Genomic DNA, 56298 nt, shown 5'->3' on the forward strand with positions numbered 1-56298 from the left:
TCCTCGATGAACCAACCAACGACCTGGATGTCGAAACGCTGGAACTGCTGGAAGAGCTGCTGGCAGACTATCCTGGCACCCTGTTGCTGGTGAGCCACGATCGTCGGTTTATCGACAATACGGTGACCGGTTGCTGGCTGTTTGAAGGGGATGGCCGCATCAGTGATTACGTGGGGGGGTATGCCGATATGATGGCGACCCGTGCCTTGCAAAGCACGCAACAGGCGGCGAAAGCGGCGCAGGCCAAAACGCCAGAGCCTGTCGCTGTGGCGAGCCAGGCGGTCACAAAAACCAAAAAACTCTCTTACAAGTTGCAACTGGAGCTGGATAATCTGCCAGCCCGACTGGAACAGCTGGAGACTGAGCTTGATACCCTGCAGGCCGAGGTAAACCATCCCGGTTTCTTTGCCCTGCCGAGCGATCAAACCCAGCTCAAACTGGATGCCCTGAATGCAGCAGAGGCTGCATTGGAACAAGCCTTCTCCCGTTGGGAGGAGTTGGAAGCGTTGAAACATCAGGACTAAGGAAGTAGATGAAAAAGCAATTATCCATGCTGGCCATTCTGGTCAGCGCCAGCCTGCATGCCCAGGCGGCACAAGACCCCTTTTTCAAAATCATTGATGATGAAGTCAAAGGCTATGCCAGCGGGATCAGTGCCGATGGCAACGGGCTCATCGGGATCAACACCAAAAACAACATGGCCGAACACTTCTCGACCGTGCAGTTTGCCGACTTCCTGGTCGATCGTTTCCGTTTTGAGCAGGGCTGCATGCTCTCCAACTCGGTCTGCAACTCCTTCTGGAACGACAAGAGCAACTTTGCTTATCAGTGGCGTGTCGACTTTCTGGCCAAAACAGATCAGCGCAGCAACGTAGGGTCTGTGGTCAGCAACGAAACCGATGGCCTGGTCACCGCTTTGGGCGACGTATCGGGCACTCGCGTCGGGTACAAGATGGATGGCAAGCTGCGCACCGCTTTTGCCGTCGTAGAGGAAGGCAACAGCGTCAACCTCAAGGATGGCGCCAGCACCCACAGCCTGAGCGTGCCAACCAGCATCAAGAAGCTGGACAACGGTCAGTACCTGGTGACCGGCACCGCCGCCACCGGCAAGAACATCGCCGTCAATTCCGAGACCTACAACTGGTGCTTCGCCGGCAACGATGGTCAGTATGGTGACTATCGCTACTGCCCGGGCCTCAACACCCAGGCCAGCTTCTGGCTGCTCAACAGCACTGGTACCTTCAACAAGCTGGTCCAGGCCAATGAATATGCCCGAGGTCGCAACGAGGTAGTGCAGACTGCCTCCGCACTCGGCGTTGGCAAATTCAACGGCAGCCTGTATGGGGTGGGTTACTCCTCCACCGGCGAGATAGGGACCAACTACCTGGATGGTCGCAACCTGGCGGCATACTGGACGCTGGATCTGGATAACAGCAAGGTAGGCACCACCCAAATCATACCGCTGGCCGAAGGCGAGCCGGGCAAGGATGACGCCAAGCTGCAACACAGCTGGGCCGTGGGGGTCAATGACAACGGTTATGTGATTGGCAACCAGCTCTATCGCATCAACAAGGGCCAGAACCGCCCCGTCGAGATGTTCGTGTTCAATCTCAACACCCCGACCACCAATGCCGTTGTTTCCCTGCAGGACAAGCCGCTGAGCGGCTCCGGCTCCGAGGCGGCTGCCATCAACAACCACAACATGGTGGTTGGCTGGCGCGATTCCCGTCATCAGACTCAGCCTGTGGTCAACGGTACCAATCGCATGCAGGAAGGTTTCCTGCTCAACGCGGCGACCGGCAACAACTGGTATCTGAACGACCTGATCTGCGGGCTGGATGATGCGGGTGCCAAGCAGTGCGCCCAGAACGGCTACTACTATCACATCGCGTATGCCAGCGGCATCAGCACGGATGGTACCGTGGCAGCGACGGCTTTCCGCTACAACAGCGAGAGCGATCTCAACAACCGCAGCAATGCCACCGTGGTCAGCGTGAAGCTGGCGCCGGTTGTGAAAGATTACAAAAACAATGAGCCTGCCAACTACGTGGTCGCCAACGCACCGGTCAATAACCAGACCGGTCAGGATGGTGGCAGCGGTGGTGGCAGCCTGTTCTGGTTGACTCTGCTGGCTCTGCCGTTTACCTGGCTGCGCCGCTACCAACGATAAAAAGGCATGTCACTAAAAATTAATGTGGTTCAGTGTCTTGTGTCACAATGACCGGATAGCATGGAATTTTTTGTTTGACCCTGCCCACCCTGTGGGGTAAAGATGAAAGCGACCGATGAAAAATTGGTCGCTTTTTTTGTTCCACGAAGAGGGTCGTAGATGATGAAGAGACAGAAACGGGACCGTCTGGAAAGAGCTCGTGCTCGTGGTTATCAGGCTGGCGTGGTCGGCAAACAGAAAGAAGCGTGTCCGTATCAATGCCTGGATGCCCGAGGGCATTGGCTTGGTGGTTGGCGTGACGCCATGGAAGGGCGGGGCTCAGGCCTCTTCATGAAGTAATAGGTACTTCATCACTCATTACAAAAGGAAAGGGGCCATCGCGGCCCCTTTACGTTATCTCTGTCTTACCACGGGATCAGTCGATCAGAATGCGGTGGTATCTTTGAACAGGCCCACTTTCAGGTCGGTGGCGCTATAGATGGGACGGCCATCCACTTCCACCACGCCATCGGCGATCCCCATGACCAGCTTGCGGTTAATCACGCGCTTGAAGGTGATCTTGTAGGTCACTTTCTTGGCGGTCGGCAGGATCTGGCCGGTGAATTTCACTTCGCCTACACCCAGAGCACGGCCTTTGCCCGGGCCACCCTTCCAGCCGAGGAAGAAGCCGACCAGTTGCCACATGGCATCCAGCCCCAAGCAGCCAGGCATCACGGGATCACCCGGGAAGTGGCAATCGAAGAACCAGAGGTCCGGCGTAATGTCGAGCTCTGCCAGGATCTCGCCCTTGCCATGCTCGCCACCGTTGTCGTTGATCTTGACGATGCGATCCATCATCAACATGTTGGGGGCGGGCAGCTGACTGTTACCCTCACCAAATAATTCGCCACGGCTGCAGGCAAGCAGCTCTTCACGGGTAAACGAGTCTTTGCCTTGTTCACACAGGGAAAGGCGGGCATCAATGGCGGTATTGTCTAGGGTCACGCTGTTTATCCTTCATATGGGTCAAAGCCGGGCCAATTTAGCGTACACTTGTGCGCTAAACAACTCCGATCTCTTCTTTTATTACAAGCTGAACAACCGGCCCAGCAGGCGACGGAGCAAGCCACCCTTGAACGCTGTGCCATTCAGTTCATCCAGGCGCTGTTGAATTCGGCCGAACAGGGTATCCGGCATATCCGGTTCACCCGCCACGCAGCCGGTCAGCAACTCGATAGCCTCTTCCACATGATCCACCGGATGAATGTGGAACTGACCCGCCGCGACGGCGGCAATCACCTCGTCGGAGAGGTTGAGCTGCTGGGCATTGGTGCCTGGCAGCAGTATGCCTTGCTTGCCATTGAGGCCATGGATCTTGCACACCCGGAAGAAGCCTTCAATCTTCTCGTTCACACCACCCACCGCCTGCACATTGCCGAACTGATCGACGGCGCCGGTGACGGCAAAGTGCTGATAGATGGGCTGGCGGGCGAGGGCGGAGAGCAGGGCACACAGGCCGGTGAGGGAGGCGCTGTCACCATCGATCTCGTGGTAGGACTGCTCGAACACCAGATTGGCAGAAAGCGGCGAGGGGTTCTCTGCACCAAATTTGTTGGAGAGATAACCGTGGATGATCATCATCGCCTTGGCGTGGATATGACCAGCCAGCTCGGCCTTGCGCTCGATATCCGCCACGTCGCCATCACCCAGATGCACGGTCGCGGTGAGGCGCACCGGTTCACCGAAATCATAGGGGTGGCCCGAGACCTGGATGACGGAGAGGCCGTTGATCTGGCCAATCTCTTCACCATCGGTCTGCAGCAGGATCTGACCATCGATGACGCCCTGATCGGACTGTTCCACCAGGTAGTTGAGGCGGTAGTCCTGCTCTTCCAGGGCGAGTCGGATATGCTCATCAGTCACGGTTTCGGCTTCCATCTCGCGGGCCAGGCTGTCGGCCATGCGCATGATGGCACCAAGCTGGATCTCGGACAAAGAGAGCCACTCCTGATGATCACACAGGCGGCTGGCGTGACGGCAGATGGCCGCAATGGCGGCAGGGGTGAAGTCCAGCAGAGCCCAGCGTTCACGGATCCAGGCGAGGTATTGCAGGAACTCTGGCAAGTCTTCCTCAATATTGACCTCTGACACCAGATCCGCTCGCAGGAAGATGCGCTCGGACATGTCTCTGTCCAGCATCTGGAACTCGGCCACTTCGAGGCGATCGCCAACCAGGATCAGCTTCAGCCGGATAGGGGTCGCTTCGGGGGTGAAGAAGGGGGTCAGGGTCTTGCCTTCCTGATAGGCGTTCCAGTCCAGCTCGCCTTTCTGGATGGCGTTCTTGAGCTTGAACCAGAGGTGGGGCTGATCCAGCAACTCGTCGAGTTGCAGAATAAGGTAGCCACCGTTGGCCTGGCGCAACAGGCCGGGCTCCAGCAGATGCTGGTTGGCATACACAGAGCCTTGCTCGGTCTGATAATTGATGGAGCCGAACAGGGTATCCCAATTCAGATCCCGGCCATAAATCACGGGCGCTTCCTGCTCTTCATGATGGATCAGCAGGTTGATGAGCACGGGATGCTGGAACTCGAGTCCCTGGGCTACATGGGCCGCCAGATCGGAGAGGAAGTCATCTATCTTGGGATCGTTGTTCTGCTTACGCATGATGCGGGTGACCAGGCGCTCGGCATCCAGATGGTGGCTCATCAGCTTGAGCAGCTCGCCAACCATTTCACAAAATTCGACGCCGCTACCGGGCTGCAGACGCAACCAGATAGGTTTGAACGGGTTGTTCAGGTTTTCTGTGTAACAGAGATCGAACAGGTCACCGTCCTTGCCATTGGAGGCGGCGATCAGTGTCTGACACACACCTTCATAATCTGCACCGGGGAAGCCGTTGAGCAGCATGACCGGGCAGTCGCCATCAAAACTGGCGAGACGCTTGATGCCGGAAATGGCTCTGGGTTGCAAGGCGGCGAAGGGTATGGGTTCGATCTCGCTGAGGGCAGGGAACTGTTCAATCGCAAAAGCGGGTTTTAGTTGTTCTGATGTTAATTCAGCCACTTAAGACATCCGGTCGGAGATAGGATCAATTGTTTCCATTATACACAGTTCAATTAGTGGGAACAGGAAACAAGATGCCATGTTTAACATAATATACATTATGCGCGGTTAGGTCATGCCCGTGACTAGGGGCCAGGAACACCGCTGCCACTAGGGCTACAGCCGTTCCGGCGCCTTTGGTGTACTTCGCCAGGATCTCGTACCAGGACTTTTTCAACTCGGGATCTGTCTCCCTGACGGCGGCCAGACTTAACAGCACTTCATTGGCATCCAGGCCAATTTCCTCGGCAAGTTTTTTCGCAGTCGCATCAGTGAGTTGCGACTTTCCATGCTTGATTGAGGAAATGTAAGAGCTGGTAAATCCCAGGTCTGCGGCAACTTCCTGAAACTGGCTGTACTTTTTGGCCCTCATGTAGGCCTGTATCAGCGTTTTAGAGTCCATTTCTTTGTCTCCTGAGTGGTTAGACAATCGGCCCATCATACCCATTTTGGCGAAAATCGCCTCGTTTCTATTTAGGTACTTACATGATTGAATGCACTTAAGTAACTACTTGAACACATAACTCATGACCCACTCTAGCCCACAAAACCCAGATTTGCCTGCGCTGACTGAGCGCAAGGTCTATTGGCAGGCAGAACCGACCGGCGATCTCTCCGCCTGTGTGGCGGGTCAGGTTGAGATGTTCCGCGACCTGCACGAGATGCGGATCTATCTGTCCATGACCTACCCCGATACGGCCTTTGAGCTGGTCGAGGTGACCGAGGACACATGGAAAGGCTTCTATGACCAGGGAGTGTTTTTCGATGACTGGTCATAGATCCGTGATGCCGATAAATGGGGTTATCGGCGACAAGCTGGATGTGAGCGTCCAGCCCCTGGTTGTCGGCTTCGGTGTGCTCCTGGTGCTCTGCCTGCTGGCGACCCTGGTTGGCTGCGTGGCCACCTCCTGGAATAAGACGCTATGACCGGCCCCAAGACCCTGATCGACTATCTCTCCTTCACCTGGGCGCCGACCGAGTTGCGCCAGATGGTTGAGTTGGCCAAGCAAGGTGCCCTCTTGAAGGCCATCCCCCGCTTCGATACCCAGAACAAGGCCATCCAGGCGGCATTGTCTGCCCCGCCGGTTGAGGGTCTGCGTTACCTGTGGAAGCGGCCGGTGGGGTTTGCTCCCCTCGCCCGCTTCGACAAGGTGACTGAGCGGCTCTATGACAAGGCTGAACGGTTGGGGGTTGCCCCTGCCCTGGCACCTGGGTACGACAAGGACACCGTGCGGTTGAGCCTCAAGGGAGTGGCCAAGTCCCCTGCCCCGGTCTTTACCCCTTCCATGACGCAGATGATGGAGCGGGCCTTGCACGCCAATTACAAATCCCGGGCCGACATGCGCAAAGAGCTCAAAGCCGTTTGCGCTGACCTGCTCAAGTTCTCCGAGTTTGAGGTGGTCGAGGGTGCCAAGTATTGGGAAGCGTATAACGACTTGATCGACAGCTACGGCGTCCAGTTCCTGGATACCCTCTGCTGCGCCGAACTGGAGACATGGCTGGAAGAGCTGAACACCCGCATCGGTGTGCCCATTCCTGAGCCGCGCTTCACTATGCGCCCTCGCCGCTCCGGTCTGCATGGCTATGCCAACTCTGCCGACCTGCTGTGCGATGGGGAGCCCTGTGGCCTGATTGGTTGGGGTGCGGCTAACCACGGCTGCATGGTCAGTTTCTCCGGCGTGGGTTGTGCGGCCCTCGACTTGCCCGCTTTGCACTCTGTTATCTCTCACATTCCATCAGTGCGGATCACCCGCGTGGATTTGGCCCTGGACGATTACAGCGGCGAACACATCAGTTACCAGGGCGCGATTACTGCCGCTGAGGCTGGCGAGTTTCACCCGCAACGTGGCCGCGCGCCTTCCTGGATGAAAATTGAATCCGGTGAGTTCGTGATCGCCGAAATATCCAAGGGCATTGCCAAGCGGTTTGGCATGGCGCCGACCAAGGGTTGCTCCTTTTATGTGGGCAGCCGGATCAACGGTAAATGCGCTCGTATATATGAGAAGGGAAAACAGATGCAATCGGCTGACTGCCCGAACTGGGTACGCGCCGAAGGCGAATTACACAATAAGGATAGAATTATTCCGCTGGATGTCCTGGTAAACCCAGACCCCTATTTTGCGGGTATGTATCCGCAATTTGCCAAATGGCTGGATGCCGTTTGCCAGGAAGAAATAACGCCGGTTCGTGTGACCACCTTTAAGAATAAGTTCAAAACGTCCAGGGACAATGCCGTATTTAATATGTCCAGGATGGCGGGTCGCCTTGTTAATTGGTTAGCAAGCATTGAGGGGCTATCCCCTGAGAAGATTGTTAACCAATTAACAGCGCACCTGGGAGAAGATGATATTCCCGCGCGGTTAAGAATGCCGTTGCCACCTGAAATATTATCAGGGGCACATGATTTGGTATCGACCTAAAAATCAGGTTCTTCAAAGAAAGGGTAAATAATATGTCTCTGCTAACTGGTGTTCTGGTCACTCGCGTGACTCATGGTTATGGTGTTTCCCGTAAATCTGGCGCGCCTGTGCCTTATGACTTCGCCCAAGTGGAATATCTGGCGGTTGCCAATAACGTGAATAAGCCGGAGTGCAATATCACCTCCTGGGGCTATGAGGTTCGCCAGTTGGCCCTGCGCAATGATGCCCCGACCATTAAGGAGCTTGCCGACTGCCCGAAATTGGTGGCGGTGGATCTTGTCCTGGAAGCGGATCCCCAGAATCCGACCCGTAACGTTGTTGTTGGCTTCCAGCCAACTAAAAAGCCGGTATAACCGCCGCGCAACGAGGAGGAGGAGCGAGAGCGCGCAGCGAGCGACGACGAGGGCGCGATAATGCTTTGTTTAAATATTACCCCTGAGGGATATGCCCGCCTTGCTGAGGGGGATTCCTGTCAATACGTGCTCTTGACTGTTCAGGAGCACACCAAATTAACGGATATATCGAGCTGGTTTGAATTCGATACATCCATGGTAACGATGGCCTTTGGTTTCGGATTATTAATCTGGGTCACTGGCCTCAAATTGGGCGCTATTGCCCGTGTCATCGTAAGTGCAAAAAGAGGATAAGCGAGTATGAAAAACTATTTCCGCAATGGCTGTATCGCTGCTGTGTGTTCCCTGTCTACCGGTGCGGCCTTCGCCGAAGGTGGTACAGCCGCTGCTGATGCCGCTGCCAAGGCCCTGGACGCCACCCAGTCGGACGTGACCGCAACCTCTCCCAAGGTGATGCTGGTCGTGGCCACCTGTGTGGGCGTGGGCATCCTGATCAGCCTGATGCGCAAAGCCTAAGCATGTCTTTGCTCATCGGAACGCTGTGGTTTCTGTTCTTTGTTGAAGGCTACAGATCATCGTTTTCGATATGACACAAAGGCGGCTCCGGTCGCCTTTTTTATTGGGGGTACTGTGCGCATCGCTTGGCTTTTATTGTTGTTTCCTTCGCTGGCCTTCGCCATTGGGGGCTGTCCGGTGGGGGTGCAGTTGGGCAACGTCACCATGGCCACGGGCTTGCCGGTCTGCCTGAAGTTTGAAGGCTCTGAGCATGGCGGCTGCCTTGTTGACTGCAAGGGCGTATGCGTTGAGCTGCCCTTAGCCAATACCAAGGGGCCGGTCGAGACGACAGGGACCACCTGTAGCTGGTCTGACTCCAACGGTAGCGGGAACGGGGATGCCGATGGCAGTGGTAACACTCCAGGTGAAGGGGACCATTCTGGCAATGGTGGTTTGCCCAAGGATTGGGATTTCTTTTCGCCAGTTATCGGTGATGCCACTGGCACATCGGTGTCTGGCTCTATCGCCAAGATAAACAAGAACCTGGGGCGCACGCTCGGGGCACTGATGGGGACGGCTGATCGCACTTATAACGCGCTTAATGAAATGCGTGGTCTTGCGCAACGTGAGACGAATGCCTCTGAGCAAGCTGTTAGCGTATTGGGTGAAATTCGCGAATATAATAAAAAAGTCAGCAGCAATACCGAGGGGGCTAATTTATATTTATCTCGCATAGAGCAAGCTCAGGAAGAAGCTAATATTTACTTGAAAAAACTGGCGCAATCATCCGGCGGTACAGGGTCTGGCTCGGGTTCTTCTGGTGGTGACTCAGGGGATGGGGCAAAAATATATGAAGAGCTGAAGCAGTTTCATGCTAATACTTTTGGCCCTGACTTCGCTCATAATAATGAAGGCGGTAACATGTATGCCTTGGTAAATGGCTTGCAATATGAGGTCATTTCTATGAAGGATCGGGTACATACTGCCGCCAGTGACATTAATAACATGTATCAGTATGTGCTGCCTGATTTGCGTAATAACAGTATTGAAATGAACCGCAATGTTAAAGCCATTGCCGAGGCCATTAAAAATGGCGGTATCGGTGGCGGGGATGGTTCGGGTGGCACTGGAAATGGCAATGATGGCCCAGGGATTGATTACGCTCAAATGCCAGGCTCTGCACAAAACCCGCTGCATGTGACCGGCGCTAATTATGAGTCCAAGCTTTGTAAAGGTGGCGCCGAGTGTTTCTTTGATCTAGCGACCATTAATAAGACATTTGATGAAACAAAGAATCAACTCACGGGAACATATAACGGTATTAAAGAGCAAATGGCCGACATATTCCGTTATAGCTTTAGCGGGTCTGCAGCTGTCCCTAAGTGCTTCGATATGTTCTCATTGTTTGGCAAGTCTTATTCAGTGTGCCCGAATGCCGAGGGCTATTGGGAAATGATGGCGGCCATAATGATGTTCATCTTTTATTTTTTGGCGCTGATGATTGTGGCTAAGAGGTGATATATGGAATGGATGAGTGATTTCTTTAATGGGTTTTTCAACGATATATATCAACTGGCGGTGCAGTTTGCGGCGTGGATAACGATTAAGCTGGCGATCCAATGGGTTGAGCTTAAGATATTTCTGCTCACCTTCTCCTGGGACGTTGCCAAGCAGATTCTGATTAACCTGCAATTCAGCGACCTGATATCAGCCTCATTTAATAACCTGCCGTCCCAGGTAAAAGGGATATTGCTGTATTTACAGTTTGATAAGGGGTTGTCGATAGTGACGCAAGCCTTTGTGACTCGCTTTTTGTTGAATATGCTGGGGTGGTGAGCTATGTCAATTAAGATCCATCACGGCGCCCCAGGCTCTTATAAGTCGTCAGGTGCTATTCATACCGATGTGATACCGGCCATCAAGGCGGGTCGCCATATCGTCACCAACGTGCGCGGCTTTACGGCTGAACGGTGTAAAGAGGTATTGGGCAAGGATGTGCCTGACGATTTCCAGGTAACGTATATTGAAACCGAATCCCAGGAAGGACGCGATCACCTCGCCCGCTTTTATCACTGGGCGCCTAAAGGGGTTTTCTTCCTGGTCGATGAGGTGCAAAGAATATTCCCGCCTTCCTGGCGCCAAAGCGATTTAGACCGGCTGAATTATCCAGGTGGGCCGGATGTGGCTAAAGACGATGGCCGACCGGAAACCATAGACGTGGCTTTTGATATGCACCGTCATCATAACTGGGACTTTGTATTTACGACTCCGAACATCAAAAAGGTGCACCAGGTAATCAGGGCCGCAGCCGAAACGGCGATTCGCCATACCAATATGGCGATATTGGGGATTGGTGGTCGATATAAGACGGTGCTTCACCTCTCTGATAACTCCGGTACATCGATGAACGATGTATTGCAAGCCAAGCCATTTAATAAGGTGCCCAAGTATGTTTTCAAGCTTTATGACTCGACTACAACCGGTAAGGTCTCGGATACAATCGCGGGCAGCTCGATACTACGAGACCCTAAAATTCTGTTTATTCTGGCGATTTGGGGACTCTGCGTATTCTTTGGCTTCATCAAGCCTGAGTATATTGATGCTCCTGCTAAGGCCGCTCAGACCGCTTCTGCCGCTGTTCCGGCTGCTGGGGAGGTGGGTGCTTCGCCCTCTGCTGATGTACGTCCTGGTGGCGCTCCTGCTGCGTCTGCTGCTGGTGTCCTTGCTGTAGGGCCGTTTGCTGGGCATCAGCTCATCATCAGCTGTCATGTCCTAGTAAAGGATCAGCGGGGTGAGTATCGGGTCGAGTATTGCTTTTCGCTGCGCAAGGGGAACGATGTGCAGGCCCTCTATAGCGATGATTGGCCGGATGAGCTCGCCAGTGTGGATGCGGTGAGCGGCTGCCATGCGGTAGTGAAGTACCAGGGCCAGCCAGTGGACGTGTATTGCGACCCCGAGGGGGATGTCCTGCGCCGGAAATACAATACAGCCCTCTTTGCTGGCGGCGATACCAAAAAAGCGCCATCGGATGACCGGTCATAGCTATAAAGGTGACCGGGAATAAGAAAACATAACCGCGACACTGCATTTCTTATTTTAAATACAGATGTTTAGGCCCCAAAGAACAGGGGCGGTAGCCCCTACAAGCCGCCCCTTTATGCTGATTTAGCCCCTATCGTCTCGCGGCGGAACACGCTGATATAGCCCCGAGACTGGAACACCCCCTTCCCTGCTAAACCGGCTTTTAAGGCTTTCCAGTTCTGAGCGAGGTAAGCGCCACAGCGCCCTACGGATTTAAAAAATCGGGGTCTACTTCCAGTTCGAATCTATCGAGGCTTACTTTAAATTTAGATATTTTTACATGACTCAACTCGGGATCTGAAAGTATTTGGTCTTTGATTTTATTCGCTATTCTTCTCTTCATTCTACAACCAATATATACACTTTTAATATATTTCTTGTCTATATTTAGGAGGAATGTATATTGTGCGTCATGAGCTATTTTTTTTGCAATCAAATCACCTCGCTCTTTTATCTCGTAATCAAAGTCACTGTTTTCTTCTACATATTTATAAAAGTCATCTGGTGTATATGATGTTCTGTTTGCCGCTCTTAGACTGCGTTTATATCGAAACTTATCGGCTCTTCCGATTGGGACTATTAATCTGTGTTCTTTTTCATATATCCAGTCATTACCTTTGGTTGTTAACTGCTTTTCTAAGATGCTTTTCAGCATTTCATCACTATTTTCTTTGTTAAACTCATAGTTTTGAAAGTCATTTTTATTGGTATCGTAATCAATTTTTCTAGGAAATGATATTATGGGGAGTTTTTTGTATTTTTTGAGTTCCCTTCCCTCTAGCAAAGCGGAATCATACCCTATGCACAGACCTCGATGTTGATCGCCATAATGAGCCCACATTAAAAGATTATGCTGAGTTTCTGACAGTGATACTATGCCGCACATTTTTAAAAGCTCGTTATATCCCTGTTTTAAATCTCCATCACCTATAATGTTTTTAAAGCGTTCGAATGCTTCATCATCTTTGTTTTCTTCTTCAAATAATGACAGTAGCTCATTTGCGAGCGTTATCTCAAATGGATCATTTAGGTTATTTGCAGATGCTAGTTTTAATGTTGGGTTTGAAAAATATTCTGAGCTAAGTCCACCGTAATACTTATAAAGTGTTCTCACGTTAATGCCTCGATGCTGATGGGGGACCCCCCCCGTATAGTAATACGGGGGGAATTCTACCTCATCCCCTACCCTCTCGGAACCCTTCCAGCCTCGATGGTGGGGCCATACGGCCAACCTCTCGGCTCAGGCCCACTCGGGCGAGTTTTAGCGCGGGGGGCGCAGCCTCCAGCTTTTGCGGCGCTACGCGCCGACATATGTCTTTTCTATCAACCCAACAAATTTTGATTTACGTATCCATTAGAAGGATTGAGTTTGTCTCATCACCTTTTTTGTTCACAAAGTGAACACACCCCAAAATAACTAAGTTGGATAGGTCTTAATGAGACTGTTTTTTGTAAGGAAATCATAGATAATCACTGTCGGGAATAAACCCACAACTGGAGATTCTGATGTCGTACATAGAGATTGTACCATCGAACGGATGGTATTCTCGCGAGTCCGAGCTTGGTAAAAAGGCCACTATTGTCCCTGTTACTGCTTTCGGTGTTAGCCGTGACGGCTCGCAGCAGGCTCTAATTGAGGCCTCGCCGGGCAAGCTTGTTCCGGTTAAAGGGAACCTCGTTTGCTATGCAGACCTGTCTCGCGAGGAACAAGAGAGCCTTAAACCCAACGATTTCATGACGGATATCTTGCGTAAAAAAGGCTTCTGAACAGATGGTCGTGTCAGAGGGGGCCTTGCCCCCTCTTTTTATTTCTTCCCCAGTTTTTTCCTCCAGTAGAATGCAGCCATCTGTCGCTCTGATCTCTCCACTTGGATGATGGCTATGGCCTCCAGCCTTCGCCTGTCATAGGTGACTCCTGTTGGGGAGACAAGGCAATCATTCTTCATCCGCCAGCCTTCCCATTCCTTCCAGATAGTGGGCAACTCCCTACCCGAAGCCATTCGCATAAGCCGTTTATAGACAGGTGGGATATTTGTACCCTTATCCCAGTATGTGACCTGCCTCACAGAAACGAAACATAGATTTGCCACCTCTTCAACGGAAAAGCCGCATTCAAACCAGCGAAATATGAAGTTTTTGGTCAACTCTCGTTCCATCCAAGTAAATACCTGATAAACCAGCAAAATTGCGTGGGCTGGCTTATCGGCCGGTTTCGGATGGGCATTTAACAAAACGCGGCATTATGCGCGATCGTGGTTTATTGGGCTGAGCGAGGTGCCAGGTCCGGGTTTATCAGGCCAGAGATTCTCGCTATTGGGTTGGCCATTGAGCGTGTCATCTTGATTGTTATCTCTCACTCATTGCCCGTTCATTCGTGTAACCGGTCCAGCGGTTTGTGGTTGGCACTTTCATGGCGTTCGCTGTTGCCTGTGTGCAGATACTTTGAGGTGGTGTCTATGCTGTCATGGCCCGCATCGGCCTGCACATGGGATAGCGGCCGCCCGTTGAGATTGATGTCGTGAGTAATGCCGGTGTGGCGAATGGAATGCGGGGTCAGGTTGCGCATCTCGGCGGCGTCCTGGGCAAAACCGTCTTGTTCAGCCAGGTTCGCTGCGGTCTGGATGACCGTCATGACCAGCTCGCGCAGTTGGCGGATCCCGAGATTGGCATTGAGTTCGCCTTGTTCCCGGCCGTGTGCGGCAGCCTTGTGGCGTACAAAGAGCGGCGTCTGTTCATTGGGTGCCGGCAATGGCGACAATCCCAGAAAGATGCGATAGCGTTCGAGGGCCTCCAGCAAGGCATGGGATACCGCCACTGTGCGCCGCTTGCCACCCTTGCTGCGTGGAATGTAATACCCCCAGACGCCGGTTTTTCCATCGCGGCGAAACTGGCCCATGACGGGTGTGAAACCGGGTCTGGCTGCCACCTCGGAGATGCGCAGATAACAGGCGTACATCAGGCTTATCAGGAAGCGACTGCGCTCGTGCTGATCTTGTGATTCGGTTGCCAGCCGGTCGGCGGCCTGCATCACGTAGGACCATTGCAACTCGCTGAAGGCCTGGCCCTGATCATCAGGCTCCTGCTGGACCGGTCGCTTGACTCGCTGCAGCAGCAGAGCGGGATTTCTGTCCATGTACTCTTCCTGGATCAGAAACTGGAAGAAGGCCGACAGGATGGCGAGCTTGGTCTTCATTGCCTGCTCGCTCAGACGGTATGGCAGCTCGCGGCCCAGTTCCCGTTTGCCGAGAAAGGGTCGCCACAAGGGATTGGGCAGCCGCTCTCCCCACTCCTTGTCGAGGATGAACTGTGCCACGTTGCGGTAGGCAATCAGCGGCTCTGGCGGCGCCTGGCAGTAGTCGAGGTAGCGCATCATGATGCGCCGGGTCAGATCTTTCGGGCTGATGGCCAGCTCGCTGAAACACCAGTGCAGAAACGTCGTCAACTCGCTGCGGTAGGTCTTGTAGTTGTTCTCGTTGTGGCGCTGCTCCTGCAGCCAGTCGACCGCCAGTTCGTAGACGAGACCCGCATCGGGCACGTCATTCAGGCTGAGGTTGGCCAGATACTGATTGACCTGGGGATTGCCCGCCTCCAGGTGAGCCAGGCCATCAAACAGCGGCATGGCGGGCGGAAGTAACATAGAGGTCATGGTGGTGCTTGCTTGGTTCATGGAATGGTGGCCGACAGCCTCGCTCAAAAGCTGATGCCGATAAATGGGGTTATCGGCATCACTGTGTGACTGATAATCCGGGCGTGTGTGAGATTGAATCGTCCGTTGCAACCTGCGTGCACAACATGCTGTTATTATTCAATGGATATGCACGCTGGTTGGAAAATTATCGGGGTAAATAGCCGTAAAAATGATTTTTAATGCTCAATATGTGAATGGTTGGCGAAGGCGCCATGAGGATAATGTCAACTTGGCGCCTCTCCCCCGTCCCTCAGGCCACGCTCTTGAGGGATTTCCCCTTGGGCTTGTCGGCATCGCTCTTCTCTGCCGTCTTTTGGGGCTCCTCTTTGGGGCTCCCCTGCCCCTTGCCACCGCGCAGCACGTTTTGCAGTACATCACGCTGTTCGGCCAGGTAGAAGGCCAGGCTCTCCTGCTGTTCGGGTTCGAGGGCGACAGGTGCCCCCGCCAGCAGGGTCATCAACTCATCGGCGGTATCCAGCAGCTTGTCATAGGCATCCGCCTCTTTCTTGCTGGCAAAGGTCATCTTCTCCACTCCCCCACGCACGACAACATATTTGATCTCAACGGCCATAGTGGCGTCCTCCTCATGATAGTGACCACAAGTATATGTACGGATATACAGTATTGCAAATAACCCTGTCCAACGGGCGTTTATCATGGTGGTCTGGCCGATTACGCGGCCGTTATCACATTGATGAAAGGGTCATTTGACATCCGCTTTACGCAAGTCGGATGATGGGCTCATGACGATCACAAGACAACTGCTCATACTGCTGCTGGTTGAAGTGACGCTCCTCGGGGGCATCGCTCATCTGGTCATTGGTCTCTCTCCCCTGCTCTCCCTGCTGTTTGTGGTGCTGGCGCTGCTGGGGCTGCGCTGCCTGGTGGTATTGCTGACCTGGGGGTTCTCCCGTTTCTACCCTGTCCCCGCCATCGGTCTGCGTGCCTGGCTGCACATGGTGATCTGGGAGATGTTCGCCTACCTGCTCACCTTCACCTGGCTGCTGCCGTTTGAGCGGCTGCTGATGGCGCCGGACAGGCTCACTCCTTCTCCCCTGCCCCTGCTGCTGGTACACGGTTATGGCTGCAGTCGCGGGATCTGGCGGCTGCAGCGCGCCCGCCTGGAAGCCGCCGGCCACGTGGTTGCCACCGTGACCCTGACTCCCCCCTTCGGTCATCTCGATGACATGGTCCCCCTGCTGGCCAGGCGCATCGACGAGGTGCTGGCCGCCACCGGCGCCGCTCAGCTGGTGCTGATCGGCCACAGCATGGGCGGGCTGGTGTGCCGTGACTACCTGGCCCTGGCCGGTGGTGGCAAGGTGGCGCAACTCATCACCCTGGCGACCCCTCATCAGGGCAGCCAGCTGGCTGCCCTTGGCCTGGGAGACAACGCGCGGGAGATGGAACCGGGCTCCGGCTGGCTGCAACGCTTCGCCGCCGTGCCGCTGTGCGTACCCGGGATTTCGGTGCGCACCAGCCATGACAACTTCGTGTTGCCCCAGTCCCGTCAGCGGATGGAGGGTATGGAGGACATAGAGCTCGCCGCCCTTGGCCACCTCTCCCTCATCTACTCGCGCCGTACCACGGCCCTGCTGTTGACCCTGCTTGCCCGCTCCCTGCCACAAACGAAAAGGGCCTGATTGCTCAGGCCCCGGTTTGTCGAATGCTTCCTCAAATCAGAAGTGAATGCCCTTGATCAGGGTAGATACCGCCATCTGATCCGCAGAGGCCTTGGACTCGCCGCCCTCTTTGGGATCCGAGAAGGTGCGGAAGCTGGTGTTCATGATCACCTGGGCCACCCGTGGCGCCAGGGCATGGATCACCTGACCGAATACCCCGAGCCGGGTGGCCAGCCGTACATGCTTGTTGATGATGGTGTCGCACACCAGATCGGCGGCCTCTTCCGGCGTCATCATGGGCACCTGCTCATACACCTTGGTCGGCGCCACCATGGGGGTTTTCACCAGCGGCATGTTGATGATGGAGAAATTGACCCCCTTGTCGGCAAACTCGGACGCCGCGGTACGCACCCAGGCGTCGAGCGCCGACTTGGAGGCGACGTAGGCGGAGAAGCGCGGCGCATTGGTCAGCACCCCGATGGAGGAGATGTTGATGATGTGGCCCTTCTTCTTCTCAATCATGGTGGGCAGCACCCCCATGATCACCTTGAGGGTGCCGAAGTAGTTGAGCTGCATGGTGCGTTCCAGATCGTGGAAGCGCTCGAAAGAGTCCTCGATGGCGCGGCGGATGGAACGGCCGGCATTGTTGATGAGGATGTCCACCCCGCCATGCTCGGCCACTATCTGCCGGGTGATCGCCTCCCCCTGCACCAGATCCGCCAGATCCCCCTGATAGACCTGCAGGGTCAAGCCTTGCTCGACAAACTCGGCCTGGGTTTCGGCAATCTTGTGTTCGTCCCGGGCAATGGTCAGCACTGTTGCACCCGCCTCGGCCAGCTTTCTTGCGGTGGCCTTGCCGATGCCGGAGGTGGCGCCTGTGATCAGCACCACCTTGCCCTCGACCCGGCCGCGCAGGGTGCGATCGATGAACAGCTCAGGGTCGAGGTGACGTTCCCAGTAATCCCACAGCCGCCAGGCATAGCTGTGCAGCGGGGGCACCTCGATGCCGGTCCCTTTCAACACCCGCTGGGCTTCACGGTTGTCGAAGCGGGTGGGATAGTTGATGAGTCGGAAGATGTCCTTGGGCAGGCCGAGATCGGCGATCGCCGCATCGCGAATGCGCCGCACCGGCGTCAGCGCCATCAGCATGGTCATCAGATGGCGGGGAATGAAGCTGAACAGGGCCGCATTGATGCGAATGGCGGGCTCGGGCGCATGGGCTGCGCGGGAGAAGGTGCTCAGCATGTCGCCAACCCGCATCGGATGGGAGTCGGTCAGGTGGAACGCCTTGTTGTCCTCCCCCTCTAGGTGAGCGATGTGATCGATGGCATCCACCACGAAGTTGACCGGCACCAGGTTGATGCGGCCCCCTTCGACCCCGATGGCGGGCATCCAGGGCGGCAGCATGCGGCGCAGCTTCTGGATGGTCTTGAAGAAGTAATAGGGGCCGTCCACCTTGTCCATCTCGCCGGTATTGGCATCCCCCACCACTATCCCGGGTCGGTAGATGCGCCAGGGGATGGTGCTCTCCTGGCGCACTATGCCCTCGGCCTCGTGCTTGGTCTGGAAATAGGGCATGTCGAGGTGTTCGGCCTCATCGAACATGTCTTCCCTGAACAGACCGTCGAACAGGCCGGCCACTGCTATGGAGCTGCAGTGATGGAAGCAGCGGGCGCCGAGTCGCTCGGCCAGTTGCAGTGCCTGACGGGTACCCTCGGCGTTGACCTGCTGCTGAATGCCTGCCTTGGCGTTGAGATCATAGATGGCGGCGAGATGGAGGAAGTGATCGATCCGGCCTATGAGTGGCTCCTGCTCGGCCACACTCACGCCGAGTTGCGGATGGGTCATGTCCCCGACGACCGGAATGGCGCGCTGCGCGTCGACCCCCCAGTAGGCCAGCAGATCGGGTACCCGCTCAAGATGGGCTGCGCGCATCAAGAAATGCACCCGGCTATTTGGGCGCTGCAGCAGTTTTTTAATCAGCCGGCGGCCGATAAAACCGCTGCCCCCCGTGATGAAATAGTCCATGGTATTTATTTCCCTTACTGATTGGGCTGTTAGTTGCTGTTAGATATATCACGCTTCAAATGGAAATATTCATTTGAACGTCATCTTCGTGACCCAGACCAAAATTACCACGACTGCCTGTTCCGTTATTAGGTAGAACCCTCTATTTTTTCTCCATAGACTGAGGATGAAAGCTCAGTAATGCCACAACGAATGTACCAAGGTTGTTGTCATTACCTATATCCCACTCACCAGTAAGGAAACAATCATGGCCAAGAAATTGAAAGCGCTGGCAAGCTCGGTGACCGACAACCAGCTCACCTCGACCATCAAGGAATCCACCCAGCAGATCTGGCTGGCGGGCTTGGGCGCCTACGCCAAGGCGCAAGAGGAAGGGGGCAAGATCTTCGAAGCCCTGGTACAGGAAGGCGAGGCATTGCAGACCCGTACCCGTCAGAGCGCAGACGAGAAGATCGCTGCCATGACCGACAAGACCACGGGTACCTGGGGCCGTCTGGAGCAAGTGTTCGAGGATCGCGTGGCCCGTGCCGTCGCCAGCCTCGGCATCCCGACCCGCAAGGACATCGACAAGCTCTCCAAGCGCATGGCCGAGCTGACCGAGGTGGTGCAACAACTCATCGATGCGCAGGATGAAGAGGACGCGCCGGCCGCGGAGCACAAACCCGCCGCCGCGACTGCCGCCAAGAAACCGGTTGTCAAGAAGGCACCGGTGAAGAAAGCCGCCGCAGCCCCCATCGCCAAGGTGAAGGAAGAGGTTAAGGCACTGGCGACCGAGGTCGAGAGCGTAGTAAAAGAGGTCAAGGAGAAAGGCGAGACAGCCCTCTCCTGACCTGATAAGCAACGCCTGATTGGCCTTGCGTCATAACCCACCGGCCCATGCCCTCTTGCTGGGCCGGTTTTGCTTGAGAAGGGAGGCCATGTCATGAGCACGATTGCGATTGCCCTCGCCGGAGGTGGGCCTCTGGGAGGGATTTACGAGATCGGAGCCTGCGCCGCCCTGGCCGACAGCATCAAGGGGCTGCGTTTCGAGCAGGCCGACATCTACGTGGGGGTCAGCTCGGGGGCCGTGATCGCCTCTGCGCTGGCCAATGGCATCTCCCCCGACAAGCTGGTGCGGATCCTGCTCAGCGACGACAGCGGCGAATTTTTCGATCCCTCCACCCTGCTGCGTCCCGCCTTTGGTGAATACGCGAAGCGGCTCTCCTCCTTGCCGCCACTGGCCTGGGAGTGCCTGGCCGATTACCTCTCCGCCCCCTGGCACAAGAGCCTGCTCGGCTCCTTGCAAGGCTTGTCCAAGGCGATCCCGACCGGCTTGTTCGACAGTCGCGGGGTGGACAGGATCCTGACCCAGTTCTTCTCTCGCCGGGGCCGCAGCAACGATTTTCGTGAACTCAAGAACCGTCTGTTCGTCATCGCCACCGAGCTCGATACCGGCCGCGCGGTCGCCTTTGGCAGCCCGGGGCTGGATCAGGTGCCCATCTCGGCGGCGGTGCAAGCCTCTGCCGCCCTGCCCGGTCTGTTTCCCCCGTCGCTGATCAACGGTCGCTACTACGTGGACGGGGCCCTGATCAAGACGCTGCACGCCTCGGTGGCGCTGCAGGAGGGGGCCGATCTGGTGTTCTGCATCAATCCGCTGGTGCCGTTTGATGCAGGGCTGGCCAGCGAACACCCCGCCAGCCTGGTGGATAGCGGCTTGCCGGTGGTGCTGGCCCAGACCTTTCGCGCCATCATCCACTCACGCATGCACGTGGGCATGGATCGCTACAAGCACCAGTATCCACAGGCCGACGCCTTGCTGTTCGAGCCCTCTCCGGCCGATGGCAAGATGTTCTTCACCAATGTGTTCAGTTACCGGGATCGCCGCCGTCTGTGCGAGCACGCCTTCCAGCATACCCGCCGGGATCTGTGGCAGCGACGGGCCGAGCTTGGCCCCATTCTCGCCAGGCATGGTCTGGAGCTTGATCTGAGTGCACTGGCCGATGAACAGCGCTCCCTGCTGACCCCGGGCACCGGCTCGGTAGCGGCGCTGGATGCCTCACTGACCCAGTTGCAGCACTGGCTGACCCACCGTTATGGCGGCAAGGGTCGTCGCCAACCGAAGGAGTAGCATGGACCGCAAACCCAAGCGGCGGACGCGGGATCGCATCCTGGCCACCGCCCTCGCCCAGTTCAACCTGCTGGGAGAGCCGACCGTCACCACCTCCGCCATCGCGGCCGAGCTGGAGATGAGTCCGGGCAACCTCTATTACCACTTCCATAACAAGGAGGAGATAGTCAACGCCCTGTTCGGCGAGTTCGAACAGGAGATGGCCCATCTGCTCGACACTGTCACCCCCCCGCTGGACGAGACGGAAGACATCTGGTTCTTCTTGCACCTGATGTTCGAGCTCATCTGGAAGTATCGCTTCTTTTACTACGACATCAGCACCCTGATGAGCGGCAACCACAAGGTGGAGCTGCGCTTCTCGGCCCTGCTGAGGCGCAAGGAGCAGACCGCCGCCGCCATCTGCCACAGCCTGTCCGTGCTGGGCAGCGACGCCCAGATCGGCGCCCTGGCGGCCAACATAGCGCTGGTGGGCACTTTCTGGATCTCCTACCAGCGGGCGTTGCACCCGCGTGCGGATGCCGACATAGCCCTCGGGGTGTTTCAGGTGATGCAGCTGGTGGCCCCTCGTCTGCGGCCCAATGCCCGCGCCCATCTGGATGCCATCGCCACCCATTACCAGCCCGCCACGACGGCGGGTTAACAGAACTGTGTTTTTGATTGTGTTTTTAACAGGGAGAATCATATGACCACTTCACAACCCAAATTGTCCGACTTCACCCCCTTCCCCTGGCCGGAGGCGGCTTATGACTATGCCGGGGAGCGCCTTGAGCAGAACTGGGATCGCCTGCACCAGGGGGATGCCGAACCCTGGCCGGAAGATGAGCAGGTACAGGAAGCCTGGCGGGCCTATCACGCCGGTGATTTCGCCCGGGCCGTTGCCCTGGGTCTCGGCGCCGGCGAGGATGGCCTCAACGTGGCGAACAAGGCGCTGGTGATCCACGCCAGCTATCTGCTGGATGACAAGTATGCCAAGCGGGAAGCGTTCGAGCTGGCCGCAAGCAACGCCGAAAAGCTGCAAAAGCGTCAGCCCGACAACGTCAACGCCTGGTATTTTCACGCCCTGGCACTGGGCCGTTACAGCCAGGTGATTTCTGTCTCCAAGGCGTTATCCATCGGCATAGGTGACAAGATCAAGACCAGTCTGGAAAAGGCGCTGGCGCTGGCCCCCGACCATGCGGAAGCCCACATCGCCTTCGGTGCCTGGCACGCCGAGATCATCGACAAGCTGGGGGCCATGATAGGTGGCATCACCTATGGCGCCAAAAAAGAGGAGTCTGATCGCCACTTCAAGGCGGCGCTGGCCATCATCCCCCACTCCGCCATCGCTCGCATGGAGTACGCCAATGCCATGGTGATGATGCATGGCAAGAGCAAGATGGCGGCCGCCGAGGCGCTCTACGGCGAGGCGGCCGAATGCGAGCCGCTGGATGCCATGGAGCGGCTCGACGTGGAAGCCGCCCGTGAGGAGCTGGAGGACGAATAGTCCGGCGGCGCTGCGCAATGAGAGAGGCCAACCCCCGGGTTGGCCTCTCTGTTTCATGTCAGGTGGCATGCCTGAGCGGTTCAGCCGTGAAGCAGTTGATCCAGCATCTCGGGATCGTAGAGCAAGTCCGGCTCCATCAGCACCAGCAACAGCAGCTGTTCGAACTCCACGGCGAAGCGCAGGGCAATGAGATCAGGGTCCGGCACCCGCTTCTTGTCGGTGATGAGGCCGAGCTGCACCTTGTTGTCATAGGAGAGGATGGAGACGCCGACCCCGATGTCACCTGCCTGAGGCACCCAGAACAGCGGCTGGCGCAGGCGGGCACCGGCCAGATAGAGGGTCTGCTGGGGGCCGGGCACATTGGTGATGACCGCGCTGGCCTTGGCCGACAGTATGTCGATGGCCTGTTGCTGCACCGCCCTGGGGGCCATGCCCATCACCTCCAGCAAATTCAGCACCACCGCCGGTTGCAGGGAGGATTTGAGCGCCTGCATCCGATCCCGCACCGCATGGAGCCGCTGCAGCGGGTGTGCTATGTCGATGGGCAGGTCCAGGGCCACCAGCCCGAAGCGGTTGCCTAGCGTCCCCTTGTCGTCGGGTGCGCGCATGTTGACCGGTACCAGCGCGCGGATCTCGACGCCATCGACCTGGTCCCCCTGCGCCAGCAGATAGTGGCGAAACGCCCCTGCGGTGGCGGCGATCAGCAGATCGTTGACCGAACAGCCGAGCACCCGTCCCACCGCCTTCACGTCCGGTAGCGGGATCTGCTCAGACCAGGCCACCCGCTTGGTGCTGCCTGTCTCCCCCTTCAGCCGGGTCTTGGCATCGTCGGAGAGGGTGGCTATGGTGTAGAGCTCGGCGGTCACGTCCCGGCTGGTCTTGAGGTAATCCATCGCCTTGGTGGGATGGGTCAGCACCTCGACGTACTTGGACCAGAGGGTGCCGGTCAGCTTGAGCCCGGCCCGCAGCAGGCGGCTGCCCTGATGATCGTGATCCTCGTCGCTGTCGTCGTTGGCTACCGGCTCGGGTTGCGGTCTGGGGGCCGAGATCGGGCTCTCGTCCATCATGGTCAGCATGGCCCGCACCAGGGAGAAGCCATCCCCCATGGCGTGATGGAAACGCACCACCAGCGCCTGCCCGCCGAGAGAGGTATCCACCAGGTGCATCTCCCACAGGGGGCGCTGGTGGTTGAGCGGGGTGGAGGCAAAATCGGCCACCAGCCGCTCCAGCTCCTCCTTGCCGGCCTTGCCCGGCAGGATCACCCGCTTGAGGTGCAGATCGAGGTCAAAGTCGGGATCGGTGCGCCAGTAGTATTCGCCCCCCTCCAGACAGGCTTTCTGCCCAAAGCGCGGCTGTACCCGTACTGTGTGCAGCAGGCTTTCTCGCAGTCGGGTTTCATCCAGCTGACCGTCAAACATCAGTACACCGACGATCTGCATCAGATTGTTGGGCCTGTCCATCCGCAGCCAGGCGGTATCGACACAGGAGATAAGTTCACAGGGTGACATGGTATTTTCCCTACCGTTTCGCTTATTTGTCCGCGCCCTTCTCATGAAAACCAAATACTCGATGGCGAACAAACAGGTGTCGTATATGTTGGTGCCAATACGCTTCGATTAATTCTTTCTGCCGGAGCAGAACAACACGTAGCGCCGTGAACATTTCATCGCAGAACACATAATCCGCCCGCTCGCATCCTCCCGAAATATGGTTATCCGGAGGATGTGTTTCGTTCGGTTAATATACAGGAACACGAACTCCCTGCTATTTCGGCGACTGTATTGGGTGAATGTTGAATGCCTGCTCGGGTTATCCCTGACTGGGACAAGGCAGACGATGATCGACATATTCGAGGATCTCCTGCTCCAGCACGCTGCGTACCGGCAGCAGCATCAGGCCGAGACGCACCTCCAGCTGCAGGCTGTTGTCGGTCAGGCAGAGAAAGCCATTGACCCCGGCGCCACGAAATATCAGCCGGGTCTCTTCCTCATCTTCCCACTCACAGTCGAGTTCGTACTCTTCGCTCATGTCCTGCGCGATGGCTTCGGCGGCGAGCCGTGCCCCCGCCAACCCCAGGGGATGCTGGCGGTTGACCTTGATGGTCGACAGGCTGCTGCCGACAAGGGGATCGTATAGAAACATGCTAACTCTCTGAGCGGTGACAATATTTATTGATATTAAACATATGAATCAAACAAGTGAAAGCCATTTGCAACATAATTGGGACTCACTTAACAAAGCCGGTTGAGTAAATGCTCCATGCATTTCTCCTCGTTCCCGCTCGCGTTACACTGACAGGCAAAGGCGTACCCGAGTGGCAGTTCCTCTTCCCTGTCAGGGTTCATGCCCTCGTTTTATCTAGCCGCCAGGCCATTCGGTGCAGGTCACCAGAGAGCAGCATATGACCCAAGAAACACACATAGCCGATGACCCAGAAGCTGACGACGAGAGTACCCTGGGGCGGCTCTATCGCCAGCTCAACCGGGTTGCCTCCCTGCGCGAACAGATGCGTACCCATCCGGAAGATCAACAAGACAGGGACAGCTTGCGCCAGTGGCAGGCGGATCGGTTGGGCCGCACCCACGGCGATCTGCTGCAGAGCAAACGCTACGGGCCGGCCGCACAGTTCTTCCTGACCGATCTCTACGGTCCGGGGGATTGCGCCCGCCGCGATGCGGACGTGATGCGGGTCATGCCCACCGCCGAGCGATTGCTGCCGGAGTCCGGCCTCAAGGTGCTGGCGCAGGCTATTGAACTCGATGCCCTCTCCGAGGAGCTCGACTACCTGATGGTGGTGGCGCTGCGCCGCAGGGGTGCCATCCATCGGCTGACGGCAGAGGCGTATGCCCTCGCCTATCGGGAGGTGGGCGAACCCGAACGGCGGGCTCATCAGATAATCCTGGTCACCGAGCTGGGGCTCACCCTGGACAGACTGGCCCGCAAGCCTTTCCTTGGCACCACTCTCAAGCTTATCTCGGGACCGGCCCATCTGGCGGGGCTCGGCGAGCTCTTCTCGTTTGTCGAGCGCGGCTATCGGGTCTGCCATCAGATGGGGCGGGCCAACGAGTTTCTGGAAACCATCGCCAGCCGCGAGACGGCCATCATGGAAGCGCTGCTGGCGGGTGACAGCACAGTGCTGGATTGACCTCGGGCGTCATGCAGGCAGACATGAAAAAGCGGGCCGAATGGCCCGCTTCTCGTTTCTCGCTGTGCGCCGATAGGCGAGCGGTCAAATCACCAGCAAGTCCATAAAGGCGTGGACCGGCGTGGCGGCCAGTTGCTTGCCATCCTGGCAGAGGGCGAGGATCTCGTGTACCCGCTTGGCCGGGAAACGGGTGGCCAGGTTGTGCTGGAATTTTTCCACCAGCAGCGGTATCCCCTCCTCCCTGCGACGGCGGTGACCGACCGGGTATTCCACCTCTACCTTGGCGCTGTGGCTGCCATCCTTGAAGAAGACCTGGATGGCATTGGCAATCGACCGCTTGTCCGCTTCCAGGTATTCGCGGCTGTAGCGCTTCTCTTCCTGCACCACCATCTTGGCGCGCAGCGCATCGATGCGGGGATCGGCCGCTATGCCATCCTCGTAATCCTCGGCAATGAGGCGCCCGAATATGAGCGGCACGGCCACCATGTACTGCAGGCAGTGATCCCGGTCCGCCGGGTTGTTGAGGGCACCGACCTTGCTGATGATGCGAATGGCCGATTCGTGGGTAGTGAGCTCGATGCGGTCGATCTCGTCGAGCCGCCCTTTCACCTCTCCATGCAGCTTCATGGCGCACTCGACGGCGGTCTGGGCGTGGAACTCGGCGGGGTAAGAGATCTTGAACAGCACGTTCTCCATCACATAGCTGCCGTAGCCCTGATGCAGGGCGAACTGGTTGCCCTTGAACAGCACGTCGTAGAAGCCCCACTTGGGTGCGCTCAATACGCCGGGATAGCCCATCTCGCCGCTCATGGTAATCATTGCCAGACGCACTGCGCGGGAAGTGGCATCCCCGGCGGCCCAGCTCTTGCGCGACCCGGCGTTCGGCGCATGGCGATAGGTACGCAGGCTCTGGCCATCGACCCAGGCCTGGGAGACCGCATCGATCACCTGATCCCGACTTCCGCCCAGCATATGGGTCACCACTGCGGTGCTGGCGACCTTCACCAGCACCACGTGATCGAGACCGACCCGGTTGAAGGAGTTCTCGAGCGCCAGCACTCCCTGAATTTCATGAGCCTTGACCATGGCCGTCAGCACATCGGCCATGGTGAGCGGCGCCTTGCCCTCGGCCACGCGAGTGCGGGAGAGCCAGTCGGCTGTGGCCAGAATGCCCCCCAGGTTGTCGGAAGGATGGCCCCATTCGGCGGCAAGCCAGGTATCGTTGTAATCGAGCCAGCGGATGATGGCGCCTATGTCCCAGGCCGCCTTGACCGGATCGAGGCAGAGCTGGGTGCCGGGCACCCGGGCACCATGGGGAACAGTGGTGCCCGCGACTATGGGGCCCAGGTGCTTGGTGCACTCGGGAAAGCGCAGGGCCAAGAGGCCACAGCCCAGGGTATCCATCAGGCAGTAGCGGGCGGTATCGAGGGCGGCCTGGCTGGTGATGGGGTGGCTGCAGACATAATCGGCAATATCGACCAGCACCTGATCGGGTTCGGGTCTGTGGTTGACGTCGACGTTGGCGGACATCGTGATTTCCTTATCGTTGTTGTGAATAGAAGGAGGTGACGAGCGACTGGGCCGCCATCGCCGACACATGACCACACAGGCCTGCTTGCGCAGGCGCCGGGCCGTGGTGGATGGCGACGATGGCAGGGCGCTGCATCTTATCGTTGTTGCAAAGAGACGAAATGACGGGGGGCCGGGCCGACATAATCGGCGCTCGGGCGAATGATCCTGTTGTGCTCGCGCTGCTCCATCACGTGGGCGCACCAGCCGGTGACCCGCGAGCAGACGAAAATGGGGGTAAACAGCTTGGTCGGGATCCCCATGTAGTGATAGGCGCTGGCATGGAAGAAATCGGCGTTGGGGAAGAGGGCTTTCTCCTCCCACATCACCTTTTCCGCCTCGCAGGAGACGCGGTAGAGGCGGGTGTCCCCCACCGCCTCGGCCAGCTTGGCCGACCATGCCTTGATGATGACGTTGCGCGGATCCGAGGTGCGATAGACGGCGTGGCCAAAGCCCATGATCTTCTCCTTGGCCACGAGTTTTGCCAGCAGCTCGTTCCTGGCCTGAACCTCATCTTGCCAGGGTTCGATCATCGCCATGGCGGCCTCGTTGGCGCCGCCGTGCAGCGGGCCGCGCAGGGTGCCGATGGCGGCGGTCACGCAGGAGAAGAGATCGGACAGGGTCGAGGCACAGACCCGGGCCGCGAAGGTGGAGGCGTTGAACTCGTGCTCGGCATAGAGAATGAGGGAAACGTGCATGACCCGGCGTTCCAGCTCGCTCGGGGCCTTCTGGTGCAAGAGGGCCAGGAAGTGGCCACCGATGCACTCCTCGTCGGTATCGAGTGCGATGCGCACCCCTTCATGACTGAACTTGTACCAATAAATCAATATGCCAGGGAAGGCGGCCAGCAGGCGATCGGCCACTTCATGTTCGTGCTCGAAGCCCTCTTCCGGCTCCAGATCGCCGAGCATGGAGCAGCCGGTGCGCAGCACATCCATGGGATGGGCATTGGCGGGGATGAGCTCAAGTACTTCCAGCAGGGCCTTGGGCAAGCTGCGCAGGCGACGCAGCTCGCGCTTGTAGTCCAGCAGTTGCTGTTCACTGGGCAGCTCGCCCTTGAGCAGCAGATAGGCGACCTCCTCGAACTGGGCGCCGTCTGCCAGCTCCTGAATGTCATAGCCGCGATAGGTGAGCCCGGTACCGCTCTTGCCCACGGTACAGATGCTGGTCTCCCCCGCGCTCTGACCCCGCAGGCCGGCGCCGCCCAATGGCTTCTGTTGTCCCATAACCTTGCCTCCTAATCCCTGGATGTGAACAGACGATCCAGTGTCTGCTCGTAATGGTGATAGCCGAGGAAGTCATACAAGGCTTCCCGGGTCTGCATGGTGTCCACGACAGCCCTCTGGTGGCCATCCTGGCGAATGTGCTGGTAGACGTTGAGCGCGGCCTGATTGGCCGCCCGGCTGGCGCTTAACGGGTAGAGCACCATGTCGACGCCTTGGGCGGCGAGCGCCTCCTTGTCGAACAGATCTGTCTTGCCGAACTCTGTCATGTTGGCGAGGATGGGCACCCCGGCGGCCTGCTTGAAGCTGTCATACTGACCGAGCTCGGTCACCGCCTCGGCGAAGATCATGTCGGCCCCGGCGGCCACGTAGGCGGCGGCGCGCTCCAGCGCCGGGCCTATCCCCTCCACCGCCAGCGCATCGGTGCGCGCCATGATGACGAACTCCCCGTTCTCGCGGGCATCCACCGCCGCCTTGATGCGATCGCACATCTCCTCCTGCGAGACCACCGCCTTGTTGGGCCTGTGGCCACAGCGCTTCTGGGCCACCTGATCTTCCATGTGCACGGCGGCGACACCGGCGCGTTCGAAGGCGCGAATGGTGCGGGCGATATTGAAGGCGCCGCCCCAGCCGGTGTCGATGTCGACCAGCAGCGGCACCTTGGTCGCCGCGGTGATCCTTTCTGCGTCGATCAGCACGTCGTTGAGGGAGGTCATGCCGAGATCCGGCAGGCCATGGGAGGCATTGGCCACCCCGGCGCCGGAGAGGTAAATAGCCTGAAAGCCGCTACGCTCGGCCATCAGGGCCATGTAGGCATTGATGGTGCCGACGATCTGCAGTGGCCGTTCGTTGGCAAGGGCGGTGCGAAACCGCAGACCTGCCGAGGGGGTAAGGCTGGACATCATGACTCCTTTCATTTGTCTGGTTCGACTATCTAATATCACGTTTACGTTAACGTCAATCATACTTTCGTGGCAGAACGGCGCCAGGCAAGACAGGACGCGGGTTTTAGGGTAAATTTCACCAATTCCTTCAACAGGTTGAATCGTAATGTCGGATCCCAATCCCGTGATCGTCTGCCCGGCTTGCGACTTGCTGATCGAACGCAAGTTATTGCCCCTGCGCCGCCACGCTCACTGTCCCCGCTGTCACCAGCATCTGTATGGACGCTACGCCTTTCGCCCCTCCCAGTTGATGGCGCTGACCATCACGGGGTTCCTGCTGCTGCCCTCTGCCTTCTTCGAACCGCTCATCTACCTGCGTCTGGCCGGGGTGAACTCGGATGCGAACCTGCTCAAGGGCATTTTGGTGCTGATGGTCGAGCACGAATTCTGGGTGGCGGGACTGGTATTCTGGTGCGCCGTGCTGGCGCCTGTGGGTTTGCTGCTGGGGATCTTTGCGCTGGCCTCCGGCCTTGCCAAACGCTGGCACATACTGGCGCCGACCTTGAGAGCCGTGGAGGTGTTTCGTCACTGGGCCATGCTGGAGGTCTACATCGTCAGCCTGCTGGTCGCCCTGTTCAAGCTGATCGACATCGCCGATGTGCGCCTCGGCGGCGGCTTGCTGAGCCTGGGGATCCTGATGCTGCTCAACATGACGCTGCTGATCCTGTTCGATCCCGCCCCCTACTGGGAGCGCGTACCTCTGGAGGAACCGGATCATGTCCCAGACCAGCGCCCGTGAGCTGGGGCTCTGCCGCTGCCACACCTGCGGCCTGCTGGTGCGCTATCGGGCGGGCAGCGTCTGCCCCCGTTGCCACAGCCGGTTGCAGGTGCGCATCCCCCACTCCCTGGCCTGGTCCTGGGGTTTGCTGGCGCTGGCCACCTTCATGTTGCTGCCTGCCAATCTGCTGCCCATCACCCACTTCTACAACAAGGGATTATTGCAGTCCGACACCATCTTCAGCGGTATCATGATGCTCTATCGCAGCAAGATGTCGGGGATCGCCACCATAGTGCTGACCGCCAGCATCATAGTGCCGGTGGGCAAGATTTTGGGGCTGGGCTGGATCTGCTGGCAGTTGCAGCGGAGCAAGCCGGTGCGCCGCAAGCGCCAGCTCATCATGTATCGCATCATCGACTTCATCGGCCGCTGGTCCATGCTGGATTTGTTCGTCATCTCGCTGATGGTGGCCCTGGTGGATCGCGGCGTGCTGCTCAATGTGCGGGCTGGGCCCGGCGCCACGGCGTTTGCCGGTGTGGTGGTACTGACCATGATGTCGGCCCGCATGCTGGATACCCGCTTGCTATGGGACAAGGCGGCCCGTTGATGGCCTGTTGAACACGCATCCCGCCTGTCTGTGGATGCCCGAATGGTGAATAACCGCCTGCGCTGTCACAAGGCAAAGCGCGGGGGACTATGTATCTGAACTGCTGTTTATCTCAGCCAATTAAGGAGTCGGTATGATCGGGGCTGAACCCGTCATTGAGAAGCGTCGCTGGTTGTCGCCAGTCTGGTTGTTGCCCGTTATCGCCCTCTTGCTGGCGGGTGGCTTCATCTACCAGCAGTTTGCGAGCAGTGGCCAACTTATTCGCATCAACTTTGCCCAGGGCAACGGTATCTTGCCGGGCAAGACCCAGTTGCGCTATCAGGGTGTGGCCATCGGTGTGGTGCAGGAGCTGGAGCTGGCCGCGGACGGTCGCAAGATAGCCGTACTGGCCAAGATTGACAGCCGGGCCCGGCCGCTGATCCGCAAGGGCTCCGACTTCTGGCTGGTGAGCCCCAAGGCCTCGCTCACCGAGATCTCAGGCCTGGATACCCTGGTCTCCGGCAACTACATCAACCTGCAACCCGGTCGGGACAACAACCCGCTGGAGGAGGAGTTCGATGCGCTGGACGGCCCTCCCCCCGGCTATCAGGCACAGGGGCGCATGCTGCACCTGACCGCCGATTCGCTGGGATCGGTCGGCATCGGCGCCAAGCTCTATTTCCGCGGCATCGAGGTGGGCAGCGTCATCAACACCCGCCTTGGCCAGGACAACCAGAACGTGATCCTGGATCTGGTGATCGAGCCGCGTTTTGAACACCTCATCAAGGCCGACACCCGCTTCTGGAACATCAGCGGCATCAAGGGCTCCTTCAGCCTGGCCGGGGTCAATGTGGAAGCCGGCAGCCTCACCTCCATACTGAGTGGCGGCATAGCGTTTGATTCCCCCAAAGCATCCCCCGAGCCGGAGAAAGGCCAGACCTTTGTCCTCTACAAGGGGCTGGCGGAAGCGGCCCGTGGCGAGCGGATCGACATAGTGGCCGGTGATCTGCCCATCAAGGAGGGGATGCCCATCCTCTATGAAGGGATCGAAATCGGCCGGGTTGACCCCATTCGTCTGACCGACAAGGGTCGGCTGGTGACGGCGCTGATCAACCCTGAACAGGCATTTAGGATCACCGGCAACAGCCGCCTCGTCTGGGAGACTGTCTCCCTCGGTGCGGCCGGTCTCAAGCATGCGGATCGCCTGCTGGCCGGCCCGGCCATTCGCCTCGACTACGTGGAAGGCGACAGGGTCAAGGCCATGACACTGAGCAGCAAGGATCAGGTCAGTGGCACCCGGGTCACTCTGCAGGCCGACGATCTGGCGGGGCTCAATGAAGGGGCGCCGCTCTGGTACAAGGGGCTGCAGGTCGGCCAGATCAGCCAGCTGACCCTGGATGCCAGGGGCAATGCCAGCGTCGCCCTGGTGGTCAACAGCCAGTATCAGCATCTGCTGGCACGGGCCCGCTTCTATCGGGCGGCGCCGCTGCAGATCGATGCCGATCTCAGCGGCATCAAGGTGGAGACCAGTCCGGCCAGCGCCTGGATCGGCGGCGGCATCAAGCTGGTGCAGGCGGCGAGCGGCGAGCGGATCAACCGTCTCTACCCGAGTCAGGAGCTGGCTCTGCTCGGCACCCGGGACGCCAAGCCCCAGCGCTGGTTGTTGAAAGCCGAACAGGCCGATGGCATCGGCATCGGCTCCCCCGTGCTCTATCTGGGGCTGGAAGCTGGCAAGGTCAAGCAGCTGCGCGCCGCCAAGGAAGGGGTCGAGATCGAGCTCGAAATCGACGGCGTCTATGCCCCCCTGCTCTCACAACAGCCGCAGTTCTGGAAAAAACCGGCGCTGGATACCCGGGTGCGGGTCGATGGTGTGCAGGTGAAGGTGGGCAATCTGGCCACCCTGCTGCGCGGCGCCATCGAGTTCGATCGACTCGGCACCGGCCGCAGCAGTCACCAGCTGTTTGACAGCAAGGAGCAGGCCAAGGCGAAAGTGCGCAGCCTCTCCCTGGTAGCCGACAGCAACCCGGGTCTGGGCCTCGGCAGCCCGATCCGCTATCGCGGGGTCGACATCGGCAAGATTGAGCAGATCGAGCTGGAGCCGTCGCTGGGTCAGGTTATCTTCAAGGCCGAGCTGGAGGGGCAGTATGCCGAGCGATTCCTGCAATCCGGCGCCCGCTTCACTCTGGTGCAGGCCAAGCTGGGGCTGGGCGGCGTCGCCCACCTCGACACCCTGATCAAGGGGGCCTTCGTGGAGGCTCAGCCAGGTCAGGGAGCCGGCAAGGATCGCTTCCCTTTGAGTCAGAGTGGTCCGGTTGGTCTGGCCTTGACCCTCAAGAGCCCCTCGGTCAATGGCCTGAGTGTCGGCAGCCCCTTGCTGTTTCGCAAGATGGTGGTGGGCAGCGTCACCGGGGTCGCGCTGGCGCGCGATGGCAGCGAGGTGCTGATCGAGGTGAATGTCGACAAGGAATATGTCCATCTGGTGCGGGCCAACACCCGCTTCTGGAATGTCTCCGGCGTCAAGGCCGACATAGGCCTGACCGGCGGCACCATAGAGGTGGAAACAGTGCAGAGCCTGCTGGCGGGCGGCATCGCCTTCAATACCCCGGAGCGGGAGATGGGGTCGACCGTCAAGGCCGGCCACAGCTACCCGCTGTATGGCAAGGCGGAGAAGGAGTGGCAGGAGTGGAGTCCTCGCATCCAGCCCTGATCTTCTCACTTGTTTCAAGCCCGGCCCTGTGTCGGGCTTGTTCATTTCCCCCTTTCTCATTGGCCGTTAAGAATATTCCTGGCCCTGTGATAAGATGTCGCCCCTCTTTTTGGGTCAGCGAGACGGCACAGTGCACGACAATACCTACCTTCCCGATCACTTCTTGCACCATATTGCGGCCATCATGCCGGCGCATCTCACCATGGATGCGTTCGTGGCCAGCTGCCGGCGCCCACTGCGCCGCAGCATACGGGTCAATACCCTGAAGATTTCGGTGCCCGCATTTGTCGAACAGATGCAACCGCTGGGCTGGCAGCTTGAGCCCGTACCCTGGTGCGAGACCGGCTTCTGGCTGAGTCGCAGCGACGAGAGCGTGCCCCTTGGCAATACCGCGGAACACCTGAGTGGCCTCTTCTATATCCAGGAAGCGAGTTCCATGCTGCCGGTGACGGCGCTATTTGCCAGCGCTCAGGTCAAGCGGGATGGCATGCTGCTGGACGCCGCCGCCGCCCCCGGCTCCAAGACTACCCAGATCGCGGCCTTGATGAACAACCAGGGCATGCTGGTTGCCAATGAATATTCCAGCAGCCGGCTCAAGGTGCTCAGCGCCAACATTCAGCGCTGCGGCGTGACCAATGTGGGCATGACCCACTTCGATGCCAAGGTGTTTGGCCAGTGGTTGCCGGAGACCTTCGACGCCATACTGCTCGACGCCCCCTGCTCCGGCGAGGGGACGGTACGCAAGGATGAAGACGCCCTGCGCAACTGGAGCATCGAGAGCATCGACGAGATTGCGGCTGTGCAGCAAGGGCTGTTGGAGAGCGCCTTTCATGCCCTGAAGCCCGGTGGTGTGCTGGTCTACTCCACTTGCACCTTGAGCGAACAGGAGAACCAGGCGGTCTGTCAGTCTTTGCTGGACAAGTTCGGCGATGCCCTGAGCGTTGACTCGCTGGCCGACCTGTTCCCCCATGCGGAGCAGGCCTGTACACCCGAAGGATATCTGCACGTTTGGCCCCAGATCTTCGACAGTGAGGGCTTTTTCGTCGCCAGATTGCGCAAGCATCACTCTGTGCCCAACACCATGTTCAAGCCGGGCAAACTCGGCAAGTTCCCCTTCTCGCCCCTGCCGGCCAAAGAGGCCGAGCCCATGTTGCGCGAGATTGAAGCCAATTTTGGCGTGGCCCCCCTGGGCCAGCTGTTTGGTCGCAATGACGAGATCTGGCTGTTCCCTCACCTGTTTGGGCAGGTGCAAGGCAAGCTGCGGTTCGATCGCATCGGCATCAAGCTGGCGGAGACCTTCAAGAAGGGTTATCGCCTCACCCATGAGTGGGCGCTGGCCTATGGCGACAAGGCCACGCTCGGGATTATCGAACTCGACAGCGCCAATGCACGGGAGTTCATGATGGGGCGGGATGTCTGGCCAGCGCAGGAAGCCGGTTCGGGCGAGGTGATCGTTCGTTATCAGGGTCATACCCTGGGCATGGGGAAGTGGGTCGGCAGCCGGGTCAAGAATGCCCTGCCCCGTGAGCTGGTGCGCGACAACAATCTGTTCGGCGCCTGAGTGCGTGAACTCACGTCTGATCGAGTCTTGAAAACCCACACTCGGGTTGAACTTTTGCTCGGATCTTGAAAAGCCTTGAGCCTTGTCTAAGCTTAAGGCTATCCGAACACCAGTTAGCGCACGGCTCTGCAAGGAGCCAATTCCCCTATGCCAGGTACAAGGAATTCGTACCTGGCTTTTTTTATGTCAGCACGTTCAGTTTCCCGTCTCTCACTCGAGTGCCTCAGCCATCTCTTGCTCAACCTGGGGTTGGGATGACAGCTCATGTTGATAGAGCAGATCGATCGCCTGCTCGATGAGTGAGGCCTGACTGTCTTCAAGGTGCATCCCCAATTCCTGTAACCGCTCGGCGTGGCGATTGCTTATCCAGCACTGCAACCGGCTATGGGTTTCCTGTTTGCGTTTCACATGCTGGCGTTGTCGTTCGGCATTGTTGTGTGGAGCAGCCGCTTGGGGCTCATTCACGTTTATTTCCTGGCTCATATAACCTTGCAATGTTTTGCTTTAACGTTTGTTATCTCTTACCTGTGGCGCATTGTTGCCTGAACAAGAGGACTTTCCCCTTCCATCGGGCACCTTGGCAAAGCGCGATAAATATATCATCAGATCAACAAGATGCAATTTAACATAAAAAATGCAGTGACGCGGAATGTCTGTAAAGGTTAAGTAGTAATGTCATGTTTAAGACAAATTGAAGTGTCACTCCGGGTTGCTAAGCTGGTTAGTTACCGACCATGCCGAGGGCATCCCCGATGAGACGCAGCGAGATCTGGTTTAGCATGAGAGAGATCGACCGGCTCAAGACTATCCAAGCAATCGTGGATGGTCACCTAACAGCAAGCATCGGGGCTCAGCGACTGGATCTGTCCGTTCGCCAAATTTACCGATTAGTCGATCGGTATAAGTTATCTGGGCCACCGGGGCTGCGTTCACAGCATATTGGAAAGCCCAGTAATCATCAGCTACCCGTTGGGGTGAAGGATCGTGCTGGACGGCTCATTTTACAGCATTACCCTGATTTCGGGCCAACATTAGCCGCAGAGAAGTTGGCTGAGCTACATGGCATTCACCTTGCCATCGGCACAGTTCGCCAGATGATGATCGATCTGGGATTGTGGGTGCCGCGTCGGCAGCGTCCCCCCAGGATCCAACAACCTCGCTACCGGCGGGCCTGCTTTGGTGAGCTTATCCAAATTGACGGCTGTGATCATCGCTGGTTTGAAAATCGGGCGCCAGCCTGTACCGCCATCGTGTTTGTGGACGATGCAACCAGCCAGATCACTGCCCTGCGTTTTGTGCATTCCGAGTCCACCTTCGCCTACTTTGGCACACTGCGCGTCACCTGGTAGCTCACGGCAGACCGCTGGCATTTTACAGCGACAAGGCCAGCGTGTTCAGGGTCAATCACAAGTCTGCTCGCGGGGAGGGACAAACGCAGTTTGCCCGCGCTCTGAACGATCTCAACATTGATGGCTTCTGTGCACACAGCAGCGCGGCCAAGGGCCGTGTAGAACGCGCACATCTGACCTTGCAGGATAGGATGGTGAAGGAGTTGAGATTGGCGGGGATCAGCTCGATAGATGATGCCAATGCGTGGCTACCGATCTTCATCACCGATTACAACCAACGCTTTGGTAAGGTTCCGCGCCATGAGTTGGATGTGCATCGACCCTTGGGCCCTCAGGACGACCTGGAGCACATCCTGATCTGGAAGGAGCCGAGACAGGTATCCAAACGTCTCACGACCCAATATGACAAGGTGCAATACCTGCTGTTAGATACCCCTGCCCAGCGCCGCCTGATCGGTCGAGAAATCGTGGTGTACCACTATTGTGATGATCGGGTTGAGTTGCGTGGGCCAGATGGTGACATCTTGGAATACTGCATCAATGATCACCTCTCGCCCGTGAATCAGGGGGCTATTGTCGATAACAAGCGGCTTGGCCATGTCCTGAAAATGGCGCAGGAAGTGCAGACCATGCGCGATGATGTGCGCTCACGCAGTCTGCCAAACAGCCCGGCCACGAACCGGCGGCGTGGGCCTCATCCCGATAAGGTGAAACCCAATCGGCTTGGAGAGGAACACTATTATAAAGCCCTGATGGAGGTCAGTGGCGAGCGGATGAACGCACAGCCAGATCAGCCTGAGCTGGCGGACATTGCGAAAGAAGCCATTCCAACACTGATAAAACGGAAACGAGGAAGGCCACAGATCACCGGCCCACGGGATGACCCCCCTTCGCCAGCCGTCGCAGCAGCTGTTCGTCAGTGGCAACAGCGGACTCAAAAATAGAGTATTATTACCCCCTACTTCGTCACCCGTTATTGGGATAGTTTTATAAAGGATACAGATATGGCAAGGCTTACATTTCCTATATTTATCCACCTTTGGGAGACTACCTCGTCAGTTGCAATCATGAAGATGCTTGCTGAGCAGGCCGAAAGAAATGTGGAGCGGGCGATTAAAGAGGCTGATTTACCCGAAGCTATCACGGAAGGGAGATACTGGGATGAAGCAACGAATGAATATGGTGAAGACTTCACATTTGAACGAACTTATTACTCATGTGGTTCATGTATTGGTCATGACTATGATGAAGTAAAATCAGAGTACATACATTTAATCACCCAACTCACTCGACGTTCAGCGTTTCTTACTATTTTTGGTCTTTTCGAACATCGTATGAGCAATTGTTTAAATCTTATGATTAGTCTGTCTGAATATACAGAGGAAATAAATCTTGGGATATGGGAGAAGACTCATTTTTTTCTCAAAAAAATCATTGGTGGTAGTGACATTGCAGACATTGATCATCTCATAGTTATCCGAAATATTATGGCGCACAACGATGGTATTGCTACCAACTATAAAGAAATATCTACTCGGAAAGAGAAAAAATCTGCACCAGAGAGAAGGCTATTGCGAGCTATATGCAGAGCTGAAAATGAAAATTCAGGAATATCAATTGGTTACTTTAGTGATGTTCTCATGAACGAACGATTTTTGATGTATACCGTTGGTGAGATTCAGCGATATGTTGATAGCTTGGAAGCAACGGTTCAGACCTATTACAAAACTAAGAGCGACAGCCCTTTGTAAGGGCTATCCTATTTTTTGAGCACCAACTGAATATCACTCTTTACTTGTTTTGCTTTCTTCTATGCCTCTGGCCTTGGCTATGTCACTGAGGACTACAGTGAGTAAATAGGGGTCTTCTTCCTCAATAGCAGCGTTGAGATACGCTTCTCTTTCAGCCTCACTGATCAAGTAATCAGTGGGCTCGAATCGGGTAAACTCTTCTTTCATATTTATCCTATACTCAAAAGACATCCTCTGTCGGAGCTCCTTCAGCCAAGAGAGCTAGGTAGCATTCCAAATTGTCTTTGATCTTCTCAAATACCCTGGGGAAATAACTCGCTAGCTCTTGAAAGGTTGGATTATCCGATTCAGGGCCGCGGTGATAATAACGCATATGGTCAAGGATATTTTTTCTTTCCTCTTCGGAAAGAGTCGTAAGTGGATTTGATGTATTATAGCCATGAAAGTTAGAAAGATGAATAAAGGCACAACCGAATCGATAGACAGAGCTGGCCCAACCACCAAATTTTTCTGAGACTTCGACCATTTGAGCATCAGTAACTTTGACCATTTTCCCTTTTGGGGTTGAAACTTTCCATTGGTCACCGTTAACGGTGCATGCCATGAGCCTATTTCTTTCTTCTAGATCTGATACGGATAACAGATAAAGAACTCTAATTAAAGAATCAAGTTCCTGCCTAAGAATCGACATCATTGAGCCAGGAAGGTCATGTATGCGAGAAAATGCTATGCCATGTTCATCTGAACGTGACTTGATCAGTTGTATGAATTCGTGCATGTTCGCTCTCATCCAGATCCAAATGAATTTAATGTCCAAAGGTGAGCACAGTAAATAACATTGGTTTGAATTGTGAAATTCCAATGCGAACGCTCAACAATGTGAGACTCCTGTGGCCCTTCATTACACTTGTGTTGTCGTGACTCTTTACTCAGCATTCCCTCTATTTTATGACATTTCTATTTGACGGAATTCACGACATTTATACATGTTTTTGACAATGTCACAACAAGCCATCCAGGGCGTGATCGGAGAACTTGTGGGCGTCGTCGAAATACTCCTGTAGGGTACGCATGTCCTTGTGGCGAGTCACCTCGATGATCTTGTTCATGGGTTTGCCGGCGGTGACGGCCGAGGTGATGAATCCCCGTCGCAGGCTGTGGCCACTGACATAGAGATCGTCGATGGCCTGGCCGGTACGCCGTTTGATCATCAGGTTTATCCCCTGGGGACCGAGGGGTTCCGACATAAGCTGACCCCAGCGGTTCATGCGACGAAACAGCGCCCCCTCGCCGATCCGGCTTTTTTTAAGCCAGGTGTGCAGCGCCGAGACGGGACAATATTGCTTGCCGGGTATGAGGGCTATCTCGGTTTCATGGAGCTGATGCTTGCTCGGCTTGAGTCGAAGCCGGATCCCCTGCCCCACAAAATCGAGGTCGCTGACCTCGATTCTGGCCGCCTCCGAGCGGCGCAAGGCACCACTGAACATCAACAGCAGCAGGGTGTGATCGCGCAAACCGGCCAGGTTGGAGGTGTCGATTTCATCGAGTACCCTGGCCAGCGGTTGCAGGGTTAGCGCCCCCGTCTTGCGCTTGCGGCTATCACCAAGACGCACAATGCCACGCATCATCTCCTTGATTTCGGCATGCTCGGTCGGCATGGGATGAACGCCCTTCTGCTTGAAGGCGTAGCGGATCCCGGCCAGTCGCCTGACCAGGGTCGCAGGTTTGCGTGGTTCACCATTGCGTAGTTCCCCTTTCCCTTCCTCTTTATCCAGCCAAACCCAGTCCGCCAATATGCCATCGGCCTGATCCGCCAGAAAATTCATGATGTCGTGATGAGTAGTTTGCAGCGGGTCAAGCCCGTGGAGCTGGCACCAGAATACGAAGATACGGGTATCAGCCTGATAGGCATTGAGGGTGGAATCCGCCTTGGCACTGCGCAAGAAGCGTCTCGCCCGACTATTGAGCTGAGGATCGAACACAGTCTGCAATGACTGATGAGCTGAGGGGGAAAGGGTCGGATAAGCCACGTAAGTCTATGATTCAATATAAAGTTTGAGAGGATCTTACAGGATCCTTCATATACATCAAGTATCGATAATGAATATTATCGATACTTATAGAGACCTTGATTAAACCCTTTAAACCTCGATGCTCACCTGTATCAACATCATCTTTAACAGGTTGGTTTATCAGCAATGTCATTGTGCTGACATTCATGTGAGTGAGAGATAACAGGTGGCATAGGCAATGCTGACGAGGGGAAGTATGCGGATGATTTGAAATAAAGAGGCCCCGTTATCCGGGGCCTCATCTTCTATTTTTTTGCCAACTTGAACAGTTCGAAGAAGTTGCGGCTGGTCGCTTCCGCCAGCTCGGCCAGCGGGATCTGGCGAAGGTCGGCAACGAATTGGGCAACATCGCGTACGAAGGCGGGTTCGTTCTCCCTCCCCCGATGAGGAACGGGGGCAAGATAGGGAGAGTCCGTTTCGACCAGCAAGCGCGCCAGCGGCAGCGCCTTGACCACGGCTTGCAGCGCGGACGCATTCTTGAAGGTCGCTATGCCGGAAATGGAAATATAGAAGCCCATCTCCATCGCGGCCTGGGCCATCTCCAGGGATTCGGTGAAACAGTGCAACACACCACCCACCTGGTCGGCGCCCTCTTCACGCATGATCTGCAGGGTATCTTGCTGGGCATCACGGGTGTGTATGATCAGCGGCTTGTTCAAGGCGCGGGCGACCCGGATGTGTTCGCGGAAGGAGGCTTGCTGTACCTCCTTGTTTTGCGGCGAGTAGAAGTAGTCGAGCCCGGTTTCCCCTATGGCCACCACTCTTTCATCGCTGGCCTGCGTCAGCAACAGCTCGGCATCGACACCGGGTTCCTGATTGAGCGGATGCACGCCACAGGAAGCAAACACCTGGGGATAAGGAGCGATCGCAGCCAACATGGTCGGGAACTGTGCCTGGGTGACGCTCACACACAGAAAATATCCCACGTCCTGCTGCGCGGCCTTGGCCAGCACATCGGCCATGTCGGTCTGCTTGCTGCCATAGCTGAGGCGATCGAGGTGGCAATGGGAATCAACGAGTAACATAAATAACCTTTGCGTCTTGTCAGAGTTATAACCAGCGGCTGAGCCAGTTCATCAGATGAATGGTGGGATTGGAGAGCTGGCCAGGTTGGCAGGCAGCCTTGAGCGCCACGAGCTGCTGCTCCGCCTCCAGCAACTTTTCGCTGGAGTTGCCTTCGGCCAACTGCTGGCTGAGGGCAGCCAGATCCGGCATCGCCAGCTGATGATGACCACAGCCGGCCTGAGTCTTGAGTGCATCGCACAAGAACAGCTGCAACCAGTGCAGTCTGACCTGGGTTTCATCCGCCAGCTGGCTGCAGACATGGGTGGCCCGGGTCGGGGTCTGTGACAGGGAGACGAAACTCTCCAGCAACTCCCGGCGTTTGCCGTCCTGCTGCTCGTCGATGTAGCGCAGCACCCGCAGCGGGGCACCCTGACAGATCCGCACCTGGGCCAATGTGGCCTGATGACCCTGCTCGGCCAGCCAGCGAACCGTCTCCCCTTCCGTCGGCAACTGGCAGACATGCTTGTGGCAGCGACTCAAAATGGTGGGCAACAGACGGGAAACCTGAGAGGCGATCAGCAGCAAGAGACTGTCGCCGGCCGGCTCCTCCAGGGTTTTCAGCAAGGCGTTGGCGGCGGACTCCGTCATGCGCTCCGCATCCGGGATGATCACCACCTTGCCACGGCCGAGCTGGGCAGAGTTCTGCAGACGAGCACAGATCTCGCGAATGGCCTCGACCCCTATGGTCTTGCTGTCAGCAGGCAGGGTGCCGAGATCCGGGTGATGACCCTTGTCAAACAGCTGGCAGGAGTGGCACTGGCCGCAGGGTTCCCCCCGATCCGGTTGCTGGCAGAGGTGCAAGCGCGCCAATCGTTCTGCAAGCTGCTCCTTGCCAAGTCCGGGATCGCCGAGCAGCAGCCAGGCATGGCCAAGCCGACCGGCCTGGGCCGTCTGACTCAGGGCATGCCAGTCCGGGATCAACCAGGGATACATAAGTGCTCGTTCGACAGGTAGTGGTCCAGTGCAGCCTCGATGGCGGCCTTGACTTGATCCGGGGTTTGTCCGGCATCGATCACCCGGATGGAATCATCTTTGGCGGCCAATTCGAGATAACGGCTGCGAGTGCGCTCGAAGAAGCTGAGCTGCTCCAGCTCGATCCTGTCCAGCTCGCCGCGATGGCGGGCACGCTGCAAACCAAGGGCAGGATCGATATCGAGATAGAGGGTGAGATCCGGCTTGAAGTCACCGAGCACCGCCTGCTTGATGGCGCCAATGAGCCCCGCATCTATGCCACGCCCACCGCCCTGATAGGCCTGGGAGGAGAGATCATGACGATCCCCCACCACCCAGCGACCCTCGGCCAGTGCCGGTTTGATCCGGGTTTCGACCAGCTGCACCCGGGAGGCATACATCAGCAGCAACTCGGCTTCTATGGTGAGGCGCTCGTCGTGCACCTCTTTGACGATGGCACGCATCCGCTCGGCCAGCGGGGTTCCCCCGGGCTCACGGGTGCATTCGATCTGGTCTATGCCGTGGCGTTGCAGATAATCGGTGACATAACGCACCGCGGAGCTCTTCCCTGCCCCTTCCAGTCCTTCAATCACAATAAATTTAGACATTAGGGCTTCTTCAATATGTATTCGCGAACCGCCCGATTGTGTTCATCGAGGGTCTTGGAGAAATAGTGGGCACCGCCCCCCTTGGCGACAAAATAGAGATAGTCGGTCGACTTGGGGTTGAGCGCCGCTTCGATGGAGGCCTTGCCCGGCATGGCGATGGGCGTGGGCGGCAGGCCGTCGATCACATAGGTGTTGTACGGATTCACGTCCGTCAGATCGCTGCGGCGGATATTGCCATCGTAACGATCCTTGACCCCGTAGATGACGGTGGGATCTGTCTGCAACTTCATGCCAAGGCGCAGGCGGTTGACGAACACGGAGGCGATCTGCGCCCGCTCGTCTGGCTGACCCGTCTCTTTTTCGATGATGGAGGCCATGATCAGCGCCTCATAAGGGGTCTTGTAGGGCAGATTGGCCTGGCGATTGTCCCAGCTCTGCTGCAGGAAAGCCCTCATGTCCTGATAGGCACGACGCAGGATCGAGATGTCACTGGCATGGGTGGTATAGGCGTAAGTTTCCGGCAGGAACCAGCCCTCCAGCTTGCCATTGTCGATGCCGATCTCCTGGGCCAGGTCGGCTTCAGATTGCTCCACTGTCAGCCGCTCCAGATAGGGCGCGCCGGATAGCTGCTTCAGCCAATCCTCGAAACGGGAACCCTCGACGAAGGTGAGGCTGAAGTGAAACTCCTTGCCGGAGGCAAACAGGGAGAGGGTCTCCTTGAGTGGCGCCCCTTCCTTGATTTCATAGGTGCCAGACTTGATGGCAACCAGCTCGGGATGGCCTCGCAGCCAGAGTCGCACCGCCCAGGGGCTGGATTCTCCCTCCCCCAGCTCGGCGATCAGGCGCGCCGCGTGGGCTCCCTTTTCGACGGTAAAGAGGCGCGTCGGCCCCTTGTTGGTGAGCGTCTCCACCTGCTGCCATTTGTAATGTACATAGCCCCCGGCCACGGCAACTGTCAGTGCCGCGCCCGCGAGCAGGGTGTAAAGCCGATTAAACTTCAATGACCAAACGCTCCTGTAAACGGCGGATCAATACCGGGCTGGGATACTGGGTATCCCCGATGCCGTTCACCGGCACTATGCCCATCAGGGTATTGGTCAGCCATACCTCTTCGGCCTGCCACAGTGACTCCAGTGGAGCCTCCACGACACGCAGTTCAATACTCATCTGTTTTAGCATTCCCATCACGTGTCGCCGCATGATGCCATCAATACCGCAGTGAGAAAGATCCGGTGTAAACACCGTCTTGCCACGGCGCCAAAACAGATTGGCACTGACACCTTCTACCAGAAATCCGCGACTGTTCAAGACTATACCTTCGACTCCCGAACGCGCCGCAAGTTCGCTTTTCAGCAACACCTGCTCCAGCCGGTTCAGGGTCTTGAGTCCGGCCAGCATGGGAGCGTCACCGAGCCGTTGCTGACAAACCAGCAGTGGAATACCGTTTTGCTGCCAGCCCTGATAGTGGCTCGGGTAATCCGCAAGGGAGACGATCCGGGTCGGCGTCTGGCAGTCGCTGCCGTCATAGCCTCGGCCACCTGTGCCACGGGTCAGCATCACCTTGGCGACAGCCTGCGTCTGGCCGGCGGCAAGCTGCGCCACCTCGCGGGTCAGGGTTGACCAGTCCATCTCGGCAAACCCGAGTCTGGCACTGGCCTGCTGCAGGCGCGCCAGATGGGCCGGCCACCAGACAACCTGACCATGCTTGATCAGCATGGTGGTGAAATGACCATCCCCATAGGCCAGCCCACGATCCCTGGCGGACACTGCATCTGTCTGCATTCCGTTGATAAGCAAAAGGATCCCTCCGATAAAAAAGGCCCGATACTGACGTATCGGGCCCATACTGTCCGCCCTGGGGCGAATTATACGCGTTTGAAGATCAGTGAGCCATTGGTGCCACCAAAACCGAAGGAATTGGAGAGGGCATACTCAAAGTGACCGGCCTTGGCCACGTGAGGCACCAGATCCAGATCACACTCTTCATCCGGGTTGTCCAGATTGATGGTGGGCGGTGCCACCTGATCACGCAGCGCCAGCACTGTGATGATGGCTTCTATCGCGCCAGCCGCACCCAGCAGATGGCCGGTCATGGACTTGGTGGAGCTGATCATCAGGGCGCTGGCATGCTCGCCAAACACCTGCTTCATGCCGCGCAGCTCGGCCACATCACCCAGCGGGGTGGAGGTACCGTGAGCATTGATGTAACCAATCTGCTCGGGGGCTATGCCGGCATCCTTGATGGCGTTCTTCATGGCGCGGGCGCCACCGTTGCCGTCAGCGGGCGGTGCCGTCATGTGATAGGCATCGCCACTCATGCCAAAGCCAACCAGCTCGGCATAGATCTTGGCGCCGCGGGCCCTGGCGTGTTCGTACTCTTCCAGTACCAGCACACCGGCGCCATCACCCAGCACGAAACCATCGCGATCCTTGTCCCACGGACGGCTTGCCTTTTGCGGCTCGTCGTTGCGGGTAGAGAGCGCCTTGGCCGCCGCGAAACCGCCCATCCCCATCGGGGTGGAGGCTTTCTCGGTACCACCGGCCACCATCACGTCCGCATCACCGTAGGCGATCATGCGGCCGGCCATGCCGATGGCATGGGTACCCGTAGTACAGGCTGTGGTCACGGCTATGTTGGGGCCTTGCAGACCCTTCATGATGGAGAGATGACCGGACACCATATTGATGATGGTGGACGGTACGAAGAAGGGGCTCAGCTTGCGCGGGCCACCGTTGATCAGGCTGCTGTGGTTCTGTTCGATCAGACCCAGACCGCCGATGCCGGAACCTATGGCCACGCCAACCCGTTCTGCGTTCTCTTCGTTGATCACCAGACCCGAGTCATCCAGTGCCTGGATCCCCGCCGCTACGCCGTACTGGATAAAGGGATCCATCTTGCGGGCTTCTTTGCGGTTGATGCCGTACTGTTCGGGATCAAACTCTTTGACCTGGCCTGCGAAACGGGTCGCAAACTCGCTGGCATCAAAGTGTTCGATGGGAGAAATGCCGCTCTGCCCGTTGAGCAGGGCTTGCCAGCTGGATTCGGCAGTGTTGCCCACCGGGGAAAGCATCCCCAGGCCGGTCACCACGACTCTGCGTTTTGACACTGAGCTAGTCTCCGAGAGCTATTTTGAAAGGGGTAAACATAAAAGAAGCGGCCCTTGGGCCGCTTCTTTCAGAACAGGAACTTATTCCTGATTAGCGGTGATGTAATCGATAGCCGCTTGAACAGTGGTGATCTTCTCGGCTTCTTCATCAGGAATTTCGGTATCGAATTCTTCTTCCAGCGCCATTACCAGTTCAACGGTATCCAAAGAGTCAGCGCCCAGGTCGTCGACGAAGGAGGCAGCGTTTTTAACGTCTTCCTCTTTAACACCCAGTTGTTCGATGATGATTTTCTTTACGCGTTCTTCGATGTTGCTCATGACCTGAATTTTCCTTTAAAAATACGCTATTGCGTCTGGTTGGGGTAGTTTATTCAATTGACGTGAGTTTGCAAGTAGCTTGCCGCTGGTCAAACCACGAAATTCGCCAAACTTCGGCGTACTATCGCAAATTTGAACAGATCTCACGACAAATTGATTACACCATGTACATCCCGCCATTAACATGCAGGGTTTCGCCAGTGATATAGGCGGCGTCATCAGACGCCAAGAATACCACAGCTGCGGCAATTTCTTTTGGATCGCCCAAACGGGCAGCAGGCACCTGATTCATGATGCCGGCACGTTGATCGTCATTCAGGGCACGGGTCATGTCGGTCTCGATGAAACCGGGCGCAACCGCATTCACTGTGATACCACGGGATGCCACTTCCCGTGCCAACGATTTGGTAAAGCCAACCAGACCCGCCTTGGCGGCGGCATAGTTGACCTGGCCCGCATTGCCCATGGTACCGACCACTGAGCCTATGCTGATGATCCGGCCATGACGCTTCTTCATCATGGCACGCAATACCGGCTTGCTCAGACGGTACAGTGAGGTGAGATTGGTGTCGATGATTTCATTCCACTCATCATCTTTCATGCGCATCAACAGGTTGTCGCGGGTAATACCGGCATTGTTGATCAGGATGTCGATCTCGCCAAAGCGTGCCTTGATGGCCGCAAAGATAGTTTCGATGGATTCCGGACTGGTCACGTTCAGTGCCATGCCGCAACCCTGCTCGCCCAGATAGGCGCTGATCGCCTCTGCGCCGCTCTCGCTGGTCGCAGTGCCGACGACTTTTGCGCCACGGGCCGCAAATGTTTCGGCAATTGCCCGGCCGATGCCACGACTGGCACCTGTCACCAATACAACCTTATCGGTAAAACTCATGATCTGCTCCTGTTTACTTGGACTGGGCCAGCGCCAGCTCGAATGAGGCGGCATCGTTGGCGTGAATGCCTTCCACGCGCTTGTCGATGCGCTTGGCCAGCCCGGTCAATACCTTGCCCGGCCCCATCTCGATCTCGAGGGTGACACCCTCATTGGCCATCCGCTCCACCGTCTCGGACCAACGGACCGGACTGAACAGCTGACGCACCAGGGCCTGCTTGATGGCGGCCGGATCCTGTTCACAGGACACGTCGACATTATTGATGACTGCGATGGTTGGAACCTTGATCTCGATCCCGTCCAGCGCAGCCGCCAGTTTTTCTGCCGCCGGTTTCATCAGGGCGCAGTGGGAGGGTACGGAGACCGGCAACGGCAGCGCACGCTTGGCACCAGACTCTTTCATCAAGACGTTGGCGCGCTCCACCGCTTCCTTGTGACCGGCGATCACCACCTGGCCCGGGGAGTTGAAGTTGACCGGGGACACGACCTGACCTTGCGCCGCTTTTTCGCAATTGGCGGCGATGGCCTCGTTGTCCAGACCTATGATGGCGGCCATGGCGCCTGTGCCTTCCGGCACCGCCTCCTGCATGGCCAGACCACGCAGTTCAACCAGTTTGACCGCGTCGCCAAAGGCCAGGGCACCGCTGCACACCAGGGCGGAATATTCCCCCAGGCTGTGACCGGCCATGACGGCGGGGGTTGCCCCACCCTGCTGTTGCCACAAACGCCACAGAGCGACGGAGGCTGTCAGCAGCGCCGGCTGGGTACGCCAGGTCTTGTTCAGATCTTCAACCGGACCATCCATGACCAGGGCAAACAGGTCATAACCCAGCACCTGGCTCGCCTCGGCGAAGGTTTCCTTGATCACGGAGTGCTGCTCGGCCAGCTCGGCCAGCATGCCGACGGTTTGGGAGCCTTGTCCCGGGAAGGCAATGGCAAATTGGGTCATCATTGATTCCTTTAAGGTAAGACGAAAACGAAATCGGTCGCGGGATGGTGCAGGACCCCATCCCGCTGAAGATCAGAGGCGAACCAGCGCCGAGCCCCAGGCAAAACCACCGCCGAAGGCCTCCAGCAGCACCAGCTGACCCGGTTTGATCCGGCCGTCGCGCACCCCTTCATCGAAGGCGATGGGCACGGAGGCGGCAGAGGTGTTGCCGTGCTTGTCGAGGGTCAGCACCACCTTGTCGAGGCTCATGCCGAGCTTCTTGGCGGTCGCGCTGATGATGCGGAAGTTGGCCTGGTGCGGCACCAGCCAGTCGAGCTCGCTCGGCTCGACACCGGCAGCGGCCAGGGTTTCGGTCACCAGCTCGCTCAGGCGGGTGACCGCTACCTTGAACACATCGTTGCCCTTCATATACATGTAGGCTTCGAGTTCGGCTCCCGGCATACCACGACGAGGGTGTGGCAGCTTGAGCAGATCGCCATAACGGCCATCGGCATGGAGATGAGTCGACAGTATCCCTGGCGTCTCGCTGGCGCCAACCACTACGGCGCCGGCACCATCCCCGAAAATGATGATGGTGCCGCGATCTTGCGGATCGCACATGCGGGACAGTACATCGGCACCAACGACCAGCACATGGCGGGCGACGCCGGATTTGACAAACTGATCGGCGATGGAGAGTGCGTAGGTGAAACCGGCGCAGGCGGCCGCTACATCAAAGGCGGGGATGCCGGGCACGCCGAGCAGCCCCTGCAACTCGCAGGCGGCGGCCGGGAAGGCGTTCTCGGCGCTGGTGGTGGCCAGCACTATCATGTCGAGATCGGCGGCGGTCAGACCCGCAGCATCCAGGGCCCGCAGGGCGGCCTGGTGAGACAAGGTGGCGACGGTTTCGTCGGCACCGGCAATACGGCGTTCACGGATCCCGGTACGTTCCACGATCCACTCATCACTGGTTTCAACCATTTGCTCGAGATCGGCGTTGGTACGCACTGAACTCGGCAGATAACTGCCAGTACCCAGAATTTTGCTATGCATAGAGTTCTTATAGATCCCTGTCGGAAAAGACAGATTCAAGGCGATCTGCTATTTGCAATGGAAGTTGATGCTTGGCCTCTTGTGCGGCCAGCAGGATCGCATTACACAGAGCGCGCCGTTCGGCCCGCCCATGGCTTTTTACCACAATGCCGCGCAATCCTAACAGACTTGCGCCGTTATACTGGTCGGGGTTCAGGTAAGAAAAACGTCGTTTGAACATAAATCCGGCGATACGGCCAAGAAAACTGCGTTTCTTGCGGGGATATCCGGCCAGCTGGGCCATCATCCGCACCACACCTTCCGCCGTCTTGAGGGCGACGTTGCCGACAAAACCGTCGCAGACAATCACGTCACACTCGCCGCTGAAGATGCGATCCCCCTCGACGAAGCCGACGAAATTGAGCGCGCTGCACTGACGCAGCAGCTCTGCGCTGTGACGCACCAGATCGTTGCCCTTGATCTCCTCCTCCCCCACGTTGAGCAAGGCGACCCGGGGAAAGGCGATGCCTTCCACCTTCTCGGCCACCACTGAGCCCATCACCGCAAATTGCAGCAGGGTGTCGGCATCACAGCTCACGTTCGCCCCCAGATCCAGCATCACGGTACGCTTGCCACTCAAGGTCGGCAGCGCCTTGATGAGCGCGGGTCTGTCGACACCGGGCAGGGATTTGAGCACGCACTTGGCCATGGCCATCAGGGCACCGGTATTGCCGGCACTGACGCAGGCATCGGCCTCACCGGCTTTCACCAGATTGAGCACAACCCGCATGGAGGAGTCTTTCAGGGTACGCAGCGCCACGATCGGCTTGTCGCCCATGCCAACCACCTGGGATGCATGTACGAAACGAACGCGAGGATGAGTCAGCAAGCCATGTTGCTGCAACAAGGAGGTAGTCTGGTGCTGATCACCGACCAAGATCAGTTTTAACTGGGGCAAAAGAGACAGTGCCTGCACGGCGGCAGGCACTGTTTCCGAGGGGCCAATATCTCCCCCCATTATGTCTAGCGCGACAGTTTGCGTAGACAAAGGCAATCCTTAAGCGATTACCTTTTTACCGCGGTAGAAACCATCGGCAGTCACGTGGTGACGACGATGAATTTCACCACTGGTCTGATCAACAGTCAGAGCTGCACTGGTCAGCGCATCGTGTGAACGACGCATGCCACGCTTGGCACGGGTTTTACGGTTCTGTTGTACGGCCATTGTAGGCTAACTCCTAGATTCACTTACGTTTAAGCTCTTCAAGAACTGCAAAGGGATTCGGCCGCTCATCAGCAGGTTCGATATCACCCCAAGTCATCTCCATGTTACCGCGCGGGCAAGCATCCATCGGATGCATCGCCACCTGAGGCAACGAGAGGATGAGTTCATCCTCCAGGATTTGATGAAGATCTATCTCGCCGTTTTCGTCCAACTCAATGGGCTCATAAGCTTCCGGCAGTTCTTCCTCGTTTGTTTTTTCAAACAGCGGAGTGTAGATAAAATCAGCTTCACAAAGGTGTTCGAATGTATCTCCACAACGCTGGCAAACCAGGTCAACCTTGGCATGGGCAGTGCCTTTCATAACGGTCAACTTCTGGACATCTTTGCCAAAGTGCAGTGATACATCGATATCACTCTGCAAGCCTGCGGTTGATGCCTCCAGCCTGGGCATCTGCGACTTTTCCACTATCCCGACATAGTCGAGCAGCTTCAAGGCATTACGGACTGGATCAACCTTAACGGGCAACTTCACCTTTTGCATAGGGCGCGAATATTATAGGTCCAACAACTGATAGTCAAAGGAAAAAGTCCTTACCGCCGATGATTTTAACCATACAAGTCCCTGAGATACCGGGACTTGTTCTCATCGGTGGCTGATTATGCCATAAACCTGAGGATCCTACACAGGATCCTGCCTGCATTCGGCACATATAGAGTGTGCCGCGGTCTCTCTGACCTTGTCTCTGTTGCCCCCTCAGGAGTGCGTAATCCGAAGTCTTGTCGTCAAATGACCGCCACAGGGTCCCGCCCCCTTCATCCGCCGCGGCAATCCGCGGGCAATGTCTGCTGACCACTGGCCATGTTTGTCTGGCGGCAGCGTTCAGCGTGAAAGCCAACTCAGCTATCTCACTCCAACCCCCTGCGATCGACCGAGGCACCGATGTGACTGCGAGAGGATGTCGGTTCACAGATGCTTTTCATGCCAAGTCATGACCGTTTTTCATTCACGTCCCCCTGTCGTTACCAGCAGCCTCTTATATCCAGCCACCGATTAACGATATTGAGCCTTCTGAAAACAAGGGCGTTATCACGGTCAGCAAGGGCACTGTCAATATTTGGTGCAGGTAAAATAGAATTAACGCCCTCATATGACTGCGATGGGGAATATGTTATATCAACTGTTCTGACTATATGTCATGGCTGATGCCGGGACATTATCGGGAACCTCCACCCTAGATTAAATACGCCAGCAGTGCTGGCGCATGACATGTCATCGATACCCATCACTGGGTATAACAAGAGTGGGTTTCAAGGTTCATGAATGACGTTTTACTCGCATCCAGCAGAACCGGGGCACAATGGGCATAACCTGTTGCCCCATCGGTGGCGCGCAGGGTACTGATATAGGTCCCCCGAGGATAAGATATAAAGGTGGAGCCTCCCGCAGGAACATCTCTGGTGTCATAAATCCCCTCTCCTATGATTTCAATATAAGCGCTGGCACGGGAACTCTGATTCATCAGCGTCAGACTCACAAAGTCTCTGGGCGTCTGCGCAGCCGCGGCACTGAGCGCGTCCATCGCCGCCGGAGCGGCCGCGGGCGGTGTCTCATCAGCCGCCACGATGCCCATAGTGCCCAGTGACAAGCACAGCAGGGCCGCAAAAATAGGTGATTTTTTCATGATATATCCTTATATGGTCAGATGGTGACTAGCACGGCAAGAAAGATCCTGTTTCTTGAGGGTGGCTATATTAGCCTCCTTGCCATTGGCTCTTCATTCGGTTTTAACGGATGGAGATATTGGTGCCAGAAATGACGATAAGGTAAAAAAGGTGTTAAAACCTGAACTGGAAATTAACGAGAATGATTTATTCATGCGTGACATTCCCGCCCCGGTCAAAACAACTGACAAAGACTTGTCTGCCACAATGCAGATAAAGATGGGAAATGAAAGAAGTATGATAAATATCATGAGGTTGGCGCTACATACTGTTTTTCATGACCTAGATATGAGCGACTCACTATTTACCCTGATGGTCTGGCAGTGAAACGGCACAAAAAAGACTCTTGATAAATATAATATTTAAAGATGCCCCGGCTTAAGCCTGGAGAATACCCATCAAGGGCAAACCTCAAGGAAGAACCTGGCATGAATGCCACTTGCCAGCAGAGTGTTGCCGCGCACAAGCGCAAGGTTGGGGTGGCACGGCTTCCATCAGCCGGCGAATGGCTCGAAAGCTGTCCAACGCCGCCTGGGCGGCAATCGGATTGACGAGCCAGCTCGGCAGGCTGTCGCCCGGGTTGGTGTAGGTTTCAAGACGCACCAGGGTGGTGCCGTTCAGTTGTGGCAATGCCTCCCAGCGCCCTTCACTGGCCCGGATCCGCACTCGCCCCGGATGGGGTGGCAGTGCATCGGGCGCCGCCCATACCGTCAGTTGCAGGCTGCAATCGGCATTGCGCCGCAGGCGGGAATGAGTGATCAGCTCTCGCTCCTGCACCGGCCAGGGAGCTGACAAGCGGGTATACACCAGATCTTCATCGGGCGCCGGCTTTGCCAGCACGCGCACCTCCAGGCTCTGGGGCAGCCACTCCTGATGACGGGCAGTATCGCGCAGCACGGCCAGCAGGGCGGATGGGGGCGCAGCTACGTTCATTTCCAGGCGCAGGGCCAGAAATGTCCCCGGTGGGTGGGCGCGGGTCCATAACAAGATGCCGGCCTCCCCCGTCTGCAATTGCCACCCTTGTCCCCATGCCGGCAAACAGAGCAGCCACAGCAGCCATATTCCATGTCTCGTCATCTGATGCCCTCGCCTGATCCTGCTTATGCTTATAGCCGCTTTTCGGCTGGCAGGGCGGGCGGTCTGCTGGCGGGCAAAAATATCACGGGCCGCACACTGGCAGATGGCTAACCGGGCTTCCCCATGTGTTCGTGGTAGAGCCGCTTTATCTCGTCTCGCAGCCAGAGCACCTTGGTGTTGTAGTTGTTGCGCTTGTGCCAGAGCAGGATAAAGGCGATGTCGAGCTGTCGATACAGAGTTTCTTCCAGCGGCAGAGGCAAGGAGATCAGATTGTCGTGATGCAAGCTGGCATAGCTGGCGCAATAGGACGGCACGACCGCTATCAGCTCGTGGGCGGATTGGGCGGCAATGTGCAGCGCCTGCTCGAAGCTGGAGACCCGGATCGGCACCCGCCGGCTGAGTCCCTCATCATCGAGCAGGCTGTCGAGCGCCCAGGCATCGCTGGCCTCCCACACCACGCTCACATGGGGGTAGGCGAGAAAATTGTCCAGGCTCCACTTGCGGGCCAGCAGGGGGTGATCCTTGCGCAAAAACACCACGGGTCTGTCTTCGAACAACACCTCGTGATCGATGTAATAAGGCAGGCGGTTGACCCGGGCCAAGGAGCTAGGGTGCGTCTCGCGAGCACAGAAACCGAGATCGGCATCGCCATTGATGATGTCGCTGAGGGAGTGGTGATCCCAATTCATCACCTTGATGGTCGACTTACGGTACTTCTCGTAGATGACCATGGGCAGGCTGTTGAGAAAGCTGATGTAAAAGGGGGACTCCAGCACCAGTCTGAAAGCGGCCCCTTCCGGAATCGCGTTGCCGCAGAGGGAAGCTATGTTGCCCGACAGCTGAAACCACTCCTTGAGCTCCTCCTCCAGACTCAGCGACAGATTGGTGGGCTCCAGTCCCCGCTGCGTACGGATAAAGAGCGGATCGTCAAACCAGTCGCGCAGGCGAGCCAGCGCCTTGCTGACCGTCGGCGCAGTGACATTGAGCCGCTTGGCCGCCTTGGTCGCGCTGCGCTCTTGCAACAGCAGCCTGAAGACCACCAACAGATTGAGATCGAGTTCGACCAGGGGGCGCATGATCAGATTTTCTCCACGGACTGGGGATCGCAGGGCACCTGGTCGGCCACAGGCCCTATGATGCGAAAGGCGAGATAGAGTAGCACGGCGAGGAGGAGCGAATAAGCCAGCAACAGGAGGGGCGCCAGACCAAGCCAGCCCATCAGCCAGATATAGAGCGCCGAGCTGGCTATCTGAATGATGCACAGGGTCGCACTGGCCAGGGCGATCTGGTGCCGGCAACTGGCGAGAGCCTCGCCCATCGCGATGCCGAAGCTGGCGGAAAAACCGATGCAAACGAAGGCAAAGCCAAGACGGATCAGCCAGAGCGCCCACAACGGCGAGGAACCATCATGGGCCAGCGCCATCAACAACGCCTCCTGCCGGGAGGCCAGCAGCAACAAGAGTGCCACCCCCAGGGCGCCGTGGGCCCAGGCCAGCACCCTCTCCTTGCCCCACCGGCGGATCAGCACGGGATTGAGAAAAGAGGTGATCATGCTGATCGCAGCCATCGCCATCATGATCTCGGCGTAACCTGCGGTATCCAGCCCCATCCCCGTCATCAATATCATGGGTGAGGTACTGACATAGGTCAGGATGCAGGTCATGCCGGTACTGGTCAGGCCGCACATCCACAGATACTGTCTCGTGCGCAAAAATCCAAGGCGTTCGGCAGTATGGGAAACTGTCTGTCTCCCCTCCCCTGGGCGGGTTTCCCGCAGCCAGAGCAGGGTCACCAGCGCCACCACGGCGCCGAGCAGGGCCATGGCCTGGAAGATGGCAGGCCAGTCGAAGCGGGCCAGGATCAGATAACCGAGCAGCGGCGCCAGCACGGGGATCACGCAGATGACACCGTTGATCATCGACAGGACAGCCGCCAGCCTGGCCGGCACCAGCACATCCCGCAGCACCGTAAAGGTCATGATGTAGAGGGTGCCGGCCCCTATCCCCTGACCGATGCGACCCAGCAGAAATGCCGTGATCGAGTCGGCACTGCCGGCAGCCAGCGAGGCCAGCACAAAGATGAGGGCGCCCCCCAGGATCACCGGCTTGCGGCCATATCGGTCGGCCAGCAGCCCGCCCGCCAGCACGGTAGCGGCCATGCCAAACAGATAGGCTGAAAACGCGGTATGCAACTGCGCCGCACTGGCCTCCAGCGCGACTCCTATCTGGGGGAGCGCGACCAGATAGAGATCTATGCCCACCGGGTAGAGGGTGATCATCAAGAAACAGCAAACAAGGTAGGGACGCATGACAACTCCAGCAGCAGGGGACTGTCGCCCACCCAGGGCATGACAGTCGGATAAGCCTGCCACTATAGGGAAGAGGCCGATGAATGAGTCGATAGCGACACTTTCCAATCTGGAAACCGGGGGCAATCGCACGCCCTTCGCACTGCGGCCACACGGAATGAATCCGGGATACCAGCAGATCATGCCAAATACGAAAATCCCATCAGGTATTTGCCCGGCTCACGGCGCGGCGATACCATCGGCGCCTGACCGCATCGAACCAGGACATCACAATGCCAACACAGCTGATCCTCGCCTCCACTTCCCGTTATCGAAAAGCCCTGCTGGAAAAGCTCGCGCTTCCTTTTGAATGCGCGGCCCCCGAGGTGGATGAGTCTCCCCTGCCCGGCGAACCGGCCGAGGCGCTGGTGGCGCGGTTGGCCCTTGCCAAGGCAAGCGCCATTGCCGACCGGTTTGATCAGGGACTGATCATAGGGTCCGATCAGGTGTGTGTCTGCGACGACCAGATCCTGGGCAAACCGGGTACTGTGGAAAAAGCGGTGGCACAACTGATGGCCGCGCAAGGTCGCAGCGTCACCTTCCATACCGGCCTGTGCGTGCTGGATGCCGCCAGCGGCCGGGCCGAGCAGCTGGTGGAGCCTTTCACCGTGCACTTTCGCACCCTGGACGAGGCCGCCCTTCGCCGCTATGTCGAGGCTGAGCTGCCCCTCGATTGCGCGGGCAGTTTCAAATGTGAAGGCATGGGGATAGTGCTGTTCAAGGGGCTGGAGGGGCGCGATCCCAACGCCCTGATCGGCCTGCCGCTGATCGGCCTGATCGAGCTGCTGGCGCGCCATGGCCTCGCTCTACCCTGACGGGAGCGACATGCCAGCAATGAAAAACGGGAGCCAAGGCTCCCGTTTTTCATCTATTCAT

Annotated in this window: 59 protein-coding genes and 1 pseudogene (1 of these 60 running past the window's edge); 26 read left to right on the plus strand and 34 right to left on the minus strand. The window is 57.3% G+C overall.

From position 1 onward, the window contains the following. From uup to rmf, 3 genes are all read left to right on the plus strand, one after another. Positions 1–524, plus strand: the final stretch of a protein-coding gene (gene uup / locus AACQ95_RS13285; RefSeq protein ID WP_241278720.1) for an ATP-binding cassette ATPase Uup. The gene continues 1387 nt to the left of window position 1, outside the view; only the last 524 of its 1911 coding nucleotides appear in the window; the start codon falls outside the window, past its left edge; its stop codon occupies positions 522–524. A gap of 8 nt (positions 525–532) precedes the next feature. Next, complete coding sequence (locus AACQ95_RS13290) at positions 533–2170, plus strand: DUF3466 family protein (RefSeq protein WP_241278721.1); 1638 nt, start codon at positions 533–535, stop codon at positions 2168–2170. 159 nt (positions 2171–2329) lie between these two features. Continuing rightward, positions 2330–2509, plus strand: a complete 180-nt coding sequence (rmf, locus tag AACQ95_RS13295) for a ribosome modulation factor (RefSeq protein ID WP_005315693.1) — start codon at positions 2330–2332, stop codon at positions 2507–2509. A gap of 84 nt (positions 2510–2593) precedes the next feature. Here the strand turns inward: rmf and fabA are convergent, their stop codons facing one another. The 3 genes from fabA to AACQ95_RS13310 form a co-directional block, all read right to left on the minus strand. Next, positions 2594–3154 (minus strand): 3-hydroxyacyl-[acyl-carrier-protein] dehydratase FabA, encoded by a 561-nt coding sequence (gene fabA / locus AACQ95_RS13300; protein WP_042037785.1) that lies wholly within the window; start codon positions 3152–3154, stop codon positions 2594–2596. An 81-nt stretch (positions 3155–3235) separates the two neighbouring features. Then, complete coding sequence (locus AACQ95_RS13305; protein ID WP_103470744.1) at positions 3236–5212, minus strand: Lon protease family protein; 1977 nt, start codon at positions 5210–5212, stop codon at positions 3236–3238. A 49-nt stretch (positions 5213–5261) separates the two neighbouring features. Next, positions 5262–5654: a helix-turn-helix domain-containing protein gene (locus tag AACQ95_RS13310; RefSeq protein ID WP_241278722.1), complete on the minus strand. Its 393-nt coding sequence runs from the start codon at positions 5652–5654 to the stop codon at positions 5262–5264. Positions 5655–5778: 124 nt separating this feature from the next. On the opposite strand from AACQ95_RS13310, the gene AACQ95_RS13315 reads away from it, so the two are divergent. From AACQ95_RS13315 to AACQ95_RS13350, 8 genes are all read left to right on the plus strand, one after another. Next, the gene (locus tag AACQ95_RS13315) at positions 5779–6030 is read left to right on the plus strand and encodes a hypothetical protein (protein ID WP_241278723.1); all 252 of its coding nucleotides are present in this window, start codon (positions 5779–5781) and stop codon (positions 6028–6030) included. Continuing rightward, complete coding sequence (locus tag AACQ95_RS13320) at positions 6017–6178, plus strand: hypothetical protein (RefSeq protein ID WP_241278724.1); 162 nt, start codon at positions 6017–6019, stop codon at positions 6176–6178. The genes AACQ95_RS13315 and AACQ95_RS13320 overlap by 14 nt, the downstream gene beginning before the upstream one ends. After that, a complete protein-coding gene (locus AACQ95_RS13325) occupies positions 6175–7671 on the plus strand; it encodes a replication initiation factor domain-containing protein (protein ID WP_241278725.1) in 1497 nt (498 codons plus the stop codon). Before AACQ95_RS13320 ends, AACQ95_RS13325 begins: the two co-directional genes overlap by 4 nt. 32 nt (positions 7672–7703) lie before the next feature. Beyond that, positions 7704–8024: a hypothetical protein gene (locus tag AACQ95_RS13330; RefSeq protein WP_241278726.1), complete on the plus strand. Its 321-nt coding sequence runs from the start codon at positions 7704–7706 to the stop codon at positions 8022–8024. 300 nt (positions 8025–8324) lie between these two features. Next, positions 8325–8540 carry a hypothetical protein gene (locus tag AACQ95_RS13335; protein ID WP_017408442.1) on the plus strand — a complete coding sequence of 72 codons (216 nt, stop codon included), beginning with the start codon at positions 8325–8327 and terminating at the stop codon, positions 8538–8540. Between the two features lie 39 nt (positions 8541–8579). Further along, positions 8580–10037 carry a hypothetical protein gene (locus tag AACQ95_RS13340; RefSeq protein WP_241278727.1) on the plus strand — a complete coding sequence of 486 codons (1458 nt, stop codon included), beginning with the start codon at positions 8580–8582 and terminating at the stop codon, positions 10035–10037. Between the two features lie 3 nt (positions 10038–10040). After that, complete coding sequence (locus AACQ95_RS13345) at positions 10041–10355, plus strand: DUF2523 family protein (RefSeq protein WP_241278728.1); 315 nt, start codon at positions 10041–10043, stop codon at positions 10353–10355. A gap of 3 nt (positions 10356–10358) precedes the next feature. Continuing rightward, positions 10359–11561, plus strand: a complete 1203-nt coding sequence (locus AACQ95_RS13350) for a zonular occludens toxin family protein (protein WP_241278729.1) — start codon at positions 10359–10361, stop codon at positions 11559–11561. Positions 11562–11805: 244 nt separating this feature from the next. On the opposite strand, the gene AACQ95_RS13355 is transcribed toward AACQ95_RS13350, so the two are convergent. Beyond that, positions 11806–12714 (minus strand): DUF2971 domain-containing protein, encoded by a 909-nt coding sequence (locus AACQ95_RS13355; RefSeq protein ID WP_241278730.1) that lies wholly within the window; start codon positions 12712–12714, stop codon positions 11806–11808. Between the two features lie 392 nt (positions 12715–13106). Here AACQ95_RS13355 and AACQ95_RS13360 point away from each other — a divergent pair, with 392 nt between their 5' ends. After that, entirely contained in the window at positions 13107–13367 is a 261-nt protein-coding gene (locus AACQ95_RS13360; RefSeq protein WP_241278731.1) for a hypothetical protein, read from the plus strand. 38 nt (positions 13368–13405) lie between these two features. Here the strand turns inward: AACQ95_RS13360 and AACQ95_RS13365 are convergent, their stop codons facing one another. The 3 genes from AACQ95_RS13365 to AACQ95_RS13375 form a co-directional block, all read right to left on the minus strand. After that, on the minus strand, positions 13406–13756 hold the full coding sequence (locus AACQ95_RS13365; RefSeq protein ID WP_339357900.1) for a DUF3653 domain-containing protein: 351 nt from the start codon (positions 13754–13756) through the stop codon (positions 13406–13408). A 212-nt stretch (positions 13757–13968) separates the two neighbouring features. Further along, positions 13969–15246: a tyrosine-type recombinase/integrase gene (locus tag AACQ95_RS13370; protein WP_241278733.1), complete on the minus strand. Its 1278-nt coding sequence runs from the start codon at positions 15244–15246 to the stop codon at positions 13969–13971. A 292-nt stretch (positions 15247–15538) separates the two neighbouring features. Further along, a complete protein-coding gene (locus AACQ95_RS13375) occupies positions 15539–15859 on the minus strand; it encodes a YebG family protein (RefSeq protein ID WP_043135339.1) in 321 nt (106 codons plus the stop codon). Positions 15860–16031: 172 nt separating this feature from the next. Here AACQ95_RS13375 and AACQ95_RS13380 point away from each other — a divergent pair, with 172 nt between their 5' ends. Beyond that, entirely contained in the window at positions 16032–16928 is an 897-nt protein-coding gene (locus AACQ95_RS13380; RefSeq protein ID WP_241278734.1) for an esterase/lipase family protein, read from the plus strand. Positions 16929–16964: 36 nt separating this feature from the next. Here the strand turns inward: AACQ95_RS13380 and AACQ95_RS13385 are convergent, their stop codons facing one another. Beyond that, positions 16965–18935 (minus strand): SDR family oxidoreductase, encoded by a 1971-nt coding sequence (locus tag AACQ95_RS13385; RefSeq protein WP_241278735.1) that lies wholly within the window; start codon positions 18933–18935, stop codon positions 16965–16967. A gap of 247 nt (positions 18936–19182) precedes the next feature. On the opposite strand from AACQ95_RS13385, the gene AACQ95_RS13390 reads away from it, so the two are divergent. The 4 genes from AACQ95_RS13390 (at position 19183) to AACQ95_RS13405 (ending at position 22525) form a co-directional block, all read left to right on the plus strand. After that, the gene (locus AACQ95_RS13390) at positions 19183–19764 is read left to right on the plus strand and encodes a phasin family protein (RefSeq protein WP_043555724.1); all 582 of its coding nucleotides are present in this window, start codon (positions 19183–19185) and stop codon (positions 19762–19764) included. Between the two features lie 93 nt (positions 19765–19857). Beyond that, positions 19858–21042, plus strand: coding sequence for a patatin-like phospholipase family protein (locus AACQ95_RS13395; RefSeq protein WP_241278736.1), 1185 nt, complete (start codon positions 19858–19860; stop codon positions 21040–21042). Between the two features lies 1 nt (position 21043). Continuing rightward, complete coding sequence (locus tag AACQ95_RS13400; protein ID WP_241278737.1) at positions 21044–21682, plus strand: TetR/AcrR family transcriptional regulator; 639 nt, start codon at positions 21044–21046, stop codon at positions 21680–21682. Between the two features lie 42 nt (positions 21683–21724). Continuing rightward, on the plus strand, positions 21725–22525 hold the full coding sequence (locus AACQ95_RS13405; RefSeq protein ID WP_241278738.1) for a hypothetical protein: 801 nt from the start codon (positions 21725–21727) through the stop codon (positions 22523–22525). Positions 22526–22605: 80 nt separating this feature from the next. Here AACQ95_RS13405 and AACQ95_RS13410 read toward each other — a convergent pair whose 3' ends face one another. Together AACQ95_RS13410 and AACQ95_RS13415 are read right to left on the minus strand one after the other, a co-directional pair. Further along, the gene (locus AACQ95_RS13410; RefSeq protein ID WP_241278739.1) at positions 22606–24033 is read right to left on the minus strand and encodes a wax ester/triacylglycerol synthase family O-acyltransferase; all 1428 of its coding nucleotides are present in this window, start codon (positions 24031–24033) and stop codon (positions 22606–22608) included. A gap of 301 nt (positions 24034–24334) precedes the next feature. After that, positions 24335–24667 carry a polyhydroxyalkanoic acid system family protein gene (locus AACQ95_RS13415; RefSeq protein ID WP_241278740.1) on the minus strand — a complete coding sequence of 111 codons (333 nt, stop codon included), beginning with the start codon at positions 24665–24667 and terminating at the stop codon, positions 24335–24337. Between the two features lie 259 nt (positions 24668–24926). Here AACQ95_RS13415 and AACQ95_RS13420 point away from each other — a divergent pair, with 259 nt between their 5' ends. After that, entirely contained in the window at positions 24927–25670 is a 744-nt protein-coding gene (locus tag AACQ95_RS13420) for an FFLEELY motif protein (protein ID WP_241278741.1), read from the plus strand. Between the two features lie 84 nt (positions 25671–25754). On the opposite strand, the gene AACQ95_RS13425 is transcribed toward AACQ95_RS13420, so the two are convergent. The 3 genes from AACQ95_RS13425 to prpB all read right to left on the minus strand — a co-directional run bounded on the left by AACQ95_RS13425 (position 25755) and on the right by prpB (position 29364). Beyond that, positions 25755–27200 (minus strand): bifunctional 2-methylcitrate dehydratase/aconitate hydratase, encoded by a 1446-nt coding sequence (locus AACQ95_RS13425; protein WP_043134789.1) that lies wholly within the window; start codon positions 27198–27200, stop codon positions 25755–25757. 137 nt (positions 27201–27337) lie between these two features. Beyond that, positions 27338–28465, minus strand: coding sequence for a bifunctional 2-methylcitrate synthase/citrate synthase (gene prpC / locus AACQ95_RS13430; RefSeq protein ID WP_241278742.1), 1128 nt, complete (start codon positions 28463–28465; stop codon positions 27338–27340). Positions 28466–28476: 11 nt separating this feature from the next. After that, positions 28477–29364: a methylisocitrate lyase gene (gene prpB, locus AACQ95_RS13435; protein WP_241278743.1), complete on the minus strand. Its 888-nt coding sequence runs from the start codon at positions 29362–29364 to the stop codon at positions 28477–28479. 148 nt (positions 29365–29512) lie between these two features. Here prpB and AACQ95_RS13440 point away from each other — a divergent pair, with 148 nt between their 5' ends. The 4 genes from AACQ95_RS13440 (at position 29513) to rsmF (ending at position 34978) form a co-directional block, all read left to right on the plus strand. Then, positions 29513–30145: a paraquat-inducible protein A gene (locus tag AACQ95_RS13440; RefSeq protein ID WP_103470757.1), complete on the plus strand. Its 633-nt coding sequence runs from the start codon at positions 29513–29515 to the stop codon at positions 30143–30145. Further along, positions 30123–30731, plus strand: coding sequence for a paraquat-inducible protein A (locus tag AACQ95_RS13445; RefSeq protein WP_043134796.1), 609 nt, complete (start codon positions 30123–30125; stop codon positions 30729–30731). The genes AACQ95_RS13440 and AACQ95_RS13445 overlap by 23 nt, the downstream gene beginning before the upstream one ends. A gap of 133 nt (positions 30732–30864) precedes the next feature. Next, entirely contained in the window at positions 30865–33417 is a 2553-nt protein-coding gene (locus AACQ95_RS13450) for an MlaD family protein (RefSeq protein WP_241278744.1), read from the plus strand. A 130-nt stretch (positions 33418–33547) separates the two neighbouring features. Further along, positions 33548–34978, plus strand: a complete 1431-nt coding sequence (rsmF, locus tag AACQ95_RS13455) for a 16S rRNA (cytosine(1407)-C(5))-methyltransferase RsmF (protein ID WP_241278849.1) — start codon at positions 33548–33550, stop codon at positions 34976–34978. Positions 34979–35188: 210 nt separating this feature from the next. Here rsmF and AACQ95_RS13460 read toward each other — a convergent pair whose 3' ends face one another. Then, on the minus strand, positions 35189–35461 hold the full coding sequence (locus AACQ95_RS13460) for a RepB family protein (RefSeq protein WP_241278745.1): 273 nt from the start codon (positions 35459–35461) through the stop codon (positions 35189–35191). 269 nt (positions 35462–35730) lie between these two features. On the opposite strand from AACQ95_RS13460, the pseudogene AACQ95_RS22610 reads away from it, so the two are divergent. Together AACQ95_RS22610 and AACQ95_RS13475 are read left to right on the plus strand one after the other, a co-directional pair. Next, positions 35731–37088, plus strand: a pseudogene (locus tag AACQ95_RS22610) (ISNCY family transposase); the annotation flags it as partial. 243 nt (positions 37089–37331) lie between these two features. Further along, the gene (locus AACQ95_RS13475; protein WP_241278748.1) at positions 37332–38078 is read left to right on the plus strand and encodes a hypothetical protein; all 747 of its coding nucleotides are present in this window, start codon (positions 37332–37334) and stop codon (positions 38076–38078) included. Positions 38079–38111: 33 nt separating this feature from the next. Here the strand turns inward: AACQ95_RS13475 and AACQ95_RS13480 are convergent, their stop codons facing one another. The 17 genes from AACQ95_RS13480 to AACQ95_RS13560 all read right to left on the minus strand — a co-directional run bounded on the left by AACQ95_RS13480 (position 38112) and on the right by AACQ95_RS13560 (position 51958). After that, on the minus strand, positions 38112–38285 hold the full coding sequence (locus tag AACQ95_RS13480; protein WP_241278749.1) for a helix-turn-helix domain-containing transcriptional regulator: 174 nt from the start codon (positions 38283–38285) through the stop codon (positions 38112–38114). Between the two features lie 13 nt (positions 38286–38298). Beyond that, the gene (locus AACQ95_RS13485; RefSeq protein ID WP_241278750.1) at positions 38299–38856 is read right to left on the minus strand and encodes a hypothetical protein; all 558 of its coding nucleotides are present in this window, start codon (positions 38854–38856) and stop codon (positions 38299–38301) included. A gap of 223 nt (positions 38857–39079) precedes the next feature. Beyond that, a complete protein-coding gene (locus AACQ95_RS13490; RefSeq protein ID WP_241278751.1) occupies positions 39080–40021 on the minus strand; it encodes a site-specific integrase in 942 nt (313 codons plus the stop codon). Between the two features lie 374 nt (positions 40022–40395). After that, complete coding sequence (locus AACQ95_RS13495) at positions 40396–41175, minus strand: TatD family hydrolase (RefSeq protein ID WP_241278752.1); 780 nt, start codon at positions 41173–41175, stop codon at positions 40396–40398. A 25-nt stretch (positions 41176–41200) separates the two neighbouring features. Further along, positions 41201–42148, minus strand: a complete 948-nt coding sequence (holB, locus tag AACQ95_RS13500) for a DNA polymerase III subunit delta' (protein WP_241278753.1) — start codon at positions 42146–42148, stop codon at positions 41201–41203. Continuing rightward, positions 42133–42774, minus strand: a complete 642-nt coding sequence (gene tmk, locus AACQ95_RS13505; protein ID WP_043134804.1) for a dTMP kinase — start codon at positions 42772–42774, stop codon at positions 42133–42135. Before tmk ends, holB begins: the two co-directional genes overlap by 16 nt. Further along, complete coding sequence (gene mltG, locus AACQ95_RS13510) at positions 42774–43775, minus strand: endolytic transglycosylase MltG (protein ID WP_043134806.1); 1002 nt, start codon at positions 43773–43775, stop codon at positions 42774–42776. The genes tmk and mltG overlap by 1 nt, the downstream gene beginning before the upstream one ends. Further along, positions 43765–44619: an aminodeoxychorismate lyase gene (gene pabC / locus AACQ95_RS13515; RefSeq protein ID WP_043134807.1), complete on the minus strand. Its 855-nt coding sequence runs from the start codon at positions 44617–44619 to the stop codon at positions 43765–43767. Before pabC ends, mltG begins: the two co-directional genes overlap by 11 nt. A 20-nt stretch (positions 44620–44639) precedes the next feature. Beyond that, entirely contained in the window at positions 44640–45881 is a 1242-nt protein-coding gene (fabF, locus tag AACQ95_RS13520; RefSeq protein ID WP_042866382.1) for a beta-ketoacyl-ACP synthase II, read from the minus strand. A gap of 81 nt (positions 45882–45962) precedes the next feature. Then, the gene (gene acpP, locus AACQ95_RS13525) at positions 45963–46199 is read right to left on the minus strand and encodes an acyl carrier protein (RefSeq protein WP_005300909.1); all 237 of its coding nucleotides are present in this window, start codon (positions 46197–46199) and stop codon (positions 45963–45965) included. Between the two features lie 157 nt (positions 46200–46356). Then, a complete protein-coding gene (fabG, locus tag AACQ95_RS13530) occupies positions 46357–47091 on the minus strand; it encodes a 3-oxoacyl-ACP reductase FabG (protein ID WP_043134809.1) in 735 nt (244 codons plus the stop codon). 13 nt (positions 47092–47104) lie between these two features. Continuing rightward, positions 47105–48040, minus strand: a complete 936-nt coding sequence (gene fabD / locus AACQ95_RS13535; RefSeq protein WP_043134810.1) for an ACP S-malonyltransferase — start codon at positions 48038–48040, stop codon at positions 47105–47107. A 72-nt stretch (positions 48041–48112) separates the two neighbouring features. Continuing rightward, positions 48113–49072, minus strand: a complete 960-nt coding sequence (locus AACQ95_RS13540) for a beta-ketoacyl-ACP synthase III (RefSeq protein WP_043134811.1) — start codon at positions 49070–49072, stop codon at positions 48113–48115. A gap of 7 nt (positions 49073–49079) precedes the next feature. Beyond that, positions 49080–50099: a phosphate acyltransferase PlsX gene (gene plsX / locus AACQ95_RS13545; protein ID WP_042866375.1), complete on the minus strand. Its 1020-nt coding sequence runs from the start codon at positions 50097–50099 to the stop codon at positions 49080–49082. Between the two features lie 9 nt (positions 50100–50108). Then, complete coding sequence (gene rpmF / locus AACQ95_RS13550) at positions 50109–50276, minus strand: 50S ribosomal protein L32 (protein WP_005311492.1); 168 nt, start codon at positions 50274–50276, stop codon at positions 50109–50111. Between the two features lie 19 nt (positions 50277–50295). Beyond that, a complete protein-coding gene (gene yceD / locus AACQ95_RS13555) occupies positions 50296–50817 on the minus strand; it encodes a 23S rRNA accumulation protein YceD (protein ID WP_043134812.1) in 522 nt (173 codons plus the stop codon). Positions 50818–51559: 742 nt separating this feature from the next. Further along, positions 51560–51958 carry a hypothetical protein gene (locus tag AACQ95_RS13560; protein WP_241278754.1) on the minus strand — a complete coding sequence of 133 codons (399 nt, stop codon included), beginning with the start codon at positions 51956–51958 and terminating at the stop codon, positions 51560–51562. Between the two features lie 61 nt (positions 51959–52019). Between AACQ95_RS13560 and AACQ95_RS13565 the strand changes: the two genes are divergently transcribed. Beyond that, a complete protein-coding gene (locus AACQ95_RS13565; protein ID WP_241278755.1) occupies positions 52020–52325 on the plus strand; it encodes a hypothetical protein in 306 nt (101 codons plus the stop codon). 84 nt (positions 52326–52409) lie between these two features. Here the strand turns inward: AACQ95_RS13565 and AACQ95_RS13570 are convergent, their stop codons facing one another. From AACQ95_RS13570 to AACQ95_RS13580, 3 genes are all read right to left on the minus strand, one after another. Next, a complete protein-coding gene (locus AACQ95_RS13570) occupies positions 52410–53075 on the minus strand; it encodes an START domain-containing protein (RefSeq protein WP_043134817.1) in 666 nt (221 codons plus the stop codon). Positions 53076–53182: 107 nt separating this feature from the next. Continuing rightward, on the minus strand, positions 53183–54151 hold the full coding sequence (gene yidZ / locus AACQ95_RS13575) for an HTH-type transcriptional regulator YidZ (protein ID WP_241278756.1): 969 nt from the start codon (positions 54149–54151) through the stop codon (positions 53183–53185). Between the two features lie 2 nt (positions 54152–54153). Further along, positions 54154–55383, minus strand: coding sequence for an MdtL family multidrug efflux MFS transporter (locus AACQ95_RS13580; RefSeq protein ID WP_241278757.1), 1230 nt, complete (start codon positions 55381–55383; stop codon positions 54154–54156). Positions 55384–55655: 272 nt separating this feature from the next. Here AACQ95_RS13580 and AACQ95_RS13585 point away from each other — a divergent pair, with 272 nt between their 5' ends. After that, entirely contained in the window at positions 55656–56237 is a 582-nt protein-coding gene (locus AACQ95_RS13585; protein WP_241278758.1) for a Maf family protein, read from the plus strand. Positions 56238–56298 lie beyond the last annotated feature (61 nt).

This window comes from Aeromonas sp. MR19 (genome assembly GCF_963899305.1).
Taxonomy (GTDB): Bacteria; Pseudomonadota; Gammaproteobacteria; order Enterobacterales; family Aeromonadaceae; genus Aeromonas; species Aeromonas bestiarum.

Coding starts and splice junctions, on each gene's coding strand:
- AACQ95_RS13570 (WP_043134817.1), bottom strand. CDS start 53,075: ATGACGAGACATGGAATATGGCTGCTGTGGCTGCTCTGTTTGCCGGCA.
- AACQ95_RS13380 (WP_241278734.1), top strand. CDS start 16,032: ATGACGATCACAAGACAACTGCTCATACTGCTGCTGGTTGAAGTGACG.
- AACQ95_RS13330 (WP_241278726.1), top strand. CDS start 7,704: ATGTCTCTGCTAACTGGTGTTCTGGTCACTCGCGTGACTCATGGTTAT.
- AACQ95_RS13360 (WP_241278731.1), top strand. CDS start 13,107: ATGTCGTACATAGAGATTGTACCATCGAACGGATGGTATTCTCGCGAG.
- AACQ95_RS13475 (WP_241278748.1), top strand. CDS start 37,332: ATGGCAAGGCTTACATTTCCTATATTTATCCACCTTTGGGAGACTACC.
- AACQ95_RS13560 (WP_241278754.1), bottom strand. CDS start 51,958: ATGAAAAAATCACCTATTTTTGCGGCCCTGCTGTGCTTGTCACTGGGC.
- fabG (WP_043134809.1), bottom strand. CDS start 47,091: ATGAGTTTTACCGATAAGGTTGTATTGGTGACAGGTGCCAGTCGTGGC.
- AACQ95_RS13405 (WP_241278738.1), top strand. CDS start 21,725: ATGACCACTTCACAACCCAAATTGTCCGACTTCACCCCCTTCCCCTGG.
- AACQ95_RS13420 (WP_241278741.1), top strand. CDS start 24,927: ATGACCCAAGAAACACACATAGCCGATGACCCAGAAGCTGACGACGAG.
- AACQ95_RS13450 (WP_241278744.1), top strand. CDS start 30,865: ATGATCGGGGCTGAACCCGTCATTGAGAAGCGTCGCTGGTTGTCGCCA.
- AACQ95_RS13375 (WP_043135339.1), bottom strand. CDS start 15,859: ATGGCCGTTGAGATCAAATATGTTGTCGTGCGTGGGGGAGTGGAGAAG.
- yidZ (WP_241278756.1), bottom strand. CDS start 54,151: ATGCGCCCCCTGGTCGAACTCGATCTCAATCTGTTGGTGGTCTTCAGG.
- AACQ95_RS13315 (WP_241278723.1), top strand. CDS start 5,779: ATGACCCACTCTAGCCCACAAAACCCAGATTTGCCTGCGCTGACTGAG.
- AACQ95_RS13485 (WP_241278750.1), bottom strand. CDS start 38,856: ATGCACGAATTCATACAACTGATCAAGTCACGTTCAGATGAACATGGC.
- fabD (WP_043134810.1), bottom strand. CDS start 48,040: ATGACCCAATTTGCCATTGCCTTCCCGGGACAAGGCTCCCAAACCGTC.
- AACQ95_RS13410 (WP_241278739.1), bottom strand. CDS start 24,033: ATGTCACCCTGTGAACTTATCTCCTGTGTCGATACCGCCTGGCTGCGG.
- tmk (WP_043134804.1), bottom strand. CDS start 42,774: ATGTCTAAATTTATTGTGATTGAAGGACTGGAAGGGGCAGGGAAGAGC.
- AACQ95_RS13585 (WP_241278758.1), top strand. CDS start 55,656: ATGCCAACACAGCTGATCCTCGCCTCCACTTCCCGTTATCGAAAAGCC.
- AACQ95_RS13540 (WP_043134811.1), bottom strand. CDS start 49,072: ATGCATAGCAAAATTCTGGGTACTGGCAGTTATCTGCCGAGTTCAGTG.
- AACQ95_RS13390 (WP_043555724.1), top strand. CDS start 19,183: ATGGCCAAGAAATTGAAAGCGCTGGCAAGCTCGGTGACCGACAACCAG.
- AACQ95_RS13440 (WP_103470757.1), top strand. CDS start 29,513: ATGTCGGATCCCAATCCCGTGATCGTCTGCCCGGCTTGCGACTTGCTG.
- yceD (WP_043134812.1), bottom strand. CDS start 50,817: ATGCAAAAGGTGAAGTTGCCCGTTAAGGTTGATCCAGTCCGTAATGCC.
- AACQ95_RS13460 (WP_241278745.1), bottom strand. CDS start 35,461: ATGAGCCAGGAAATAAACGTGAATGAGCCCCAAGCGGCTGCTCCACAC.
- AACQ95_RS13395 (WP_241278736.1), top strand. CDS start 19,858: ATGAGCACGATTGCGATTGCCCTCGCCGGAGGTGGGCCTCTGGGAGGG.
- AACQ95_RS13580 (WP_241278757.1), bottom strand. CDS start 55,383: ATGCGTCCCTACCTTGTTTGCTGTTTCTTGATGATCACCCTCTACCCG.
- AACQ95_RS13400 (WP_241278737.1), top strand. CDS start 21,044: ATGGACCGCAAACCCAAGCGGCGGACGCGGGATCGCATCCTGGCCACC.
- acpP (WP_005300909.1), bottom strand. CDS start 46,199: ATGAGCAACATCGAAGAACGCGTAAAGAAAATCATCATCGAACAACTG.
- holB (WP_241278753.1), bottom strand. CDS start 42,148: ATGTATCCCTGGTTGATCCCGGACTGGCATGCCCTGAGTCAGACGGCC.
- AACQ95_RS13310 (WP_241278722.1), bottom strand. CDS start 5,654: ATGGACTCTAAAACGCTGATACAGGCCTACATGAGGGCCAAAAAGTAC.
- rmf (WP_005315693.1), top strand. CDS start 2,330: ATGATGAAGAGACAGAAACGGGACCGTCTGGAAAGAGCTCGTGCTCGT.
- AACQ95_RS13480 (WP_241278749.1), bottom strand. CDS start 38,285: ATGAAAGAAGAGTTTACCCGATTCGAGCCCACTGATTACTTGATCAGT.
- AACQ95_RS13495 (WP_241278752.1), bottom strand. CDS start 41,175: ATGTTACTCGTTGATTCCCATTGCCACCTCGATCGCCTCAGCTATGGC.
- rpmF (WP_005311492.1), bottom strand. CDS start 50,276: ATGGCCGTACAACAGAACCGTAAAACCCGTGCCAAGCGTGGCATGCGT.
- AACQ95_RS13350 (WP_241278729.1), top strand. CDS start 10,359: ATGTCAATTAAGATCCATCACGGCGCCCCAGGCTCTTATAAGTCGTCA.
- AACQ95_RS13370 (WP_241278733.1), bottom strand. CDS start 15,246: ATGACCTCTATGTTACTTCCGCCCGCCATGCCGCTGTTTGATGGCCTG.
- AACQ95_RS13425 (WP_043134789.1), bottom strand. CDS start 27,200: ATGTCCGCCAACGTCGACGTCAACCACAGACCCGAACCCGATCAGGTG.
- AACQ95_RS13320 (WP_241278724.1), top strand. CDS start 6,017: ATGACTGGTCATAGATCCGTGATGCCGATAAATGGGGTTATCGGCGAC.
- AACQ95_RS13415 (WP_241278740.1), bottom strand. CDS start 24,667: ATGTTTCTATACGATCCCCTTGTCGGCAGCAGCCTGTCGACCATCAAG.
- AACQ95_RS13325 (WP_241278725.1), top strand. CDS start 6,175: ATGACCGGCCCCAAGACCCTGATCGACTATCTCTCCTTCACCTGGGCG.
- AACQ95_RS13385 (WP_241278735.1), bottom strand. CDS start 18,935: ATGGACTATTTCATCACGGGGGGCAGCGGTTTTATCGGCCGCCGGCTG.
- AACQ95_RS13345 (WP_241278728.1), top strand. CDS start 10,041: ATGGAATGGATGAGTGATTTCTTTAATGGGTTTTTCAACGATATATAT.
- prpC (WP_241278742.1), bottom strand. CDS start 28,465: ATGGGACAACAGAAGCCATTGGGCGGCGCCGGCCTGCGGGGTCAGAGC.
- AACQ95_RS13365 (WP_339357900.1), bottom strand. CDS start 13,756: ATGGAACGAGAGTTGACCAAAAACTTCATATTTCGCTGGTTTGAATGC.
- AACQ95_RS13290 (WP_241278721.1), top strand. CDS start 533: ATGAAAAAGCAATTATCCATGCTGGCCATTCTGGTCAGCGCCAGCCTG.
- prpB (WP_241278743.1), bottom strand. CDS start 29,364: ATGTCCAGCCTTACCCCCTCGGCAGGTCTGCGGTTTCGCACCGCCCTT.
- pabC (WP_043134807.1), bottom strand. CDS start 44,619: ATGGGCCCGATACGTCAGTATCGGGCCTTTTTTATCGGAGGGATCCTT.
- AACQ95_RS13445 (WP_043134796.1), top strand. CDS start 30,123: ATGTCCCAGACCAGCGCCCGTGAGCTGGGGCTCTGCCGCTGCCACACC.
- AACQ95_RS13335 (WP_017408442.1), top strand. CDS start 8,325: ATGAAAAACTATTTCCGCAATGGCTGTATCGCTGCTGTGTGTTCCCTG.